Raw genomic sequence first — 40,829 nt, forward strand, 5'->3', positions numbered from 1 at the left:
TTCTATTTAATTTCTAAGGATAATCTTGTTGAATAACTTTATATTTAAATTTCAACATAAATTGTAAGGAACCTTGTTAAAATATTGAAATTGGTCAAGAGTAACGGAGTTCCACTTGTTTGGTGAATAGTGTTCAACGTTTGGTTTAATAATTATTTAACGAGGGACTTCATATAAGTTCCAAGATTATAGACTTAGATATATAATCCCTATAGCTTGCTTCGACACTTGTCTTATTAAACAGTCGTTTAAACGAAGTTAATTAAAATAGTGGTCTTCAGGTAAATGGACTCTGCTGAATGAGGGTAAGGGGGCAAGTACTGATAAGCTTCTCCATCATATCAACTCGTAAGAAGTACTCTAGGTGCTTCATAGAAATCGATATATCACGTCCCTATCCTGCTTACCAGTAATTCGTTTTTTATCGGATTGGTTAAAAAATGAAGAAGAAGGCTGCCTCCTTTTGTGGGAACTACCCTCTTCTTCTTAGAGACTACTCATCGCAATTGCAGTGCTGTTGCAGTTGAGGCACCAAGCGGTTCACAGAAGTGAACTTCGTCTTTGTGCGATCCAATTTTAACGCATATTAATGGTGGGTTATTCCTCTCCTAAAATAGCCACTGGGCTAAATGATTCGTAATGAATATGCTCCGTAGGTATCTCCCAGTCCTTTAAGGCCCTAATAATGGCATCCATAAATGGAAGAGACCCGCAAAGATAAAAATCAGAATCCTTGGTTGATACATTGGATTTTAGAAATTCCATATCAATATACCCTTCTTTATCAAAATCCCCTCTCTGTTTGTCCTCGGTGGTAGGTGCTTCATAACAAACAAGCGATTTTAAGTTTGGATGATTGTTTTCTAGCTGTTTTACATGGTCTTTAAAAGGGTAGTACTGACTATTCAGGGCTGCGTGTATAAATGTTACTTTGCGATTCGGTTGCTCAGATACCACAGCATTGAGCATACTTAAAACAGGAGTAATTCCAATACCACCACTAATAAAGACAATAGGGGTGCTGTTATTATCCAGTACGAAGTCACCTGCCGGAGCAGAAAATGGAAGCGTATCTCCGGTTTGAATTTGCTCATGTAGATAATTCGAGACAATGCCTTCAGGGGTATTCTTATCTTCTCGTTTCACACTAATTCGATAATAATCTTTCCCTGGGGCTTCAGAAAGACTGTAATGACGAATGTGTGTATACTTCTCACCAGGAATTTCTGCCTTGATCGTAAGGTACTGTCCGGGTTTGTATGTAGCAATTACGTTTTGGTCTTTGGGTTTTAAATAAAAGGAAGTTACATCTTCGCTTTCTTTTACCTTTTTATCGACATAAAAATCTCTATATCCTCTCCAACCTCCCGTCTGTTGTTCAGTCTCTTCGTAAAGCTTTTTTTCTAGTTCAATAAACGCATCCGCAATATATCCGTATGCTTTACCCCAAGCCTCAATGATTTCATCTGTAGCAGCGTCTCCCAATACATCTTTTACAGCTTGCAGTAACGTTTCACCTACGACAGGATATTGTTCCGCTTTGATTCCAATCGCCCGATGTTTCTGAGATATTCTCTCTATAACGGGTTTGATCGCGCCAAGGTTTGTAATATGTTCTCCAGCCGCATACACCGCATATCCCAATGCTTCTTGTTGGAGGCCCCTTTTCTGGTTAGTTTGATTGAAGATATTATATAAGTCAGGGGCTTTTTCAAATAGTAGTGTATAAAATTTTCTTCCAATTTCTTTACTATGTTCCTTTAAAACAGGGGCAGTAGATTGAACAATACTAATCGTTTTTTCATCTAGCAAATTCATCATCCTTTCAGACATTTTTAGATATAAATTACTTTTTAGTATTCCCCTTGATTTTATAATCTACACTGGGAGAAAATTTGGAGTACAATTGCGTCATTATAACGATCAGTCGATTGGAATCCTCCGTAACTGATGAAAAGGAGATAAAAAATGGATAAGCTGCCAAAAACTTGGCAAGACAAAAAGCCTTGAGTAATTTCAAGGCTTCAACATGATTATGCAGTTAATTTATAATTCAACATTAACTTTTTAGCCAATTCATTCGGTAAACTTGTAATAAATTTATTAACTTCATTTGTTGAATAACTTTGTTTTAATAGGCTAATGATTTCATTAATCAATTCAGATTCTGTATTATTCCTATCCCATAACACGTTTACTTGTCCATGGACTTCTTCTTCAATTCGCAGAAGCATTTTCTCGGCATTATAAACATATTTCAATGCGACTTCTACCGTGTATTTACCTGTACTCTCTTCAAAAATCAATTCACCTAGTATGTTTGAATCCACTTTATAATACTTAATACTTTTATAATCATTCAAATAAATATTATCGACTAGTTCAGAAGGTTGAACTCCTGTGGTTAACATAAGCTTTATTAATGTGTCGACTTTTCTTTGAACTAAATTACTCATTTTAACATCCTCCTTATTTCATCTACCACTACTTCAAGATATTTTTGTGAGGCTAATAATTGTTCTGGTTCCCGCTTTTTGACTGGTCCGAACTTCCTTGATAAACGAGAATTCATGTACCTTACTAAAATTCCATCATTAGGAGTACCCGGTGCCAACTTGTAGATTAGCCCACTAAACTTGTCAAAAAGCGAGCTATCTTTTGGATTAATTCCATGCTCCTCTAAAATAGCATTTGCAGCCTCATTAGCATCGTTATACAAGAAATTTCTGCTCCTTTTCCTAAGAAGTTCTGGTCTCTTAGATAACATTAACTCATCTAATTCACCTTTCTTCTTGTTGGTCGCAGTTTTCTTTAAAGCCTCCATTGTAGCTTCTATTTCTTCATCATTTAATCCTGCTTCTTTCAATGTCTCTATTTTAGAAGCGATATTTTTTTCGACTTCTTCTCGTGCTCTTTTAAATAACTCATTAAAATCCATCGTTTGTAAATATGAATCCATATCACTTACAAAATAATCGTCTTTTTCTATGGTCGCGTAAACAATTTCCCTTCTTACATATTCTTTATCGGAAATTGTATATTCTCTCACAGGGATTTTTTTACTTCTTTCAACCTCATTAGAGAAAAATTGCCACATCGTGTCTAAGCCAATTTCTTCATGATAAACTAAAACAGCATTATTATCTATAGCAAAATCTGTAATCTCATTATCGGGGATTGCCCTCAATACCCTACCGACCACTTGCGCGAATGCATTTTGGCTCCTATAAGGTCGGAATAGAGCAAGGACTGTTAAATATTTATGGTCGTACCCTTCCATTAGCATATTAACTGAGACTACAACTTCGCACTGGTGATTCTCAACTTTCATAAATGCTGTTTGTAAGTTTTCAGGTCGCATATCGCTATGTACAATAATTACACTTTTACCCCTCTCTTCATACCAGTGAGCGAGGTCTCTTGCATGAGCAATACTACAAGCTACAGCTAAAATTTTATGAGGGACATTCGGTGAATAAGCTTTAATTTTCTTTAGTTCGTCAATACTTTTGTCAATAACATCTAGAGAGCATTCTTTGGACAAGGCAACGGATTTTTCAAGCCATTCCCGTTCTTTCAATTTCAATACCTTATCTTTTGTAAGCTTTCCTTCTTCTCCAGGAATAGTGAAATACAAATTCTCATTATTTATTGTTTCTTTTCTTAGCCACTTTACATATTTTAATGCCATTACTTCGGATAAGGGTGTATTATGAATCATTTTACCAGGTAGTTCCTTGTTATCTCCCCTGTAAGGAGTTCCAGTTACATGCAGCTTTTTGGCATCAGAAAAATATTCTAAAGCAGTCTTCCAAGTTTCTGCTACTGAATGATGGGCTTCGTCGATAATTATTAAGTCAAAAAAATCTCTCGGAACTCTGTTCAATAGAGAGTTCTGTTGGTCTTTATAAAGCTTATGAACATTCGCAATTACGAAATCGGACTTCTCAAGGCTGGACATTAACATGTCGGATTCATATTCTTCAACTACCGGCATGTCCTCAGGGTCAAAAAGGACATCAAAATTCAACCAAAAATTTTCTTCTAATGGATGTAAGGTTTTAACCACGCTTTTTTTTGTGACTAAGCCTGGTGCAATAACCAATACCCTTTTTTTCGCTACCCCATATGGAGCTATTGCAATAAGCCCACTTTTCCCGGTTCCAGTTGGCAATACAACAAGTGCCTCGCCGTTTGGATTTTCCTCAAAATACTCACGAATTTCAATATATGCTTTTATTTGTGGGTCTCTTAAGCGCGTATTGCTTTCAATATTGGGTACAACATCAAAAAAATAACTCAATTTCCATTCCCCTCCTCAGGTTCTCTAGTAAATTATATCAAAACATAAACTGAGTAGCGGAAAAATAATGGTAATATATGTGAACTTCCTTCAAAGTACATTACATTATTGAATTACCTTGTTATTTCATAAATACAGTAATTTCAAAAAACCGTGAATCAAAGCCGAATAGACTGGCGACAGGCTCGACTTGACTTTCAATGGTTACACATTAAATAATATTACTTTTTCTAGATGTACATCCATATTGTCTTGGTTAATCCGTTCTAAGTATAAATTAGTCGTGGAAATATCAGAATGACCCGCCCAGTCTTTTACCACAGCAAGCGGCACATCATTCTCCAACATAACCGTGACAAAAGTATGCCGAAACCAGTGGGGACTTATGGCAGTGTTTTGTGCTGCCAGTTTGACAGCCGACTTTACGATTTTATAAAGGGCTGGGTAGGTCAAACGCTTCTTTACGAAACGAGATTCTTCCTTATTATATAGAGAATAAAATAAAGGATTGGTATCTTGCATATTCAGTTCCGTTGATTCCTGTAATAGTTCACGATAGCTGAATAACAATTCCCTGGTTTCTTTCTTTATTGGAATAGTACGGGGTTTATTACCTTTTCCGATCACATCCACCAATAAATTGTCTCTGCGGTTCTTTCTGAAACTTCCCCAATTTAGATTTAGGAGCTCACTTGCCCGAAGACCTGTTGTGTATAGTAGATAACCGATAAGCAGATTCCGTGTCTGCAGCTGCTTTCGGTACGTATCCGTCTTCACGACTATAGGAAAATAAGAGATCAATAACTCTGCGTCTTCCTGGCTCAATTCACGTAATTGAAAACGGGTTTGTGGCTGATCTTGACGAGTTTCTTCTATTATATTGTGCCCCTTTTTCGCAGGAGGTTTCACCACCCATGTAGAAAGCAGCACCTTATAGAATTGTGTCTCATACCCAAACTCCAATAGCCGGCGAAAGAAGTCCAGTTTTCGAATAGCGGTTTTGTTCGCATAGTTTGTTTTTATGTAGTTGTTGTATGCTTTGACTTCCGGAAAACCGATGTCACGAAAAGATAGCTTGTTTTCCAGCATAAACTTGAGGAGCGTTTTAGCATCCGACCGGTACGCTTTAATCGTATGTGGAGAAAAACGTCTTCCCTCTTTAAAAATCTTCAGCGCGAAGAACCACTCCAAAAAATCCTCTTCCTTGCTTTCGCCTAGGTTTAAGTTCCGGTTTTCATCGAGCAGGTTTTTCTCCAGAAGCGTTTCTTTTAACTCCGTTAAATACTTTTCATTGGTGACATTCGTTATAGAGGTGACTAAATCCACGGGCAACCCTCTTTTCTGTTTCTTTGTCTCTTAAGTATAGCATTTGTTAATAACTGTATCTACAGTAAAGATAATCTCTAATTATCTTTACTGTCAAAAATTCTGTTGGTTTTTGTTAGTTTTCTACCCTCTCTACATTTGCAACTAAATGGGCAATTGTCCGATGACCACCTGGTAAATGCAACACAGAGCTCCTCTCCGACACATCTTTTTTTATTTAACGAGTAGGTGATAAAAAAAATCAAACAACAACAAAAAACAAAACACTAAAGCCGCGAAGAATGGCAAAAGCAATAATTCGAAAACTGCAAACCAAAAGAATAAGAAAAAATAGAGTGAATGATAGATTGAATTGAAAAATGAAGAACATGTAAAACTATTATGATTACCCTAAAGAAGACAGATAAAAGACAGCGAATTTGCCCTCACCTTTTTTCTTAAAATTGAAATACAAAAAGCCCTATTCTATTTGATAGGCTTTCAGATTGTAGACAAAAGGCATCTTCCGATGCCTTTTTATTATTTTTTTGGCTCGTAAGAGACAGTCTGAGGGTTCTTCCACTACAGCTTATATTAAACAGCTTGGTAAATCTGCCGGGTCGATATATGTTACACTAACAAGAGATGGTCGTTTGGAAAGTAGTAAGGTAAAGGTGAATTATAAGGCTGAGAAAAAGTAATTGTTTTTAATATGTGACCACGGGTAATTCCGTGGTCTTATTGTCCCTTTGATGTGTTAGCATCCTACTTTAATAATTGCAGTTTTTCCATTTTTCGAGAGTGAAACTTCATCAGATGGGAAATAACAATCGATCCAATAGTTCCTTTGGTTCACGCTCCGTATGGTCTTCTTCTCCATTTTTAAGAAGATCAACTGCATCTGCATATCTTAGCCACGTTTCAATACTTGAGACAACAATTCTCGCATCTACTGTAATGAGTTCTAATCCAAGCACCGATATCTTTGCGTATACATCGATGACAATGCCTTTATCCAAAATTCGGTCCACTACTTCAACAAGGCTGGAACCATCACTGTATTTTTTGACATGCATCCCTTATCCCTTCTCTCATTAGTATTTTCAGTTGTCGATTACAAATCCGCTCACATCTTCTATTCTGCATCTCCAATAGGAAGAAGGAGAAACCTGGTTGCCTTTAAATTGTACATTTTTTAGATGAATATAGGCAGCAACTTTGTGGTCTCCCGCCCCTTTACTTGCCTCATAAAATTTCTGACTCAGTAATTTTGCTTCATCGTCCTCATTTTTTTCAAATCGCTTCCCGCATTCCATTAAGTATTCCTTTGCAGAAATAATTGTCCCAGAGACTAGCACCCCATCGACGGTCAAATGAAGATTTACTTTTATATCATGGTGATTTGCTGTTATCACGAGAGTTTCGAGAACGGGATCCTCACGATTTTCATGACGCACATCCAGTCACTCCCTTCCTTTAAATTAACCTTTCTAAGTCAAGAACATCTAGCGGATAGTCTATTCCATCCACCTGTTTTCGCTCCAGCAGCGTAGCTCTTGAACTAAAATAAGGATCTGTTTCCCACCAGTCGAGTCCAACTTCTTTTGCTTTATCTATAGATGCAACGATGAGTCTGATTTTTATGGTTAATAACTCAACATCTGCAAGGTTGATACGTATATCTCCAGCAATTACGACACCTTTGTCCAAGACTCTTTCAAAAACATCTACAATGGAACCTGCCTGCAGAGAATGTTCTGACAGCATGCTGTTCTCCTCCTTAACACGCACAATATTTAAGCTATAGCAAACTTCCTAATGGACCGAGATCTATATTCAAATCTTCAGCGTCAAGGCCAAAGCCTTCTTTCAATTCTTCCATTTTTTCTTCCAGGTTCATCAAGGCTACACCAAGATTTTCAATTTGCTCGTCCGTCAGCGTTCCACCCTCCACCCGCCTCATCGCATGACGTTCGACAATTTGCCTGAGAAGCTCAACGACGGTAAGGACTAGCTGCGCAAGTCCGTGTTCGGCATTGTCAGGATCAAGCTGAATCCTACCATTTGTTCCGCTTGCCTGTTGCATCGACTAACTCCTCCCTCTGCTTATCGAATTGATCAGATGTGACGGGCTTTCGGTTGCCTGCTTTTGATTGGACAAGCGTTTCAACTGAAGCAATCAGAACCCTTAGATCTAAATACACTAGATCTACACCTGCAATCGAAATAATCAAATCACTTTTAATTGCCACACCCTTATCCAGGATGACATCTAAAATATCAATAAGTGCTATATCCTTATTTTTAACTGATTCTCTAAGAGACATCTGTCAGATCCCTCACTTTTTATGAAAAACTGGAGAAATGGTACGCCGGCCATGGGCCTGTGGCTTCGAATCTCCAGCCAGTGCCGCCAAGTTCCTGTTTAAACTGCTTCATTTCATCCAAGAAGCTTTCCACTTTCGGAATCGGAAGAAGAAATACGCTGTTCCAGGCCATATTTTCTTTTAGACCTGTGACATCTTTGCTCCAATTTTTCTTAATAGCTGCGTGAAGCGAGTGCACCGTCAGCTTCTCATGCACTTGTTCACAAACTCGATTCTTCTCATTTTCAAGCTCATCCTCAATCAGCTTATCGATCTTTTTCTTTTCGAAAAATTGTCTTCCGCGAGGCAGCTCGCTAATTTCCTGTTTCTTCGCTTCAATTGCGGAATTGTTTTCACTTACCTGCTTTTTCAGTTCATGATCGTCAGAATAGATTTTCACATTCCATTCTTCATTTCCCTGAAGCGTGGAAAGTGTCTCTTCAATCCTCGTTTCATTGGATTGAATGGTTTGCTTCAGGCTATCTTCATTCTTATAAATCGTGCAAAACTTAAGCGGAATGATTGTGAAGCTCTTATACAGGGCGGCAACCGTTTCATGATGATGGAACGCTTTTTCCTGCAGCCAGTCCATATCACTGTCGATCTTGTCTTTAATGGCTTCTTCTGAATAATGATCAGAATCCAGTTTGCAAATAACTGCGGTGACATTGTTGATCGGAATGGTGTATAGCTTGCGCTCACCATCAAAGCCTGTGTAAGATGGGAACGATTGATGTGCTGCCGCTTCTTTAGTTGGTATCAATCCATATAAATAAATCAAGTCGCCCATCTTGTTATCCCTCATTTCACCAATTCAGTCAGTTGTCCATTTATTCTGATCTTGTCTTTTATTCAATATTCTCTGAATTGGATGTACATTCAATCCAATCAGTCCATGCATTTCGTTCTTTTTCTCTGGCATCTTCGTACCTGGACAACCATTGTGAGTATTGCTGGTCAAACTCTTCCTTCGCCAGTTCGCCGTTTTCATAACTAACTTCCAGCATCAGTAGCCTTTTTTGTATTATTCCAACATCGTAAAGTTCCCGGTCCGCCTCCTCCTTTACTTTTTCAGCTGTCATCAGTAAAAGCTTTAAAGGAAATAAAAGAATGGGAATCATGAGCTCTGTTCAGCCTGAAGCCGGATTTCAACAAAATTATAAGCAGGCCATGGACCAGTATAGACAAAATCAGCTTGATCCCTCCAAGGTTCACAAAGACTATCCACTAGAAGATCGAAGGCTTCTTCCTCCTCTTTTTTGATTAAGTAAGAAGCATTCAGCAGCATCGTTTCGGTTAAAATGCTGTTCAGCCGGGATTGATCAGCAGCAGAGGAGAGTTTTTTATGAAGATTCTCGTCAAACTCTTTCCTTAATGTGAGAAAAAACTGTTCAGCCATTTCACCTTGTTTAATACGGTCTTTAGGGCTTATTGATTGTTTGTGAAAACAGGATTCGGCCTCCCCAAGCTTTTTTAAGAGCCACTTCTTTTTTCCAATCACTTTCAGTCCAACTTCTATTTTCCCGCGGATTGAAGGAAACATATTTTTTAGCTGAGGATAAAGCCGCTGGAGCATAGAGGCTGCTTCCTGATATGATCTTACAACGTGCCCGAAGCTAAACGGAAAGACCGCTTCACTTGTTTCTAAAAAGGAGCCAATAATCTTCTGGTGTATAAGCAGGTTTTCCTTTGATGGACGAAGATTAAGAGGAACTTCCACTGCAGCAAGAACCATGTCCTGATAAGAAAGAAAAATCAAATCTCGTTTCCTTAAGGCAAAATAAATACTCTCGGATTTACTACTCTTATACTGAGCAATACAAAATACATACAATCCCTTTTTTTCTGCCATTACTCCCAATGTCCTGTCTCTCCCCTGTTCTTTAAATAGATGCGCGAATAAGAAATAACTTCATTCTCGCTGTTTAATTTCACCTCATAAACTCCTACTATTTCATCTCTCGCATATTTTCTCATATATTCTTTTTCCTCTATAATTTCAACCACAGCCCTAAAGCCTCCATCTTCGGGTTCAACTGAAGGAATTTTATGGGGCGGAGAAAGATGTTCAGTAAAAAAGTGCTCAATAATCTCCAGTGTTTTTTGCATAGATCAAACCCCTTTCTTTACATCCTATTAATGTTAGATTTACCATTTTTATCTTTTTTATTAATAATATGCTGCAATCAAATAGATCTAGGATTAATAGTGCTTATGAGGAGCTTAAATCATGCAGAAATAGAGAAAAGCATTTTGTATATTTGTGGAGTGTAGATTATATGCTCTAGCTGATTGACTATAAGTTTAATTTATTAAAGATGACACTAGGCAGCATGATAACCATTTCTTATTCATGGTTTAATTCATCCTTCCTATTTAAACTTTTATATCCTTTTTACTATTTCCTGCTGTGACAAATATTATGTGGATTTCTGCTTTTCTTATAGCTGGATGTGCTACTAATGATGATCAGGATCCAGCACCCCAAGAAGAAGAGCAAAATGATAAAAATCAAAGGATTTAAATTATCCAGCAATCTGATGAATGGAAGGTATTAAAGTGCCCCTCAAGGAGCTTCAGCCACGTTTGTTGCTCCTGTTAAAACATACAGCAAAAGTGATTTGAACGACTGGAGTGCGTCCTTCGCTTAGTACATGGGAAAAAATCATTCCTCTTCACAGGAGATGCAGAGTTCAAATCTGAAACCGACATGATCAACTCTAAGAAGAACTTGCAAGCTAACGTTTTAAAAGTAGGACATCATGGAGCGAAAACGTCAACCAGCTCGGCTTTTGTTAAAAAGGTGAAACCGCAATATGCGGTCATTTCTGTGGGTAAAAACCATTATGGCCGCCCTACGAAAGAAGTGGTAAATCGATTGAAACCAGCTAAAATTTTACGCACCGATCAAAAGGGATCCATCGTATTTACAACAAACGGCAGCACGTTATAGGTTTTTTATATTGGGAAAGGGAGTATTCATGTGATTAAAATCCTTAAAGAAGATAGAATTGAACAGACGGTGAAATCGGCAAAACAACTGCAAGAAGATGGAAAGATAGAAGTACTTGAGTATGGAACCCAAGAAGGATATGATGGCCTGTATTTAAAGACCAATACACTTAATAGATCGTGGCTACCTTGACCTGATTAATGCACCCTGACTAAAAGAGAGTTCGCTGATTATTTTTGACAAAAACGATTCCCTCAGTTGGCATAATTTCAGGAAAAAGCGGCCACATAGCGTTTTGAATGTACACTCGATATTTAAGATGTTTTATTCCTTTGGACTGTTTTCAAAAATTACCGAATGTAATTTACCCTATATTATATTAATTTTCTATCAATCGTTGTAAACTAATAGTATAAAATACTGATTTGGGTTATTTTTGACTACTTAGTCATTTCCCATTGATGGGAGGCGCAATGCGCAATGCTACCTATGGATCCGTTGTCTTCCGAACAGATAATCAATATGTTAGTAAAATTTAAGTTTTACGATGAACTAAGTGAAATCACACATACCTTTTCAATTCAACAGGAGAGAAAATTCTCGATATCGTATAGTCATAAAAATAAAGTATATCATCTAATACATTTTGATAAAGATTTTTCAGAGAATTTCAGCACAAACCTTGAAGCCGTTTTCGCTGTAAAAAAACTCCTTGATCTTGAGAATCCGGTGACTTAATCTACTGAATTAGTTTTTTTACAATTGAGGGTTTAAAGTAGTTAGCCCCCATTTTGCACCAATAACAATCTTACCGTCTCTTGATATGATAAGATACAAATATAAAAAAGGAGGCAAGCCATTGAGCTTTCCTCCTTTTTATTTACATTGCTTTTATCTCCATAAAGGCTTGATGTAAATTACCCTGTACTTTAATTCTATCAAGGTCTAACCCCAATACAACCATTGTTTGTGCTACCTCTGGACGAATGCCAGTTAAAATTGTTGTAACACCTAACAAGGATAAAGCATCTATTACTTTAAACAACTGGTCAGCTACCATCGTATCGACAATCATGACACCTGATAAGTCGATAATTAAATGCCCCAATTTTAATTTCACAGCTTGTTTCGTCGTTTCGTCCATTAATAACTGAGCTCTTTCCGTATCCATGTTACCAATTAACGGCAGTACACCTGTCCCTTTGATTAGAGGAACGATGGGAATAGACAATTCTAAGAAAGCTGACTTTGCTTGTTCAAGCACTTTTTGATAAGACTGAACATAGTTCAGACTAAAATAATAAACAGCATGATCCAAGAGTGGATCTATGATTTCAATAACATCAAATATGGAAGCGGCTGATAACCCATGAGTAGTTGCCTCTTCTTTAATGGCTTTCCAAATGAAATCCCGATAATAGCTTGTATCTTTTAATGCTTCATCAAGGGGAGCTCCCAACTGAAACAAGTATTCTCCCGTCTCTTTTCCCCACCGCTGTACATTTTCAATGGATTTATGAAAATCAACGTGATCAGTTAACGCTTCCCCAAAAAGGCGGATAAACTCAGCTCTTATTTCCATAAATTTTGGCTCTATTTTCTGGAAGTTCTGCTTTTCCGCTTGCAACATCGCCACCCCTGACATTCGATTGGTATGAACAGATTCAGCGATTTCATGCCTCCGGTTGATAATCATTTCCCCAAGCAACTGCATTTCGTTCTTCATTACTTACCTCCCAGAACTTTATAACCCTATATAAAATCATTATACTTTATAAAAATCAGAACTAATATTTTTAAACTCATGGTAAAAATTACTTTTCAACAATCAGACCTTCAATTCAATGGTAAACCCACCTAGCTTGGTCCTCCTTATTATCAGTGCAAAAAAAGACTGACGTCACCTCTTCCTAGGGAAATTAGATCCGCGTTTGTTTCAACACCGTGTCTCTGTAATGGTTGAACATCATTGACCAATTGAGTCACACATTGATATTCACGTAAAAGTGGTTTTATCGCCATGTTCGTTTCCAGATTGACACTTGCAAAGGAGGAGGAAAACAATAGGTAGAAATATTTGTTTTTAATTCATAAAATTCAGTAAAATAGAAGAGGTAACAAAAGTTCTTTGAAGGCAAAATATACAATTCTCTGTTAATTTTTTAAGTTCCTTTTTATGGTATAATAAGTTCATAAGAATTTAGTTATTCAGGGTGCTTACTTGACTTTCCTTAGTCACCTTCCCTTTATAATGAAGGGAGACTAAGACAAAATGTGCTTAGATCACGCGAAAACAATGTTAGAAATTTTAATACAGTATGATAACTGTAAAATTATATTAACATTTAACAACAATAAAAAAAGAGCTATACTTTCTGTGTGTTACTTAAACAAATCTTTTCAAATAACCTACTTGGATAGCCTTATGATTGAAAGTTACAATGATATAAATTCCACAATAACAGCTATAGATAAAGCAATAAATAAAGTTTACTAGAAGCCTCTCATTAATTTAGAGGTTTTTATTTGTTTTTCCTTCCCTCCTGTAACGCAGTTTGTGTTTATGCGACTTTTTAGACCATCTTTATTTATTGAACCTGCTCCGTTAACGTTGAATAAAAAAGGTAAAAGCATGCTAGTTGACATAACCACAGTTTTCAAAAATAACCGATCTGCTGCCTTTCGGATTTATCATGATACCTAATTTATCGGATAACCTTATGCAACAATCGCACCCGATTGTGAAAGATCATTGCAAAAGCCTTATTGAACAAAAGCACCCGTTTATTGAAGAAAAAGGGATATTCTATTTAAAGAATACCCCTATAATTTAAGGAATGATTATATTTTAGTTAGTTCTGGTTATTACTTTAAGTTAGAAATGCATTTTCCCGTTTCCATACTTATTGATAATGATGAATGTTGATGTATTATTTTCCAAGAATTATTTTCCTTTTTTAATCCAAATGTAAATCTATTAGTAATCTGGCGTAGTTTCTCTTCAGACCCATTGTAAGCTATTAAAGACATATTACTATATATGAATGCAAGTCCCGCATTTTCTTCAACAACTAAATCATTCAACTCTACTTTGAGTTGAACACCTCCCTCTTTCAAGTGGTTGAACCAACCATTCACAGCTTCCTTCCACTTCGAAATACCTTTATACTCCCAGTCTTCCCAACAATCATAAACTTGAATGTTAGTTGCGTATGCTGATACAAACTTCTCAACATCCTGTTCATAAACGGCAGACTTATAATTTTCTATAACGTCCTGAACATTTGTAAATCCATCATTCATACTATAACCTCCCTCGTAATTTTTTGATAATATAAAATAATGAGATAATATATAGTGGAGTTTAACATAATGTTGTAGATAAATACATATTCTTCCTTTATTTCCAAACTCTTATTAAACAATCCTGCTCGTTTGTTAAGTAAGTTCAATAAAAAAGAGCACTTCTCCTTCTTGAAGAAAAGCACCCTTTTGTTGAATAAGAATGGGGTTGTTATCACAATCACCTTTATGTACATTACTTTTCAAAGACTCCATACCCCCATAACTTGGAGAATTATAAATCCTTTTTATACACAATTCCATACTCTAAGTATATCTTTAAAAGTGTTAAAGCTTCTCCCCAACCTACTGCACATCCAATACAGGCTCTTAAATCTTTTTCTGTATTTGTATAGCCCGTCTCATTAAGAACTACTAATGTACCGTCTTTATAAGGCTCAAGTTTAAAAGTTACTGTTGAATTTTGTTCTCCTGGTGACCATTGAAAGACAAATTTTTTGTTTGGAGTTGCCTCAAGTATTTTTCCCCATCTTCAATATTTACATTTTCACTACCGAAATTTGTCCACCTCAATCGTATTTCACCAGTTCCATCTGGGTTTATCTCTAAAGATGTCTCATCTGTAAACCAAGCATTCCAACCTTGAGATGTTGAAACTGTTATATACACTTCTTCTAATGGTACTTTAATGTAGGTTTTATGGTTTATCTCTGGCATTTTCACTATCCCCCATATCTCTTGTGATTTTTCTTTATTCTATAAATTCTATTATTTTTTTCTTATTCAACAATCCTGCTCCTTTTCCTGAGTAATTTTAACGGAAACACCCTATGCAGCAAACGCATCCGATAGTTGAAGAATGAAATTAAACCCTTTCCCCAGGTGATTAGTTCTCAAATTCAATTTTGGCTGTCTGTGCAAAATTTAGACCCTTAGTGAGCCACGGAAACCCCTGGCAGCATAGTAGGATTCTGCACCATTGTGGTACACAAAGACAGTGTCGTAGCGACGATCACAAAAGATGGCCCCGCCGTGTTTTCTAATATTAGCAGGTGTTTTCACCCAGCTCGATGTTTTCGTATCGAAATTTCCAAGTTTCTCCAACTCTCGGTATTGCTCTTCCGTTAAGAGCTCAATACCCATGGCAGCAGCCATATCAATAGCGTTATTTTCTGGTTTTTGTTTTTTCCTTGACTCCAGCGCTTCACGGTCGTAACAAACACTTCTTCTACCTTTAGGACTTTCCGCTGAACAGTCATAAAAAATGTATTCGCCCGTCGTTTTATCATGACCAACAACATCTGGTTCACCGTCAGTTATTTCCATTTCATTAAGCGCCCACAGTTTTCCAGTATTATCTTCCAGTTTTGCTTGGACTTTAACCCATTCAAGACCTTTATGGCGGTTCATGTTTTTCTCAAAACGGGCTTGCAATGCTCTGAGTAATTCTTCACGTTTTTCTAGTGACAACTCCTTATTTCTCTTTGTCATATTAATTTCCCCCTTATTGTATTTACTCATAATAGTTTAAGTATATATAAATATTTGTTTTATAAAAAATCGTTTAAATAGCTGTGTGAATTAAGTTTACAATAAATTATATGATTCAGAAAATCCATTCCTCCACAATCTGGCCCGTTTCATAAAAAAGGGCACATTTCTTATTACTTAAAAGCGCCCGATTCTGGAATAAGAACTTATTGTTATCAACTAAGTTTATGTTGTTTGTACATACAAATTTTTTCTGCAAAAAAACTGAAAATTAAACCAATAATCAATGGAACAAAAGAACCAGTAGTAATGAAGATGAAGAACCGTTTGTGTTATCAGTATATTCATGGTTAAGCATTAACCAAGGTGTTGTACTAATAAATAGCGTATTTTATCAGATAAAAAGTGTCCTCTCTTTGGAAAAATAATTATTTTTGTTTAAAGGAAGAGTTAGCTAGCCAAGGGAACCCAACCTGTCAAAAGTGCACCTCCATCTTTACAGTTTTCCGCGATAAGATCACCTCCGTGTACCCTGATGATTCTCTGTGATATAGTCAAACCTAAGCCGAATCCACCTGTTGAAAAATTTCTCGATACTTCACCACGATATAGTGGTTTGAATACATTTTTTATTTCTTCCGAAGAGAATCCCTCACCTGTATCTCGAATTGAAAAACACACTCGGTCCCTATCCTTATAGCTTTTAATAAAAATCTTACCTTTATAGGGTGTATGCCTGATAGCATTGTCTAATAAGTTATTCATAGCACGTTCTAATAAGTGCGTATCTCCCTCAATAACGTAATGATCTCGAAAACAGTCTTCTATGATAGAGATATGCTTCTGTTGAGCTTTCGGCTTTATGCTGTCTATAGAATTTTTTAGGACATGTGCAAGGTCAACTTTGTTTTGATTAGGTTCTATTTCCGAGTATTCCGTCTTTGTAAACGTGAAAAGATCCTCTACAAGCCGGTCCAACTGAGCTGATTTTTCCTTACAAATCGCAAGGTACTTTGCTTGTTTTTCGGGTGAATTGGCGATGCCTTGCTCTAAGCCATCTAAATAACCTCGTAATGCAAATAAAGGTGTTCGTAAGTCATGTGCAACAGAAGCAATAACGAATCGCCGTTCACCTTCCAATTCAACTTGTTTCTGAAATGATTTTTTTAGGCCCTCCACCATCACTTTAAATCCGTCACGTACTTCAGCAATTTCTGCAATTTGGGACGAAGGTAATTGAACGTCCAAGTTTCCCTCTGCTATTTGCCGTGCACATATGCTCATTTTTTCAAGAGGTGTAAGAATATTTCTCCGCATCACATATGCGACAATAAAAAAAGCCAGCAATAAGCCAACGAATGCCACAATCATCTGAATAACTCTAGAATTCGAATGATATATGTCAACCCTTCCGATTACTCGTCCTTCCTGAATGATTGAAAACTGTTCTGTTCCCATAAATGGTTGATCAAGGTCAGTGGTGGATTGATAAATAACTTTGTCCAATTCAGATTGAATAGAGACATCCATGTTCGCATTCTCTAACTGTCTATTCAGATGTTTTTGCCAAGCAGGGTTCGTCCAGTTTTTTGTATTCGTTTCTATTAATTGAATGGTCTCTTTTAACTCTTCCTTTTGTAAATGACTCATTCCAAGATCAAACGTTTTTGTTTCAATCAGGTGTGCGGTTACAAAAAATAGCCATGGTAATAGTTGAATGAAAAATAAACTGAGTAAAGTAAACTTGCGAATGTGAATGGTCTTCATTTTATTCTCCCTTGAAACGATAACCTATGCCCCCATACATTGATGATGAATTGTGGATGGTTCGGGTCATCTTCAATTTTCTCGCGAAGCCGGCTGAGATGAACGCGAACGGTATGTTTGTCACCAACTCCATCCCAAAACTTTTCAAGTAATTGGTCGTAAGTAAAAACATATTTTGGATGTTCGGCAAACAAACAAAGCAATTCATATTCTTTCGGTGTGAGTGAGATGTTTCTCTCATCTACACGTACTTCTCTTGTGGACAAATCCAATGTGAGTCTTCCATATTTCAATACCCTTCGATTAAATTCCTTTTGTGAATTTGTGCGCCTTAACACAGCCTTTACTCTAGCAACAATCTCTCCAGGGGAGGCTGTTTTAACGATATAATCATCGCCTCCAAGTGCAAGTCCCCTTATCTTGTCAATATCATCACTTCTAGCGCTTAAAAAAAGTATAGGAATATTGCTTTCTGTTCGTATCTCTCGACATAAATCAAAACCATTTTGTCCTGGCATCATAATATCAAGGATGATGCAATGAATGATTCCCTTGTTAAGCAGAGCCAGTGCCTGAGTCGTATCATAAGCGATTTTCACATTAAAACCGTCATTCTCTAAGAAGTCCCTTAATAGTTCGACAATGCTTTTGTCATCATCTACGACAAGAATTGTATGTATTTCCTTCACGAATATCCCACCTTTTCTCAGATGCCTCTTCTTAGTCATTCATTTAGCTAACAATCGAAATTCATTTTTAGTTTATCATTTTACAAACACGGAACAAGCTTAGACATACGTATTGTGATGGATTGTTATTGTTTTGTAACTTTTTTGTATCTTCGTTTGAGATACTGGATGGTTATTCTTTTATTGTTGAACAAAGGCGAATATCTACTCAAATCGAGTAGAGTATTTCGCCCACTTTTTAACAGAAGGAGGGTACTTACAAATGGGTCTTGAAGATCACAGTTTCTCATTCTTTCCGTTCGGTGCTTTGTATTGTCTTACACTTTTCTGTTTTGTGGCGGTGGTACTAATCAACATTCGTTATCGTTTTAGGGATTACTCTCAAAAAGGTCTAGATATAACCACTATTCTCAAAAGCCGGTTAGCAGAGGGAGAAATTGACAAGGCAGAATATCAAAGGTTGCTAGAACTTCTCACAAAATGAACTAGTTAAGACGGTTCGGTATTTATCTTAGAATGGAGGTCATATGTATGAATGTTCAAATTGTATTATTTGATGGATTTGATTTATTAGACGCAATTGCTCCTTATGAAGTGTGTACTGCTGCAGCGATGTACTCAAACGAGGAAGTAACAGTTAAACTTGTATCTGCTGAAGGTCAGCGAATGGTGACAAGTGGCGTAAATCAATTACAGGTTCAAGCAAGTGGTAAACTTGATTTAAGCTGTAAAGGAATCATTCTTATTCCGAGAGCTTCTGGTTCTGTTCATGATAATGGACCAGATTCGATACCGGTTAAATTACAACAAGCAACTGAAACAGAATTAAGTAATTTACTAAATGAAGCAAATAAGAAGTCAGATATTTTGCTGTCCACAGTTTGCGGTGGTTCCCTCATATTAGCAATGGGTGGTTTATTAGAAGACCGGCATGCCGTTACACATCATATGGGAATGGATCTTTTAAGTGCCACAAATGCTATTCCAGTTAACGCACGGGTCGTAGATGATGGTAATCTCATCACTGGAGGTGGTGTTACATCTGGATTAGATGTTGCCCTTTACTTAGTTGAACGAGAGTTAGGTCCCCAAATAGCACACGCTGTTGAGCAATTATTTGAGTACGAACGAAGGGGGACGGTTTGGAAGGATGAAGGAAATGCACCTAAAGAAAGTAAACATGAAAATCCAATTGAAGCGACAAAACAACATACCACTATTCAATCTAATGAAATAAGGAATTTTCAAGGGAAATGGGATACCACAATTTCCACTCCTATAGGAAAGCTTTCCATATTAATTGATTTATCTACTAAAGATGGACAAATAGTAGGAACTGCAATGCAAGGAGAAGATATTGTCCCTTTAGACAATCCTTTACTTGAAGGGAATCAATTAAAGTGGTCCATGAAAGTGACTAAGCCCATGAGCCTTACTTTAAAATTTATCGTTGCTATAGATGGAAACCAAATGTATGGTGAAGCAAATGCTGGTACGCTTCCCTCATCTAAATTAATTGGACATCGTATTTCTTAAAATGGAAGATGTAACTATGTACTCATTCCTTGTATTTATTCATGTTGCTAGTGCTTTATTTTTGGGAAGTTTCCTTTCTTTTCCTTTTATAATTAATACCATTTTTTCTCGTACGGGTAATGAATTAAAGACAGTACTTAAAACAATTTTGGCCTTTATGCGAGCAGGTCATTATGCATTAGTTCTTTTGATGATTTCAGGAGGTTGGATGATCTTTGTTTATTCATCCTATCCTTCAATCTTATGGGGAGGGATTGCAATCGTGTTACTGGTATATCAAGAGACAAAAAGTAATCCTACATAGTCAATGGATCATGAGAAGTTTCTTTCTTTCCTTTGCGAATATGACTATTTATATAATTGTAGCTATTGTTCATAACGCAATGAATTTTTCCTATGGAAATGCCTATACGATAGCAGTCTGGTTATGTTGGATACTTAATCTTTTTATTGCAGAAATAACAATTAGAAAAAAACATTCTTATAAGAAAGTAATGATTGTAAAAAACTAAATCATAAATTAAACTGCATCATTCTAATTTAAAGCGGGAATATTTATTACCTTCATATAAGTTCTCTAACATCCACAGAAGGATCCTGAATAACTATAGAGACCGTCTACTATTGACGGCCTCTTTGTTTAAACTCAATTTTTTTAGAACCTTGCTAACCAGAGAAACTTCCACTCTCTGCTTTACCACTATTTGTGATACAGTTCTGCGTATCATCGCGAAGGCGAAATTTTCAGCCCCCAAGCAAGGGTGCCCTGGTTGTCAGGTTTCGAACAGTGGGCGTTACCGCCCCTACTCCGTCAAGAACGAAAAAATAGTAATTTATCGAAATAATATGACGATGGACTTTCCAAACTCTTCTACAATAATATAGGCACGCGAGGCCAATAAATATAAGAAACTAGAGGTAAAAAGACCTTCGGATTTCTTGCAAATGGTGGTGATCATGCTCAATTAGAAATTGATGTGCTGAATGACCGGAAATGCCGTTTATTTTTTTATTAATAATGATAGCACTTCCAAGTTTAAGGGGCAGCATCGATTAAGGGATAGAAGTTGCGAGCCGCTGGCTTAAGGAAAAAACATTGGTTTCACCTTAGCGGTTATAACGGCAAAAATTGAGAAGGAGCTTACCCCGGCAGCTTCATTCTTTGTGTTATTGATTTCATGCAGGGGGAACCTTACGTGCATCTGCTGCATCTGTGTTCGGATCTTATTGATAAACTCCTCATCGCCGTTCCCATTATCAGGGTTATTGCGAACAATGACTGCTGTGTTGCTGCCTCCGGAAATAGTAGAAAATCGTAGCGACCCCTAACGCAATCCCCCAAATAGGCATTAGCAGCAGCGGTGTTGATGCTCCCCAATTTTCAAAATCGGGACTCCAAAAAAATTGGAAGAAGACTTGAATGCCGGAAACGGTTAACAGGATGCAGACAAATCCGGCAGGAACGACGGCTGCTGCTACAGGTACGCGCTTCCCGGCCCAAAACGGAAACCACCGAGGGAAGGTCTCCCCCCATGGCTTTATAAGCCCATGCGTTAGAACGGCGCCGCCAATCGATACCAGGGCAAGGCCCGCTCCAGCCCATACTGCACCTGAATCCTGAAGGCTTTGATATAATTCCTTTGTTACCCCAAGAGGGATTCCCAGCAGCCAGGCAATGCGGGTGATATCGTAATAAGCAGGGGCAAGGATCGCAACATAGGTCACCCACCTTCCCCAGTGCATGACGGAGCTCGAAACTATCCGACGGCTCGCATCGCTTTTACGCCCGCAATAGGCGCAAGCGTTACGGGTTTGACGCTGGAAAGACAATGCTGTCGCCGCCCAAAGCAAACCGCCTACAAGGCAAATATATTGATTGATCACCGGCCATGTGAAGAAATCGAAATAATTGAGCGACCTACCGAAAAGAACCGCTATCAATGAAATGGGAGCATACGCCACTCCAATGAGAGCGCGGGTATCCGGGATAGCGAAGCAGAGAATCGTCGCTGCGCTCCAAGCATAAAACAGCAGAATCGTTCGGGCTATACCTCGCATATTGAACTTGAACATGAAAAGAGCAGCCGCTCCAAGGAAGCTTAGAATAGCAATAACAGGTCCTGCAACCGAGGCTGTCGCATGTCTAAAAGCAGAATATTGCGCAATTGGATCGTTTAACAAACCTAATGGAAAACCTGAGCCTCCTAACGACCAATATAACCCCAACGCACCATAGAAGAGCGTCCAAACAATCGCTGCGTAACGGGCCCAATCCGGCCAGCGCCTCCACCAGCGCAACGCCGATGGCTTCGAGCGAGTCGTTGTTGCATGGGATAAATCACCCCAATTTATTGGTTTCATAAAAATCACAACTCCTTATACGACTTTAGCTTTAGTATAAGGAGTGTAAGTAAACATGAAGTAAACGGAAGCTCAACTTCACCCTAATTTTGCGCCGCTTGCAGCATGATCGAAACTGTTGTCCCTTCGCTCGGTTTGCTGTGGACGACTAAATTTCCGCCATGGGCTTCTATAAATTTATTGGCAATGGATAATCCCAACCCCGAACGTGCGGAGGATGCTCGATCTTCATCGTTTTGACCGAGCTTCTCGCTGAATCCGACCCCATTATCTTCGATCCGGATCTCCGTCGTCCGATCATGAAGCTGCGAGATTCGAACCGCAATCTTGGTACCCTCAGGATTATGGACGACGGCATTGACGAGCAAATTGCGGATAGCGCGCGTCATCAGCTTCGGATCGAAAGTTACCCAAATGCGGTCCGGCTCCGGATCCATCGTGAATAAATAACCGGTCGCCCAAGGTGCACTGCTGACATCCGCCACCGTTCTGCGCACGAGTTCCACGATATCCGCTTCCTCGGCCTTTAGAGGAATTTGTCCATGAGGCGTTTCATTAAGATCCTGTACCAGTTCTTGCAGTTGAACCGCTTTTTGATGAATGATAGAAAGAAATTCCTTTTGTTCCTTTACACTCCACCGATACTCAGAATTAATCAACATGGCGGAATATCCGGATATGTAGGTTAACGGCGTTTTTAAATCGTGTGATATCCCCCGAATCCATTCTCGTTTCATTTGTTCCGACTCTTGAAGCGCCTCCTCGTTTCGTCGAAGTGTACTCGCAAGCATCAGTAAATGCTCAAACAATTCCTTGTAGACCGCATACGGTAATTTCAACATTCCTCTTTTGCGAGAGTGGATCTCATTCCATTGATGGGGAGCATCATATTGTCCGCTTGCCAGAAGCCTGATCCAAACCATCATGAAATAAACCGGCTTCCCGAGATACCAGCCGATAAGGAGCAAGGTCAGAAGAAAAAGCATGGCGCACAAGGTCACCACAAAGATTTCGTAATTAGCCGAACTATTCACGGACAATAATAATTGCGGCCAAAACAACCAAGCCATTACGATCACTATCGTTTGAATACAAACAAATAAAACAAAAAAAGCCGTTAGGAGCTGCAGAGCTATGCGAAGCATCAAATTCACGGACTTAACCTCCTGTGAACGGAACGAACTTGTATCCGATTCCTCGTAGCGTGACGATCAGTTTGGGGTTGGTCGGATTGACCTCTAGCTTCTTTCGGAGTCTGGAAATATGAATAACGACCGTTTTCTCATCCCCATGCACCATGGTGCCCCAAACTTGCTCATATAGTTGCTGAGCGGTGAACACCCGGTTCGGATGTTTGCAAAAATAAAGCAGCAGTTCAAGTTCCTTGGCCGGACAAGGCGTATCCACATTGCCCACGATAAGCTGTCCGGTTGTCCAATTAAGGGTAAACGTATCGTACTGATACACACTCTCCACGCTTACGACATCAGATGCATACAAAGCGCTCCGTCTCAAATGAGCTTGAATCCGCGCAACAACTTCCAGTGGGTTGAACGGTTTGGTTACATAATCGTCTCCGCCCAAGAATAGCCCCTGTAGCTTATCCATATCGCTGGATCGGGCGGTAAGAAACAAAATAGGTGTTGTAATGGTTTTGCGTATTTCCGTGCAAAGGGAAAATCCATCCATGTCCGGCAGCATGACATCCAGAACGATCATGTCAAAAAGAGTCGTTCTCACGGCCATAAGCGCCTCGGCGGCGGAACCAGCTTTCGTAATCCGGGTGTATCCTTCTTTGCGCAAAAGATTCTCAAGCATAATTAGAATGCCTGCTTCATCGTCGACCACTAATATCGATTCATTCCGCACTCCGACGTCTCCTTTTTTTAGTTCAAAATTTGAGGAAATCAAATATAATTGCACTAACAAATAACGCCGTGAGAAGTATAATCAGGCATACATAAAGGATAGCAGATTGCCGCAGAATAGGGTGCAAAATTTTGGTATCATTCGCATAGTTCCATGCCGCCAAGCCCGCCAGAATGCCCATGACGATAAACCATGGCTCGTAAACCAGAATATCCCATAGAGCTAATTCGCGGACATCGAGCTCGATCCAACCGGGGATTTGGATGGTAATGATCCCTACCAAATGGAGGATTTTGGTGATGATCCCACTGACTCCGTGAGCAATCGCGAAGGCGCAGCCAATGAGCGTGGGGATCAATAATAAAAGAGGATGGACGTTCTTCCCACCAATCCAGGGGATCCATGCCGGAACGGTTTTCCCCCAAGGCTTGACGAGTCCTAATAGGAAGAAACCTGCAAGCATGACCACCACGCCGGCGATATAACTAACCATTTGGAACCCTTCGGGGTTTGCGAGTCTGCCCGGCAGCCCGATCGATCCGCCCGCAGCTTGATAGAATCGAACGAAAACCGCATACATAATCGCCCAGAGGCACCCGGCGTAACCGGGCCAAACCTTTAAGTTGATCTTGCTCATGTTCCAAGCCACCTCTTTCAATCAATTGTTTTTAAAAGCTGTTACACGTCCAAACGGGTGTAAAAGCCCGTTCTAATCCCGTAAGACAAGGCTGCCATGCTGATCGCAATTCCCCAAATGAAAAATCCTCCGTATACAGGAAGCAGCACCCAGGGGTCAAACTCCGGTGTATCAGTCAAGCGAATGGTGCCGACAGCCAGTTTATAGAAGGTTGCGAGGCTGATACTTATAAAGAACGTTCCGCCCAAGCCTGCCGGTACGAGCAGCATCCAGCGCGGGATCCTGCGCCCCCATTCTTGGACTAGAGCGACCGCAAGCGTAGAAGCGATGAGAGCCAACACGGCGGTTATGTCGATGCCCTTGGCGTATAGAAATGCGCTGACCGGATCTGCGATGGTTTTCATAGAGGCATGCAGTCCCTCGATTCCTTTCACGGAAGCGAGAATGACGACTCCATTCGCCCAAAGCGTCTTTAATACCGCGTATGGAAGTAAGGCAACAGACGCTGCAAATCCCCATTTCTTTGACAACCACCATTTTCTCTTCTTGGTCATAGCCAATCACCTCCAATTAATCGTTATCCTTATTTTACATAATGTAGGTAAACAGGAGGTAAACGGAAGTTCAACTTCAGCCTAACTTTGCACGGTTGTACGGTCTATAATTTACATTCACAGATGTCAACTTCCACGTTTTACTGCCAATTCGATTAGAAAACGGCAGTCGGATCAAATAGATCAACTGCCGTTCCCGGTATTTATTGGGCTATTATCCATCTCCATCAGAAAGTCCGAGTAAAGCAGAAATCACGCCTATCTTTTTCTTTGTATTTTCCAGCACAGCATGAAAATAACGCTTTTTGGCGAACCTTGAAGGGGCTCAAGATGGCCCGGTTAGTTTTTAAACCAAGCTACTTGGACCTCATTCGTTCCATATCACAACATACTGCTCAGCCTCTTTAATCGCCTTTACACCCTTCCCGCACAAAAAATTTAGCCGTCATTTATGGTACGGTTCACCACCATTTATCCTTAACTAATTTATTTTTTGTAAAATCAGCAACTCTTCCTCCACAATCTGGCCCGTTCGTATTATGAGGTTAACCAGCTTCATCTGGTTAGCCTTTTTATAGGTTATTCTTTAGGTAGCCGGGGGAGGACGTTCTGGCCCGTGGGACCAAGATCCCGTCCGTAATACTGTCCACCCCCCTACTTGTAGAAACATGTTTGAGGCTGGTTGGGACGTGATCCCGTATAAAAAGCGAAGCTATGAAACTACAAGTTAGGATAAGGGGCTACCGGCTAAAACAAAAAAGGAGACGTGATAATGAATGGATCCGGTCATTGGCCTGGATGTCGCAAAAGGAAAAACCCAAGTACAAGCCTTTTTACAGAAGAAGAATCCTTACAAGAAAAGCTTTACGTTTGAGCATAATGTTTTGGGGCTACACGATTTTTATCGCTTTTATCAAGAAGTTGAAGAAGTTGCAGGTCTACCTCCGGCAGTCGTTTTTGAATCGACGGGGCATTACCATGAACCTGTCCTACAGTTTTTAGAGGATAAGCAAGTCATTTATTATCTCGTCAATCCGGTTCTTTCATATGAAGCCAAAAAAGCCAGTTTGAGAAAAGTCAAAACCGATGCAATTGATGCTTTTCATTTAGGTGAGCTTTATTACAAAAACGAGGACCTAAAACCTTTCCAGAAAAAGAGTATTAAAATGATGAACTTGCGAAATTTAACACGTCAACACGACTCTTTGACAGGAACCTACGTACAAACAAAACTTCAATTTCTAACAATATTAGATCAAGTTTTCCCTGAATATAAAAAGGTTTTCGGAGCCCTATATTCGCCCACCTCATTAGGAACGTTACTCCAATATCAAACACCACAAGGTGTTAAGGAGGAAACAGTGGATCAGATCGCTGAAGTGATTCTGAAACAAGGAGCTAAACGCTCTTATAACTGGGCATTAGAGAAAGCTCATAACCTAAAGGAAGCAGCCGATAGAGACCCCTTTAAACGCAACTTATATTCGAGTCATATCACTAGTCTCACCATGTACATTCAAATTCTTCTTCAATACCAAAGGCACCTATCCCAACTAATTGAAGAGATAGATCCCTGGCAGAAAAATTTGAGGAATATGAGATTATCCGATCAATCCCCGGTATTGGTGGGAAGATTGCCGCCACAATCATCTCCGAAATTGGGGAAATCGATCAGTTCAATCACCCAAAGAAGTTGGTTGCTTACGCAGGAATTGACCCAAGCGTTTTTGAGTCAGGTAAGTTTAAGGCAACCATCAACAAAATCACAAAAAGAGGATCTACACGCCTTCGGCAAACTCTCTATACAGCTGTGCAGTGTGGAATAACGAAGAATCGCAATCCAAAACTAAGAGCTTATTACGATAAAAAGCGCGAAGAAGGAAAACCGCATAAAGTGGCTATCATTGCTTGTGCAAATAAGCTTATCCATTGGATCTATGCATTATTAAATCGTAAAGAGGCATTTAAGGTTTAAATACAGACCAATAAAATACTTTAATTACAATAACTTCAAATTCATGTTTTTGAAGTTTATTTAGTATGTTCTTTATTATTGTAACATGTCGTTTTAAACTTTTTTAGACTTATCTATTGACCTTCTATTAGCTGGTATTGTGGAATAGGATGATTGGAGTTTTTAACCTTATTATCATAAACAGTTAATATCAAAAGTTTATCGCTAATTCAATGGCCAGACTCAGGGTTTCAAAAGGTTTTTGGCTGTTGAAGAATCATATCCTTCTTCGAAGATTCTTCCATACGAGCTGCGAGGGACTGTATATAAGAATACGTCAGTTTCGTTGGATAATACCCGATTCGTTCACGGATCAGGTTCTCTATCACAAAACATTTCCGAGTAGTTCGTTCATATTCTAAAAATGTATATTGCTCTGCTTCAGAAAATTCGTCAGCGCCCTCTTTCAACGCACGAATAAACACATAACGCTGCTGATAAATATCTGCTCGTTCTTTTCGGGCAAATTTCAAAAGAAAGAGCAATTCCACCGTCGATAGCTGCATGAGTTCCGGTGTACTCTTGGCCAAGTCCGATAAAGAAGGCTGAGACGCCGGCAAGAGGTTTTTTCTTTGGCCGTTTTCTTGAATGTCTTCCGTTTTTAGCTGCATCTCACAAAACGAACAATACCATTCCTTCGGTTGCTGACAGGTCACTGGACTCCCACAATAAGCACAGGTCTTCATTTTGAATTCTCCTTTCATATCTTCATATCGTTACATCTCCGTTGGTTATTGAAATCACCTTTTCCCATGGGCATCCCCCGAAAGGGGGGCGCCACGGTTATGCCGTGGCCCCTTGTTTGGAGGAATGTACCCTTAGTTTTTCAATGATCTGATGGCTGCAGACCACAATGTCGCTTCCAATCTGTTTCATGATATGAAGGTCTTGGCTCCAGCCGGCAATGTAGCCGAAACTATAATCACCGGTGTCATAACCGAAATGATGCAGAACCACATAAGCCACGGCCTCAGCCTGAGCTTCCCGAATGGAGTTGCTTTCCTGTTCAAAGGGCGCTCCCTTCGCATGCAGCAAATGATGTGCGTACTCGTGGATCAGGGTTTTTAATTGCTGCAGCGTGCTTCTTTCTTTATGGAGTGCGATATAGTTTTCTAGTAGATGATAATACCCGTTGGCGTCCCCTGTGTTTTCCAGCCGGACCGGAACCTCTATTTTCTGAATCCACGCCTGCAGCAAGTCTTTTTCATTTTCCCCATCGCCTTCTAAAACTTGAACAGGTGGCGCCGGGAGCTCCTTACCGTCCGTACTCGATACATCAAACACACTCACATACCGGAATCCATACAGCACATTTTCTTCTTTTCCCTTTCCTTCCCTTTTTTCTTCCTCTTGTTTTTTCTTTCGAATTAAGGGGGCCAGCACCTTAATAGCTTTTGCGCCCTTGGTTACAAACCGACCGTGCTTCTTCCACTCCTGAAACCCTTTGACCAGCGTCGCTTGGGGATTTTGCTGGTAAATGAGAATCGTATTATTAAAGCTGTACGCATGAAAACTCGAGAGAAACCGAAGCCACTCCTGAAACTTCTCCCCCGTCATAACGTCCTGAATTCCTTGATCCAAACGTTTTTGAATGTCGTCCAATCCTTTGGTTTGTCCCATCGTTTTTTCCTCCCTTGTTTTTGCGCTGTGAGCGATTCCCTTCCCTAAAGGGGAGCATTTCGCCCTTTTGACGTGGAGAACGAACAAGGAGCCTCGGCGGACGGTCAAGGGACCAGCACAAAAAGTTTTTTGAGTGCATTTATCAAAAAAGTTTTTTGCCCCTTGACTGGCAGACGATCCGACTTGGCGTTCAGCCGGGGGAGGGCGATAGCCTAGGAGGCTCGGCCGGCTGAACGGTTAGCTCGGATGGCGTACTTGTACGATTCGCGGCGCAAAAGGGTGGAAAAAGAATATAAAAAAGCAGCCGTGAAGGCTGCTGTCCTTAAAAACGGGTTGATTTTAGTTAACGGTATTCGGCTCGTTCGGTATGGCGGCTTGCCGTAAAGAGATCAGGAACCTACGGACTGTAGGAGGACTTCCGTACAGACCGTGGTTATCGAGCTCTTTAATGCCGAAGCGACACGTACAGAATGACAAAAAGGGATCCTTTCTTTTTGATCAGTCTGTTGTGCGGCAGCCCTTATCGTTTCTTACTTACAGGATCTTCTCTTTTCTTGAATGTAAAGCGTCGTCTTACATGGTCTTTTCCTGGTCGATAGCACCGTTTAGAAAGTAAATCATAAGGTCAACACAGAGAAAGGACCACGAAAAAACAGTCGGGATCAACTCCTGACTGTTTCTTATTTCGCTTTTAATTTGGATACCGTTTTTGATTTTTTAGCCAGCTTACCGAAGCTTTTCAATAGATCCTTAGTTTCTTTATCCTTTTTAGAAGACATATATTTTTCACCATCCTGGCTCATTCATTCGTTTTTCATTATCTTGTCCAAAAAAAGAAGGAACCATACGTTCTACTCCTTTATTCCTTGGAATACCCTAGCAATATAACAATCTAACAATTTGACACTGAGATAAAAGAGGGTCATAGCGTAATAACAGAGAAGGGGAGGAGAACGATGAAACCCATTAATCCTTTGTTTGATAAAAAGTCCCCTATGAGTGTTACAGGTGAAAAAACGGGCAATGTTCGTAAAAACGTAAAAACCAAAGCTGAAGGACGCAAAGTAAGATGTGATAAAAAGAAGGATGTGAAGATTCCATTTACTTCTTATGAACGACAGCTTATAAAGAAATTAGCGAAAATAAAGGGTCTAGATCCCACTCCTTATTGCACGGATTTAATAAAAAAAGGATTAGCAAGCAACTTCTCATTTATTGATTTTCCTTACGATCCCAAAGGGAAACCGTATCCGGTTAAGCTAGAAAGTTATTTTCATGATTTATTGTTTGATTATAAAGTGCAATGGGATTGTAGTTTGAAGGAAGCTGCGTACCGTATTGTTTCCTATATGCTGACGTTGGAAGAAGGAAATATAAGATGAAGACGAACCATTATTCCATCTATAATGAAGAGATTGAAGAGTTAGCCCACCAGCCGAAAGGGGTTTTAGATCATTTTGTTCAAAAGGTGATGCGTAAACTTTCATCATCGGTTGATCTAAAATATCTCTTCACCGTTCCAGCATCCGATTATCTAAGAGGTGAACTTTTTTGTACGGACGTTTCAGAAGCTATGGAAGAAGCATTCACTCAAAGAGACCTCATCTCTATACTGTTGGACGATCTTTTGTTCCAAGCAAAAAAAAAGGAGCAACCCTTATGATACGATGGATCGGAAATTTATCCAGATCAGCGCTTACGGTGATCAGGAGGAAGAGGAGCCACAGAGAAAAACGTCGGTCAAGAAACCCGTAAGAATAGAATGTAAGATCAAACGAAAACAGGCCTTGCGCCTGGAAGTCATGCTCAGTGACATCGAGGAATTAGAGCCGGCAAGAATCTTCCAAGTGGAAGACGTCTTGCAGATCATCTATTGTGATTTTATCTATCGATATAAAAATGGATCTCTGAAAAATGTACTGGAGAGCATTATGAACCGATTAAGGTAAACGGTTCGCGTTCACAATAGGTTTGAAACGTTTAGTAACGTAATCGCCTAAACAAAGGCTTTTTAGCTAAGACCACAAGTACTACTGAAAATCCAGTGATCAAATGAAAACAGGACATTAGACGGAAGGAAGTTTAACGTATAGGGGGAAATTTACATGCTGAAGGGAAATTTGTAGAATGTTGTAAATACTTAAAACATAAGGGAGATGGCAATGAAGAAATTACTTACTGGTTTGGTAGTCGCTGCAATGGCCTGGGGGATTTCGTTTTCCACGGCTTCAGCCTCCGCTGGAGGATTTCATCATCCGCAAAGTTGGGAAAAGAACTCTATATTACGGGAGAATGCACGTGGAGTGGAAATCCAGAATATGCAGTATATCCTAAATGTCCTGGGTTTTTATACAGATTCCGCAGTGGTTGACGTAGATGGCATCTTTGGACCGAAAACAGAAGCAGGTGTAAAGAAATATCAAAAAGCACACGGTCTGAAAGCTGATGGTGTGGTTGGTCCGCGGACCTGGGACAGCTTCTCGCAATATATTGAGAAAAGAGGCACGAACACGTACGGAGCTGGTGGAAACATGGGTCTCAGAGTCCATTGGAAGTATGACAATTCTTCCTATTACTCCGGCTCAAAAGCCTATATTTATGGTAATGGAGATACATTAAGCGACCAATATCGCTTGTATGCAAATTAACAAAGGACAGGAAATCCTTATAAGTTTTCCTTCAAACGATGAAACGTGCCCAAAAATGGGCACGTTTCTTTATTTCCTTTTCGGATAGGCAATAACGCTGTTGTTTGCTGCAAACACAAAGGTGGAACTTACTGTGAGTTTGTTTTCGATAATAAAGTTTGGCTGTTTTCGTAAAGATTGTGGTTTTATAATGTTGTTCAAACAGGCGCGTACCATCTTGTTTCAATGGATAGCCTATCATATCCACTTTGTTCAATTCACTTTTTGGAAGTTTAATACTTTCAATTGACATGAAATGGTTGTGGAATGCATCGTTTCATGAATAGTTGCAAAGTTAAAAACCTCTCCGAACGTTTTGAATCTCAGTGGTCCCAATTCAAGCGGCGGGTCCATTTGTTTTTCGAATGTACTAGGATGTATGTCGGAAATGTCAGAGAGTTGCCTAGATAAATTTTCGATAAGTTCTTCTTTTGTTGGAGGTTTTGAAATCCAATCAGATGGCTTGGTTCCAGGTTTAAATAGTTCTGCGTAGTTTTTTGGAAGGTTGGAGTTAAATGATAAACCTAGCGAACGAAAGGAATCGCTGACAACAGCAATGTGCCCAGCATTCCATCTAATCGTATTACTGAACTCCAGGGGTTGAACATCAAATAAGTCCTCAGGAATCGATTGAATTTGACGTATAACCATTTGACGCACAGATTTAGCCGTACTTATTAAGACTTGTGACATCGCAAAATTCCTCCATTCTTTTTGTGGGAATATTACAATAACTTATTACAATTTCAGTATACAACAAATTTAGCAATATTTTCGTTTTTACGCGACTCAAACTCTTAACTGCGCATTTAAATTAGCAAAAGAAAGAGCTAAAAACCCTTGATACAGCTAGGCCTTCGGCTCTTTCTAAAATGTGACATAATTTACATTTCTGTTAGTTAGATATTCTGTATTTTTAGGATTTTTAGGGGTACAGTCATGAAAATGCAGATTTACAGCGTTAGGGCTTTCCTTAATTAACAATCGCGCCCTTTTCTTGAATAAACACACATCTTTAGTTTACTAATTTATTTTTTCGCTTTCTATACATTATGAACCAGCCAATACCATTTACCAAAATCAGACCAAAAATAGTGTTCCCTAAAGGCGCCCATCCGTTCTCGCCTGTGAAAAGTAATGATAGGATAACCTTTCCAACGAGTGTAATATTCAATATGATCAAACCAAATTTAAGTGAATGTTTCCAAAATGCCATCAAGATTAAAACTATAAATATCATCATTAAAGCAATCGTAAAAATAGCTGAAACAGGGTTACTTAAAAGCATTTGCTCGTATTCCAAAACTGCCTGCATTTGCGGATTAATCGTCTCTGGTGCTGAAAACCAGACCATACTGCTCATCATTAAAACAAAAGTTATGATAACACCTTTCCAGCTACGCTTATAAGCAAAGTAACAAATAACGATCAAAAAGATAGGTCTAATGTACCAACTTAGTGGATTTAAATGACGTGCAAATGCCCAATCCAAAAAAATTTCCATCGATGGTCACTCCTCTTGTGGTTTTCGTTTTGTAATATAGCTGGAAACCGCCTCAAACATCATATCTTGTATTTTTGGATACAAATCGATACCTATATCTTTTTTATGCAAGCTGATAGTCATGGCTGCACGCATTAATCTCAAGATAACCTCAGAATCTTTATCTATTAATTCTCCTGCTTCTTTTTGTTCATTTATAAAATGAAGTAGGGGAAGCACATTGCGTTCCGTTTTTTTTTGTAAAAACTCAGGTGTCACTTTCCTAGCAATGCTCTGTAATTCATCTGGGTGAGTTTGTAAGCGTTTCATCAATGGGTTATCATCCAATTCACGAGTCATTTCATGTAGATAGGTTTTGATTTTATCTTCAATACTGCTTTTCTGATTGACTGCTTCCCATACACGTTCCTCTATCCCGGGTCCTTCTTGATCCAATAGTTCTAAATAAAGAGCTTCTTTGGATTCAAAAAAAACATAAAAACTACTCTTAGCGATTCCTACTACAGAAGTTAGATCTTCCAATGAAGTTTTCTTGATTCCCTTGGAAGAAAAAAGTTGTTTAGCAATGACAATTAACTGTTCATTAATTTTTTCTTTTTCCGTTTGACTAAACTGTGGCATCGATTATTACTACCACCTTTCTATATATGATCAACAAGTTCATAAAAACAAAAAAATAAATTGTTTTTATATTTTTATAATATGTATATTCGGTCTTTTTGTCAAAGTATTCCTAAAAATTAGTGCACATAAATAGCTCCTAGCTTTCTATTCATTTCTTATAATTCCTTGTTTATTCAAGAAAATGGCCCGATTGTTGATCAACATCTGGAAACCACCCTCCAATTAAAGCGTTTTTTAGTTCAATAAAAAGGGGAAAATGCAAGCAAGTTAACATAATGACTGTTTTCGGAAGCAAAAAACCGATCTTATCAGTAGATCGGTTTTGCTCTTCCACTATCGCGCCCGATTGTGGAAGAAGATAATTAAGAATTAAGAATATATTTATCCCAGCCTGGGTGTTTTTGCACAACGCCTCGAAAAGGTGGAATAAGAAATTTTCTGAAATCAAAGTTTTTGCCCATCCCTTAAAAAAGCAGAATAAGCAGTATTACCCAACTTATCTTGAGTAACCCCTTCAAAATCCCTTTTCCTCCGACAGGGGGCAGAACCAGGGCAGAACCAGCATCCGAACGACGAACCCTAATTTGACCAACAAATGGAAAATAGACCGATATCTATTTCAAATCGGTCTATTTTTCACACAGGAAAGGAAGAAATCACACGGTTATATTCTTCTTGAGCTTCTGTTATAGCTAATTTCTTCAAAAAATAATCTTTCTCAATACCTACTCACAAGACTCTAAAACCAATGTGTCTCTCGTTACGAACAGAGCAGAAACTATCGAGGTCGGAATAACGCTTATCGCGACTGCCACCGAGGTGAACGGCAACATAAATAATACATAGATTAACCAACAAACAGGTGTATACAGAAACACTATTGCTACGCCGACCACGATTGATGCTATCCCTCTCCCGATACGGTACTGATCCAGTAGGGCAACAATCAGAATCCCCAGCGTGGTAAGAGAGAACAAATAACTTATTTCTTGGTACAGAACGGCACTGCCTACAATCAACAGCAAGTGAAGAGGCATGAAAACAGCAAGCGCTTCCCGTAGTGACAACTTACGAGCTCGGATAATTCCAGCGATTAAAGTACATATGCTCATAAGGAAAAAGATACTAAAAAATACCTTGTCATTGTTCGTGGACTCACCTAAATTCATCACTTGTGTTACTCCAGCTACGATTCCCCAGCTCAATAATGCCGCCCCAATCATCGCTCCAAGCAGCCAGCCTGTTCCTGTCATGATTGTACGAATTCGAAAGTTACCTTTTCGAATCTGCAAGATCATCCACCATATGGTCAATACAACAACGACTAGCGACAAGATATAAGAAGTGAAACTACTCATGATCAGCAAATAACTAGGCGACAAAGGGAAGAAAAGGCTATCCTGATTTCCTCCTTCTTCAAATGGTACTTGTGCAGCATGATCTGCTACTTCCAAAGTTGTTAATAGATAATGGTATGCTGTTCCACGATCTAAATTTGCAAACGTATCCGTCTCTCTTCCATAATGTTCAACTCCCTCCGCTGCTGCAAAATTCAGACCTGAGTAGCCTGCCTGCAAAAAACGGGTTAAGTCTGTATCATTTGGCATCCGGTGGAACAATGCAGTCAGAAACGAGAAAGACAACGGGCGTGAGCTTGCAGATTGAAGGTAGTTTACAGCATCCAGGTTATCATCGGAAGTTTCAAACATCAGCAGCGGCCCTCGGTTACCTCGGGCTTCAAAGTTGACTACTAGATCGATTTTATTTTGTAACTCCGGGTGTGATCGAACGAATGACTTCGCTCCCAACGTCCCTAACTCTTCTCCATCAGTAAACAGAAAATAAAGGTCAGATTTCAGATTCGAGTTTCCCGCCTGCTTACGCATAGCTTCCAGCAAGGCGACTACGGACATCATATCGTCCGCTGCGCCTGGAGTTTCCGGTTCGGAGTCATAATGGGCCGATAGCAGGATGCCACGATCCGTTCCAGGAGCGTCCAGCTTCACCAGTATATTTTGCAAGACCACTTTATCATTCTTGTCATAATGGGCCTTTGCACGAATGGTATTCTTGATAGCCTCCTCTGGAGAAATGCCGTTAATAGTTCGCATATTCTCGAAATCCGGCCGTCCCTTGCGCTCAAATTGGTCAGCCTTCACATCATCAACTGTGTAGGTTACTTTGTCAATCGTTGCTTTCAAGCCCATCATACGAATTTGCTCCAATAAATGGGCTCGTACTGATTCAAGCTCCTTTGACCCTGACGGATGTGCTGTAACGGTCATTGCCTTTAAGTTAGCCATCATCCGCTCATATGCTGGATAATGGGCATCGGATTTGTCAGGCGGTGTTGGTGGCAGAAAAAGCTGGGCTCCTAATCCAATTCCTGTCACAAGTACGATAAACACTAGAATAACGGAAATAATTCTCGGCATATTTCGCCCTCCCTTAGTATGGATATTCCAATACTATAAAGGAGACAAGGTTAAATCTTGGTTAAGTAGACAACCCACGGAAAGAGCGCAAACCACTTTCAAAGAATGCTTTGAGAGTTAGGTAGTTGAATCACGAATGTGGTAGCAACACCTGCTTCGCTCTGAACTTGTATTGAGCCGTCATGCTTATCGATGACTGCCTTCACGATGGACAGACCTAATCCGTTGCCCCCAAGTTCTCTTGAACGGGACTTGTCCACACAGTAAAATGGATCGAAGATCTTGTCTATTTGATCCTCTGGGATCCCAATACCTGTATCGGCAAAGGTAATACACGTTGTATCTGAATGGTGAACAGCAGTGATTCGGATGCTACCATTCTCCTTGTTATATTTGATCGCATTGTGAAGAATGTTGGAGAAAGCCTGGTGCAACAGATTTTTCTCACCATACAGCATTACATCTTCAAGGTGAACCTCGATATGAATATGTTTACGTTGAATCTCTAAGAAAAACTCGCTTATAATCGTCTCAAATAGTTCATTGGCTCCGAATATTACACGTCTGAACCCATTCATATTCGAATTCATTTGGAGCAAATCGTTAACGATGGAATTAAGGCGCTCCACATTGCTTCTCATATCTTCCAGAGCTTCCGTATATTCTTCAAGTATAGGAGGGTCACTTAGTTGTACCACCTCAATCCTAGCTAGCATCGCAGCAAGTGGTGTTTTGAGTTCGTGGGCGGCATTGGCTGAAAAATGTTTATAGGCCAAGAATGATTTTTCCAATTTATGGATCATCCGATTAAAGGACACGGACAGACTCGCGACCTCGTCCTTGGGTGGGGGAACTTGAACTTGTCTATACAGATTATTTTCGTCGATCTCTTCGATCTCCTTGCTTAAGTCTGTGACAGGCTGCAACGCTCTTCCTGTTACCATGTAGGTGATGCCAGTTCCACTTGCGATGATCAAGATCGCGCACAGGAAACCAGCAGAGGCAAAGTCAATCTGCTGTTCAATCAAGACGGGTGCAGGCGACACAGATGGCATAGGCGGTACAGGTGGCACGGGTGGCACGGGCAGTGATCCTTTCTTCGTTCCATCAATAGCATCAACTTTAGGAACAAGCTGCGGTTGAACATAAATAACACGAGCGGCATAAATGGAAGCTACCATAAGTGAGATACATCCGACTGAAAGTATTAGCGCCATTAATAAGGTCAGACGAAGACGGAGTGAAAGTGAACTAATTCGCATCAAACGGTACCTCTGCAATATAGTATCCAAATCCTCTTTTGTTTTTGATCACCTCTTGATCTCCTAAAAAAACGGCCAACTTCTTTTTAAGCGAATTGATATGAACCTTGAGAGAGTTCGAGAACCCATCGAAGCTGTTATCCCATAAATGCTCCATGATCTCCTCTGTGCTGACGATTTTATCTTTATTGAGAATCAAATACTCCAAAATGCCGTACTCTTTTTTCGTTAATTCCATTGGATTGTCCTTAATGTAAACAGCCTTTAACGCTGTATCAATTAGAATCTCTCCATATGACAGCCTCGTATCTGTCTGGATGAATCTCCGACGGAGCAGAGCGCGAAGTCTGGCCTCCAATTCCCGAAAGTGAAAGGGTTTCACCATATAATCATTCGCCCCAGTGTCAAGACCAAAAATTTTATCCTCAATCTCGAAACGAGCCGATAAAATCAGAACCTTGATGTCGGGATTATCATTCCGAATCTCTCGTAAGACTTCGATTCCATCAATTTTAGGCAGATTCAAGTCCAGTACGACCGCATCATATTCATAGATTTCGACCATTTGTAACGCTTCCTCGCCATCTGATGCCGAATCAACTGCGTAGCCGAATTTTCGTAAGCCCATGTTGATTGATCGCTGTATTGACAAATCATCCTCGACTACTAATATTTTCAATATCATCTCTCCCCTCATTCTGTTAGTCTCATGATAAAACAAGCTCAGTTAAGAGAAGGTTAAGATTCCATCCAAACCTCACGAATATACATATAAACAAATCGATGAAAGTGCAAGTGTCATGAACACATAGAAAGTTTATAAACTGTGCTAAACTAGTAGTCCAGACCACAAATAGTTTAATTTTAAAACGAGTCAAGATAGAAATTCCAAAAAAAGGATTTCAATTGTATCCCCTGATTACGACATTCAGATGGTTTTATTCCGTGGGTTTTTTGAAAAGCACGGGAAAATGAATCAGCAGATTCGTAACCATACTTATTCGCAATTTCTAAAATTCGAATATCACTTTTTTGCAATTCGAATGCAGCAAGTGTCAATCTCCTACGCCTAATATACTCTGACAGTGAAACTCCTGTTATAGATGCAAACATTCTAGAAAAGTGAAACTCCGAACAGTAAGCTATCTTTGCTAATTGTTTGTAATCTATGTCCTGCTCCAAACTATCCTCTATGTAATCTAAAACATTATTCATTCTAACAAGCCAGTCCATATAATCCCCCTTTCGATATCAATTTTAAAATAACTGGAAAAGTTTAGTCCGACATTATTTGCCTAAAAAAGTAGGTTCCACAAAAGCGAATTTAATTTATCTTCTTCCACAATCCTGCACGTTTGTTGAGTAAGGGGATAGCGATCACCTTATGCTGCTATCGCGCCCTTTTCTGAAATAACACATGAGCTTCTATTAGCTGGTTTTGTTGAATACTGTTCAAATTCAAACGAATAAAGCCATTAATATTAAATCTTGATAGCCGTCATCCAATTTTACACCCTTTGCTTTTCTACCCTCTTCAAAAAAGCCTAGATTTTTATATAACTGGATTGCACCTAAATTATCTCCCATTACCTCAAGACAAACTTTTTCAATCTTACTGTTATTTTTAGCCCAATTGATTAACGTTTCTAGAAGAGCTCTTCCAATACCATAATTTCGATATTCAGGTAGTATGGTCATTGCAAAAGCCCCTTGATGACTAATTTTTTCATTGTTTCCGTTCTTAAAATCTATTTTACCGACTAACTTACCATCAACTTCAGCAATAAACTGTACATAATTTGTATTTTCATGGTAAGCTTTTAACGTTTTTTGAATAGCAACAACACTCATCTTTTTAATATCCTCAACCGTACTTAGCATGTATGGTGCGTTTATTAAAGCTTCTGAAGCAGAATTTAGCATTCTTTCTGCATCCTGTTCTCTAGCTTCTCTAACAGTTACTGTTTTTCCATTCTTAGATTGAAAATAAAATACATTAGTTGATAAAATACTACACACACCCTTTCAGAAAATATTAAATCTGAATTATACCCATTTTATAATTCTTAAATAAAGAAAAGAATATTACCTTTTACTGCAATTCTATTGAATAAATCAATGTCCTCAAGCCCATATAACAGCCCTTTTTAAGATTCGAGTTCTAATGGAAAATCCCTTCTCTTGTTCCATAATCTGGTCTTTTTCATAAAAAAAGGGCACATTTCTTATTACAGAAATGCACCCGATTGCGGAGTAACATATGTAATTCACTAATCCCAATTTGGTCATTAAGAAAATAAATTTATTGATCCTCTACCTCAGCAAAATGTGATTTGTCTATGTTCTTTTAATCATGCCAATTGCTCGGCTCCCAGTGGTAATCTTTCATTCATATTTAGATTAAAAGTTACGTATGGTTTGACGTGAACAGCCAGGACTCGACGAAGCAGGCGGTATCCGGAGGAAAAGTTTAGTACAAGGGAACCCGAAAGGATCTTACTTATATGATTTAGCCACATAGATGTTGATTTCCTGATCAATATTATCTTTCTGGAAGATAAGTGAGAACAACGACTCCTGAACCGAATGTCTTTGTTTCCGCCAGTTTCAGCACCTTCTTATCGATCCCTTCTCCAAAGAGACGTTTTCCGTTTCCAAGCACAACTGGGAAAACCATGAGCCGATATACGTCGAGGAGGTCAAGCTTCATTAGCGTTTGAATGAGCGTGCAGCTGCCAAATACCAAGATATCCTTACCAGGCTGCTGCTTCAGCTTGGATATTTCCTCCGTGATATCGCCCTTGATCAGGGATGAATTGTTCCATTCCATTTTTTCCAGGGTTGTTGAAATCACGTGCTTGGGGTAATCGTTCATCATCTGGCCATATTCCCCTTCTTGCTCAATCAAATTAGGCCAAGCAGCTGCAAAATTAACATACGTTTCGCGTCCAAGCAGAAGAGCGTCGCTTGCTTTCAGTTCATCCAACTTGAATTGCTTTGTTTCCTCACTACGGAATTGGACCGTCCACTGCGGATTCTCCATGACGCCATCTAGGGATACAAACACAGATACAACTACTTTTCTCATATTCGTTCTCCTTAATAGTTTCTATTTTGAATGACCTCACTCGATTATTGTTTTTTTATTCTCATTTATTTAGACGATATTCGATTGCAAAATTCATCGGTCAAATTGTTCAGGAAGCCCAAATCTAAAAAAAATTTTGCGTTAATGAAATTTTGGATGTGAAAGATCTTCTTGTACAATGACGTGAATGCCCATACTCGCTTTAAATTCAAGAATGACCATTAAACTTCCTCCTTTACTCCACAATCTGGCCCGCTTCATATAAAAAGGCACATTTCTTATTACAGAAATGCACCCGATTGCTGAAGATTGTATTCTTTCATTTAAGCCTTTGTTGCACTGTTTGTTGTAATGCCTATAAGAATTATTATGATTCCGTTGATAAAAAATAAAGTAGAATAAATCAAAGTAATAGCTCCAGTTGCAAATCCGCCAGGGTCAAAGGAACCTATAACATCTAA

Annotated in this window: 43 protein-coding genes and 4 pseudogenes; 11 read left to right on the forward strand and 36 right to left on the reverse strand. The window is 39.3% G+C overall.

The genetic code is table 11. The features are described from left to right. Positions 1-597: 597 nt before the first annotated feature. The 13 genes from hmpA to gvpO form a co-directional block, all read right to left on the reverse strand. Complete coding sequence (hmpA, locus tag M1K46_RS23760) at positions 598-1,812, reverse strand: NO-inducible flavohemoprotein (protein ID WP_256227921.1); 1,215 nt, start codon at positions 1,810-1,812, stop codon at positions 598-600. 221 nt (positions 1,813-2,033) lie between these two features. Continuing rightward, positions 2,034-2,456 carry a hypothetical protein gene (locus tag M1K46_RS23765; protein WP_256227922.1) on the reverse strand — a complete coding sequence of 141 codons (423 nt, stop codon included), beginning with the start codon at positions 2,454-2,456 and terminating at the stop codon, positions 2,034-2,036. Continuing rightward, the gene (locus tag M1K46_RS23770) at positions 2,453-4,303 is read right to left on the reverse strand and encodes a DEAD/DEAH box helicase (RefSeq protein WP_256227923.1); all 1,851 of its coding nucleotides are present in this window, start codon (positions 4,301-4,303) and stop codon (positions 2,453-2,455) included. The genes M1K46_RS23765 and M1K46_RS23770 overlap by 4 nt, the downstream gene beginning before the upstream one ends. 204 nt (positions 4,304-4,507) lie before the next feature. Continuing rightward, complete coding sequence (locus tag M1K46_RS23775) at positions 4,508-5,629, reverse strand: tyrosine-type recombinase/integrase (protein ID WP_256227924.1); 1,122 nt, start codon at positions 5,627-5,629, stop codon at positions 4,508-4,510. Between the two features lie 791 nt (positions 5,630-6,420). Continuing rightward, a complete protein-coding gene (gene gvpJ, locus M1K46_RS23780; protein ID WP_256227925.1) occupies positions 6,421-6,684 on the reverse strand; it encodes a gas vesicle protein GvpJ in 264 nt (87 codons plus the stop codon). A 27-nt stretch (positions 6,685-6,711) separates the two neighbouring features. Then, positions 6,712-7,065: a gas vesicle accessory protein GvpU gene (gene gvpU, locus M1K46_RS23785; protein ID WP_256227926.1), complete on the reverse strand. Its 354-nt coding sequence runs from the start codon at positions 7,063-7,065 to the stop codon at positions 6,712-6,714. A 19-nt stretch (positions 7,066-7,084) separates the two neighbouring features. After that, a complete protein-coding gene (locus tag M1K46_RS23790) occupies positions 7,085-7,375 on the reverse strand; it encodes a gas vesicle protein (protein WP_256227927.1) in 291 nt (96 codons plus the stop codon). A 34-nt stretch (positions 7,376-7,409) separates the two neighbouring features. After that, complete coding sequence (locus M1K46_RS23795; RefSeq protein WP_062237602.1) at positions 7,410-7,694, reverse strand: gas vesicle protein K; 285 nt, start codon at positions 7,692-7,694, stop codon at positions 7,410-7,412. Next, entirely contained in the window at positions 7,666-7,935 is a 270-nt protein-coding gene (locus M1K46_RS23800; protein ID WP_062237601.1) for a gas vesicle protein, read from the reverse strand. The genes M1K46_RS23795 and M1K46_RS23800 overlap by 29 nt, the downstream gene beginning before the upstream one ends. A gap of 19 nt (positions 7,936-7,954) precedes the next feature. After that, positions 7,955-8,764, reverse strand: a complete 810-nt coding sequence (locus M1K46_RS23805; RefSeq protein ID WP_256227928.1) for a GvpL/GvpF family gas vesicle protein — start codon at positions 8,762-8,764, stop codon at positions 7,955-7,957. A gap of 58 nt (positions 8,765-8,822) precedes the next feature. Continuing rightward, positions 8,823-9,095, reverse strand: a complete 273-nt coding sequence (locus M1K46_RS23810; protein WP_256227929.1) for a gas vesicle protein GvpG — start codon at positions 9,093-9,095, stop codon at positions 8,823-8,825. Next, entirely contained in the window at positions 9,092-9,826 is a 735-nt protein-coding gene (locus tag M1K46_RS23815) for a GvpL/GvpF family gas vesicle protein (protein ID WP_256227930.1), read from the reverse strand. The genes M1K46_RS23810 and M1K46_RS23815 overlap by 4 nt, the downstream gene beginning before the upstream one ends. Continuing rightward, positions 9,826-10,083 (reverse strand): gas vesicle protein GvpO, encoded by a 258-nt coding sequence (gene gvpO, locus M1K46_RS23820; protein ID WP_062237593.1) that lies wholly within the window; start codon positions 10,081-10,083, stop codon positions 9,826-9,828. Before gvpO ends, M1K46_RS23815 begins: the two co-directional genes overlap by 1 nt. A 458-nt stretch (positions 10,084-10,541) precedes the next feature. Here gvpO and M1K46_RS23825 point away from each other — a divergent pair. Both M1K46_RS23825 and M1K46_RS23830 read left to right on the forward strand, forming a co-directional pair. Then, a pseudogene (locus tag M1K46_RS23825) lies at positions 10,542-10,927 on the forward strand (ComEC/Rec2 family competence protein); the annotation flags it as partial. Between the two features lie 30 nt (positions 10,928-10,957). Further along, positions 10,958-11,119, forward strand: a complete 162-nt coding sequence (locus M1K46_RS23830; protein ID WP_256227933.1) for a hypothetical protein — start codon at positions 10,958-10,960, stop codon at positions 11,117-11,119. 688 nt (positions 11,120-11,807) lie between these two features. Here M1K46_RS23830 and M1K46_RS23835 read toward each other — a convergent pair. The 7 genes and pseudogenes from M1K46_RS23835 to M1K46_RS23860 all read right to left on the reverse strand — a co-directional run bounded on the left by M1K46_RS23835 (position 11,808) and on the right by M1K46_RS23860 (position 18,177). After that, positions 11,808-12,653 (reverse strand): STAS domain-containing protein, encoded by an 846-nt coding sequence (locus M1K46_RS23835; protein WP_256227934.1) that lies wholly within the window; start codon positions 12,651-12,653, stop codon positions 11,808-11,810. A gap of 1,139 nt (positions 12,654-13,792) precedes the next feature. Beyond that, the gene (locus M1K46_RS23840; RefSeq protein ID WP_256227935.1) at positions 13,793-14,230 is read right to left on the reverse strand and encodes a YybH family protein; all 438 of its coding nucleotides are present in this window, start codon (positions 14,228-14,230) and stop codon (positions 13,793-13,795) included. A gap of 274 nt (positions 14,231-14,504) precedes the next feature. Next, the gene (locus M1K46_RS25940) at positions 14,505-14,750 is read right to left on the reverse strand and encodes an SRPBCC domain-containing protein (RefSeq protein WP_375162242.1); all 246 of its coding nucleotides are present in this window, start codon (positions 14,748-14,750) and stop codon (positions 14,505-14,507) included. Next, positions 14,681-14,947 carry a hypothetical protein gene (locus M1K46_RS23845; RefSeq protein ID WP_256227936.1) on the reverse strand — a complete coding sequence of 89 codons (267 nt, stop codon included), beginning with the start codon at positions 14,945-14,947 and terminating at the stop codon, positions 14,681-14,683. Before M1K46_RS23845 ends, M1K46_RS25940 begins: the two co-directional genes overlap by 70 nt. A gap of 207 nt (positions 14,948-15,154) precedes the next feature. Further along, entirely contained in the window at positions 15,155-15,721 is a 567-nt protein-coding gene (locus M1K46_RS23850) for a DUF4256 domain-containing protein (protein WP_256227937.1), read from the reverse strand. A 450-nt stretch (positions 15,722-16,171) separates the two neighbouring features. Continuing rightward, positions 16,172-17,488: a sensor histidine kinase gene (locus tag M1K46_RS23855; protein WP_256227938.1), complete on the reverse strand. Its 1,317-nt coding sequence runs from the start codon at positions 17,486-17,488 to the stop codon at positions 16,172-16,174. Position 17,489: 1 nt separating this feature from the next. After that, a pseudogene (locus M1K46_RS23860) lies at positions 17,490-18,177 on the reverse strand (response regulator transcription factor). Positions 18,178-18,439: 262 nt separating this feature from the next. On the opposite strand from M1K46_RS23860, the gene M1K46_RS23865 reads away from it, so the two are divergent. The 3 genes from M1K46_RS23865 to M1K46_RS23875 all read left to right on the forward strand — a co-directional run bounded on the left by M1K46_RS23865 (position 18,440) and on the right by M1K46_RS23875 (position 20,225). Further along, entirely contained in the window at positions 18,440-18,661 is a 222-nt protein-coding gene (locus tag M1K46_RS23865) for a hypothetical protein (protein WP_256227940.1), read from the forward strand. A gap of 47 nt (positions 18,662-18,708) precedes the next feature. Beyond that, positions 18,709-19,713 carry a DJ-1/PfpI family protein gene (locus M1K46_RS23870; RefSeq protein WP_256227941.1) on the forward strand — a complete coding sequence of 335 codons (1,005 nt, stop codon included), beginning with the start codon at positions 18,709-18,711 and terminating at the stop codon, positions 19,711-19,713. 314 nt (positions 19,714-20,027) lie between these two features. Then, a complete protein-coding gene (locus M1K46_RS23875) occupies positions 20,028-20,225 on the forward strand; it encodes a DUF2306 domain-containing protein (protein ID WP_256227966.1) in 198 nt (65 codons plus the stop codon). 751 nt (positions 20,226-20,976) lie between these two features. On the opposite strand, the gene M1K46_RS23880 is transcribed toward M1K46_RS23875, so the two are convergent. The 5 genes from M1K46_RS23880 to M1K46_RS23900 all read right to left on the reverse strand — a co-directional run bounded on the left by M1K46_RS23880 (position 20,977) and on the right by M1K46_RS23900 (position 25,134). Next, a complete protein-coding gene (locus M1K46_RS23880) occupies positions 20,977-21,939 on the reverse strand; it encodes a hypothetical protein (protein ID WP_256227943.1) in 963 nt (320 codons plus the stop codon). Positions 21,940-22,157: 218 nt separating this feature from the next. Next, positions 22,158-23,219, reverse strand: a complete 1,062-nt coding sequence (locus M1K46_RS23885; protein WP_256227967.1) for a sensor histidine kinase — start codon at positions 23,217-23,219, stop codon at positions 22,158-22,160. Positions 23,220-23,232: 13 nt separating this feature from the next. Next, the gene (locus M1K46_RS23890; RefSeq protein WP_256227944.1) at positions 23,233-23,943 is read right to left on the reverse strand and encodes a response regulator transcription factor; all 711 of its coding nucleotides are present in this window, start codon (positions 23,941-23,943) and stop codon (positions 23,233-23,235) included. Between the two features lie 22 nt (positions 23,944-23,965). Next, on the reverse strand, positions 23,966-24,580 hold the full coding sequence (locus M1K46_RS23895; protein ID WP_256227945.1) for a DUF3995 domain-containing protein: 615 nt from the start codon (positions 24,578-24,580) through the stop codon (positions 23,966-23,968). A 41-nt stretch (positions 24,581-24,621) separates the two neighbouring features. Next, positions 24,622-25,134 (reverse strand): hypothetical protein, encoded by a 513-nt coding sequence (locus M1K46_RS23900; protein WP_256227946.1) that lies wholly within the window; start codon positions 25,132-25,134, stop codon positions 24,622-24,624. Between the two features lie 776 nt (positions 25,135-25,910). On the opposite strand from M1K46_RS23900, the pseudogene M1K46_RS23905 reads away from it, so the two are divergent. Further along, a pseudogene (locus tag M1K46_RS23905) lies at positions 25,911-27,109 on the forward strand (IS110 family transposase). A 230-nt stretch (positions 27,110-27,339) separates the two neighbouring features. Here M1K46_RS23905 and M1K46_RS23910 read toward each other — a convergent pair. Together M1K46_RS23910 and M1K46_RS23915 are read right to left on the reverse strand one after the other, a co-directional pair. Beyond that, positions 27,340-27,834 (reverse strand): hypothetical protein, encoded by a 495-nt coding sequence (locus M1K46_RS23910; RefSeq protein WP_256227948.1) that lies wholly within the window; start codon positions 27,832-27,834, stop codon positions 27,340-27,342. Positions 27,835-27,931: 97 nt separating this feature from the next. Continuing rightward, on the reverse strand, positions 27,932-28,768 hold the full coding sequence (locus M1K46_RS23915; protein ID WP_256227949.1) for an ArdC-like ssDNA-binding domain-containing protein: 837 nt from the start codon (positions 28,766-28,768) through the stop codon (positions 27,932-27,934). 255 nt (positions 28,769-29,023) lie between these two features. On the opposite strand from M1K46_RS23915, the gene M1K46_RS23920 reads away from it, so the two are divergent. The 5 genes from M1K46_RS23920 (at position 29,024) to M1K46_RS23940 (ending at position 31,416) form a co-directional block, all read left to right on the forward strand. Continuing rightward, on the forward strand, positions 29,024-29,152 hold the full coding sequence (locus tag M1K46_RS23920) for a hypothetical protein (RefSeq protein WP_256227950.1): 129 nt from the start codon (positions 29,024-29,026) through the stop codon (positions 29,150-29,152). Positions 29,153-29,724: 572 nt separating this feature from the next. Further along, complete coding sequence (locus M1K46_RS23925) at positions 29,725-30,150, forward strand: hypothetical protein (protein WP_256227951.1); 426 nt, start codon at positions 29,725-29,727, stop codon at positions 30,148-30,150. Further along, a complete protein-coding gene (locus tag M1K46_RS23930; protein ID WP_256227953.1) occupies positions 30,147-30,431 on the forward strand; it encodes a hypothetical protein in 285 nt (94 codons plus the stop codon). Before M1K46_RS23925 ends, M1K46_RS23930 begins: the two co-directional genes overlap by 4 nt. Positions 30,432-30,435: 4 nt before the next feature. Next, the gene (locus tag M1K46_RS23935; RefSeq protein WP_256227954.1) at positions 30,436-30,717 is read left to right on the forward strand and encodes a hypothetical protein; all 282 of its coding nucleotides are present in this window, start codon (positions 30,436-30,438) and stop codon (positions 30,715-30,717) included. A 213-nt stretch (positions 30,718-30,930) separates the two neighbouring features. Next, entirely contained in the window at positions 30,931-31,416 is a 486-nt protein-coding gene (locus M1K46_RS23940) for a peptidoglycan-binding domain-containing protein (protein ID WP_256227956.1), read from the forward strand. A 252-nt stretch (positions 31,417-31,668) separates the two neighbouring features. On the opposite strand, the gene M1K46_RS23945 is transcribed toward M1K46_RS23940, so the two are convergent. From M1K46_RS23945 to M1K46_RS23985, 9 genes and pseudogenes are all read right to left on the reverse strand, one after another. Beyond that, on the reverse strand, positions 31,669-32,148 hold the full coding sequence (locus M1K46_RS23945; RefSeq protein WP_256227957.1) for a DinB family protein: 480 nt from the start codon (positions 32,146-32,148) through the stop codon (positions 31,669-31,671). 322 nt (positions 32,149-32,470) lie between these two features. After that, positions 32,471-32,959: a hypothetical protein gene (locus tag M1K46_RS23950; RefSeq protein WP_256227958.1), complete on the reverse strand. Its 489-nt coding sequence runs from the start codon at positions 32,957-32,959 to the stop codon at positions 32,471-32,473. Positions 32,960-32,965: 6 nt separating this feature from the next. After that, positions 32,966-33,580, reverse strand: a complete 615-nt coding sequence (locus M1K46_RS23955) for a TetR/AcrR family transcriptional regulator (protein ID WP_256227959.1) — start codon at positions 33,578-33,580, stop codon at positions 32,966-32,968. A 728-nt stretch (positions 33,581-34,308) separates the two neighbouring features. After that, the gene (locus M1K46_RS23960) at positions 34,309-36,018 is read right to left on the reverse strand and encodes a M28 family metallopeptidase (RefSeq protein WP_256227961.1); all 1,710 of its coding nucleotides are present in this window, start codon (positions 36,016-36,018) and stop codon (positions 34,309-34,311) included. A 98-nt stretch (positions 36,019-36,116) separates the two neighbouring features. Further along, the gene (locus tag M1K46_RS23965) at positions 36,117-37,100 is read right to left on the reverse strand and encodes a sensor histidine kinase (protein WP_256227962.1); all 984 of its coding nucleotides are present in this window, start codon (positions 37,098-37,100) and stop codon (positions 36,117-36,119) included. Between the two features lie 169 nt (positions 37,101-37,269). Then, on the reverse strand, positions 37,270-37,965 hold the full coding sequence (locus tag M1K46_RS23970; RefSeq protein ID WP_375162241.1) for a response regulator transcription factor: 696 nt from the start codon (positions 37,963-37,965) through the stop codon (positions 37,270-37,272). A 209-nt stretch (positions 37,966-38,174) separates the two neighbouring features. Further along, a pseudogene (locus M1K46_RS23975) lies at positions 38,175-38,513 on the reverse strand (helix-turn-helix transcriptional regulator); the annotation flags it as partial. Positions 38,514-38,738: 225 nt separating this feature from the next. Then, positions 38,739-39,299, reverse strand: a complete 561-nt coding sequence (locus tag M1K46_RS23980) for a GNAT family N-acetyltransferase (protein WP_256227964.1) — start codon at positions 39,297-39,299, stop codon at positions 38,739-38,741. A gap of 523 nt (positions 39,300-39,822) precedes the next feature. Beyond that, entirely contained in the window at positions 39,823-40,368 is a 546-nt protein-coding gene (locus M1K46_RS23985) for a dihydrofolate reductase family protein (RefSeq protein WP_256227965.1), read from the reverse strand. Positions 40,369-40,829: the final 461 nt, after the last annotated feature.

The sequence above is a fragment of the Fictibacillus sp. WQ 8-8 genome (assembly GCF_024494405.1).
GTDB classification, from domain to species: Bacteria; Bacillota; Bacilli; order Bacillales; family Fictibacillaceae; genus Fictibacillus_C; species Fictibacillus_C marinisediminis.

What these genes read in the sequence shown, in the direction of transcription:
- M1K46_RS23765 (WP_256227922.1), bottom strand. Translation starts at nt 2,456, where the DNA reads ATGAGTAATTTAGTTCAAAGAAAAGTCGACACATTAATAAAGCTTATG.
- gvpJ (WP_256227925.1), bottom strand. Translation starts at nt 6,684, where the DNA reads ATGCATGTCAAAAAATACAGTGATGGTTCCAGCCTTGTTGAAGTAGTG.
- M1K46_RS23790 (WP_256227927.1), bottom strand. Translation starts at nt 7,375, where the DNA reads ATGCTGTCAGAACATTCTCTGCAGGCAGGTTCCATTGTAGATGTTTTT.
- M1K46_RS23795 (WP_062237602.1), bottom strand. Translation starts at nt 7,694, where the DNA reads ATGCAACAGGCAAGCGGAACAAATGGTAGGATTCAGCTTGATCCTGAC.
- M1K46_RS23800 (WP_062237601.1), bottom strand. Translation starts at nt 7,935, where the DNA reads ATGTCTCTTAGAGAATCAGTTAAAAATAAGGATATAGCACTTATTGAT.
- M1K46_RS23805 (WP_256227928.1), bottom strand. Translation starts at nt 8,764, where the DNA reads ATGGGCGACTTGATTTATTTATATGGATTGATACCAACTAAAGAAGCG.
- M1K46_RS23810 (WP_256227929.1), bottom strand. Translation starts at nt 9,095, where the DNA reads ATGATTCCCATTCTTTTATTTCCTTTAAAGCTTTTACTGATGACAGCT.
- M1K46_RS23815 (WP_256227930.1), bottom strand. Translation starts at nt 9,826, where the DNA reads ATGGCAGAAAAAAAGGGATTGTATGTATTTTGTATTGCTCAGTATAAG.
- gvpO (WP_062237593.1), bottom strand. Translation starts at nt 10,083, where the DNA reads ATGCAAAAAACACTGGAGATTATTGAGCACTTTTTTACTGAACATCTT.
- M1K46_RS23835 (WP_256227934.1), bottom strand. Translation starts at nt 12,653, where the DNA reads ATGAAGAACGAAATGCAGTTGCTTGGGGAAATGATTATCAACCGGAGG.
- M1K46_RS23840 (WP_256227935.1), bottom strand. Translation starts at nt 14,230, where the DNA reads ATGAATGATGGATTTACAAATGTTCAGGACGTTATAGAAAATTATAAG.
- M1K46_RS23845 (WP_256227936.1), bottom strand. Translation starts at nt 14,947, where the DNA reads ATGCCAGAGATAAACCATAAAACCTACATTAAAGTACCATTAGAAGAA.
- M1K46_RS23850 (WP_256227937.1), bottom strand. Translation starts at nt 15,721, where the DNA reads ATGACAAAGAGAAATAAGGAGTTGTCACTAGAAAAACGTGAAGAATTA.
- M1K46_RS23855 (WP_256227938.1), bottom strand. Translation starts at nt 17,488, where the DNA reads ATGAAGACCATTCACATTCGCAAGTTTACTTTACTCAGTTTATTTTTC.
- M1K46_RS23865 (WP_256227940.1), top strand. Translation starts at nt 18,440, where the DNA reads ATGGGTCTTGAAGATCACAGTTTCTCATTCTTTCCGTTCGGTGCTTTG.
- M1K46_RS23870 (WP_256227941.1), top strand. Translation starts at nt 18,709, where the DNA reads ATGAATGTTCAAATTGTATTATTTGATGGATTTGATTTATTAGACGCA.
- M1K46_RS23875 (WP_256227966.1), top strand. Translation starts at nt 20,028, where the DNA reads ATGAGAAGTTTCTTTCTTTCCTTTGCGAATATGACTATTTATATAATT.
- M1K46_RS23885 (WP_256227967.1), bottom strand. Translation starts at nt 23,219, where the DNA reads ATGCTTCGCATAGCTCTGCAGCTCCTAACGGCTTTTTTTGTTTTATTT.
- M1K46_RS23895 (WP_256227945.1), bottom strand. Translation starts at nt 24,580, where the DNA reads ATGAGCAAGATCAACTTAAAGGTTTGGCCCGGTTACGCCGGGTGCCTC.
- M1K46_RS23900 (WP_256227946.1), bottom strand. Translation starts at nt 25,134, where the DNA reads ATGACCAAGAAGAGAAAATGGTGGTTGTCAAAGAAATGGGGATTTGCA.
- M1K46_RS23910 (WP_256227948.1), bottom strand. Translation starts at nt 27,834, where the DNA reads ATGAAGACCTGTGCTTATTGTGGGAGTCCAGTGACCTGTCAGCAACCG.
- M1K46_RS23915 (WP_256227949.1), bottom strand. Translation starts at nt 28,768, where the DNA reads ATGGGACAAACCAAAGGATTGGACGACATTCAAAAACGTTTGGATCAA.
- M1K46_RS23925 (WP_256227951.1), top strand. Translation starts at nt 29,725, where the DNA reads ATGAAACCCATTAATCCTTTGTTTGATAAAAAGTCCCCTATGAGTGTT.
- M1K46_RS23930 (WP_256227953.1), top strand. Translation starts at nt 30,147, where the DNA reads ATGAAGACGAACCATTATTCCATCTATAATGAAGAGATTGAAGAGTTA.
- M1K46_RS23935 (WP_256227954.1), top strand. Translation starts at nt 30,436, where the DNA reads ATGGATCGGAAATTTATCCAGATCAGCGCTTACGGTGATCAGGAGGAA.
- M1K46_RS23940 (WP_256227956.1), top strand. Translation starts at nt 30,931, where the DNA reads ATGAAGAAATTACTTACTGGTTTGGTAGTCGCTGCAATGGCCTGGGGG.
- M1K46_RS23945 (WP_256227957.1), bottom strand. Translation starts at nt 32,148, where the DNA reads ATGTCACAAGTCTTAATAAGTACGGCTAAATCTGTGCGTCAAATGGTT.
- M1K46_RS23950 (WP_256227958.1), bottom strand. Translation starts at nt 32,959, where the DNA reads ATGGAAATTTTTTTGGATTGGGCATTTGCACGTCATTTAAATCCACTA.
- M1K46_RS23955 (WP_256227959.1), bottom strand. Translation starts at nt 33,580, where the DNA reads ATGCCACAGTTTAGTCAAACGGAAAAAGAAAAAATTAATGAACAGTTA.
- M1K46_RS23960 (WP_256227961.1), bottom strand. Translation starts at nt 36,018, where the DNA reads ATGCCGAGAATTATTTCCGTTATTCTAGTGTTTATCGTACTTGTGACA.
- M1K46_RS23970 (WP_375162241.1), bottom strand. Translation starts at nt 37,965, where the DNA reads ATGATATTGAAAATATTAGTAGTCGAGGATGATTTGTCAATACAGCGA.
- M1K46_RS23985 (WP_256227965.1), bottom strand. Translation starts at nt 40,368, where the DNA reads ATGAGAAAAGTAGTTGTATCTGTGTTTGTATCCCTAGATGGCGTCATG.